Genomic DNA, 53,706 nt, shown 5'->3' on the forward strand with positions numbered 1-53,706 from the left:
CGCGGACAACGCTTCCCACTCCAGATCCGACAGTTCATGACGACGCACCATGCGGCACATGATCCCCCATCAGAACCCTTTGAAGACAGTGCCTAACCCCCACAGCTCGCGAACGCCTCGCCGGAGCCGCCGCCCCGGTCCATGGGCTCCCTCGCGGGGCGGGTCAGCATGCCGCTCTCCTCGGTGAACCGGGGTAGCTGGTCGCGGAGCGCCGGTGCGCCGAACAGCGCGACGCTCAGCAGCAGGGCGTCCGGCCGACGCACGGTCGCCCCGCGGACCTCCGCGTGGTCGCGGCGCAGCCGGGCGAGCAGCCCCGCGCCGCGCAGGGTGCGCCGGGGCCACACCCACAGGGCCAGGGCTCCGAGGTCTGCGAGGAGGCCGAGAAGGAGCCACACCACTGTCCGGCCCCCCATGACGGCACCGAGTGGAGCCGCGGCGAAGACCGGCAGCAGCAGGCTCCGTACGGCCCGCACCCGCCTGCGGGACACCACCAGTCCCGCCCGCTCCAGTTCCGTGGCCACCCCCTGGACGGCACGTCGCACCCGCTCCGTGTCGTGAAGGCGGCGCGGGTGAAGGGGCCCGTACAGCGCGTGGTACTGGGCGCGGGCCACCTCGGAGCAGCCGCGCGGCAGTCGGGGTTTGCCGGGTTGGACGGTCTGCCGCCATCCGGCCTCGACCGAACCGGCCAGGTACAGCTCTACGAGTGCGGTCTGCGCCGCACCCCGCCCGCCCCCGCGCAGCAGGCCCGTCTCGACGGGAGTGAGCCGGCGGCCGAGCGGGCCGGACACCGGCTTCCGGCCCGGGTGAAGGCGTAGAGCGGCGGCTATCAGCAGCAGGAGCCACGCGGCTCCGGCCGGCACCGCGTTGATCACGAGCACGGTCCGCCCCTTCCTGTCGCCACCAAACTGGCGCCAAACCACTCCGCCCGCAAGCCGGTTGGCGCCGGTACCGGGTCGGGCCCGGAGCCGGTCCCGCTCGGTCACTCTTCGTGTAGGGGGTGTCGCGCCGACCGTCCGGGATCCCGCTGCGCCCCCGTGGCCGGCGCGGGCCGGGCGTCGGGCTGGGCATGGAGGCGGGATGCGGGGGTAATCGCGGGACATGACGGCTGGCGAAGCGGCACGTGAAGGTGTGGAGACCGCCTCGAAGGGCGGCACGGGCAGGGCGGTGATGGCCCGGTGCGGGCTGGTCGCGCGCGGCCTGCTGTACGTACTCATCGGAGTGATCGCGGTCCGCGTGGCATTCGGTGGGAGCGGGGGCGGCGAGGAAGCCGACCGCACGGGCGCGTTGCAGGAGCTCGCGGAGAAGCCCTTCGGCGGCGTCCTCGTGTGGGCCGTCGGCATCGGCCTGGTCTGCATGACGCTGTGGCGGCTGTCGGAGGCGGTACTGGGCGCGGCGGGCCCGGACGGGGACAAGGTCGGCAAGCGACTGGCCGCGGCCGCCCGGACCGTGTTCTACGGGGTCGTCGCGTTCTCCGTGCTCTCCTTCGCCGCCGGGTCCGGCGGCGGGCAGTCCGGCGACGAGCAGTCCCGCGACGTGACGGCCCAGGCCCTGGACCTGCCCGGCGGCCCGTGGTGGGTGGCGGCGGCCGGCGCGGGTATCGCCATCGGCGGCGTCGTGATCGCCGTACAGGCAGTGCGGCGCACCTTCCGCAAGCACCTGGCGATGGACCGGCAGCCCGAGGGGGTCCGCAAGGCGGTCGAGCTCCTCGGGGTGGTGGGCGGGCTGGCGCGCGGTGCCGTCTTCGCCGCGGTCGGCGCGTTCGTCGTGCACGCCGCGGTCAGCTACGACCCGGCGAAGGCGAAGGGGGTCGACGACACCCTGCGCACGTTCGCGGAAACCCCGGCGGGTCCGTGGCTCCTCGTGGCGGTCGCCGCCGGGCTCGTGCTGTTCGGGGTGTTCTCCTGGGCCATGGCCATCTGGCGCCGGGTCTGAGCGGGCCCTTCCTGAGCCGCAGCCGTTCGCGGAACCGTCGGCCGTTCACGCTGCGCGGAATCCACCCCCAGCGCAAAGAGACCGGCCGCTCCCCGGCCGCCCGTTAGCGTCACACCATGGACCTCATCCAAGTCACCCCTGCCGTCTGGCAGTTGTCCCTCCCCGTCGGACACGTCCACCTGGCGCGTCTGCCGGACGGCTACGCGCTGATCGATACCGGTGTGCCGGGGTCCGCCCCGGCGATCCTGGAGGCTGTCGACCGGCTCGGCGGCCGTCCTCAGGACGTGCTCCAGATCGTTCTGACCCACTTCCACGGCGACCACGTGGGTTCGGCCGCGGACCTCGTCGCGGCCACGGGCGCCCGGGTCCTGGCCGGTGCGCTGGACGCGCCGTTCATCAGCGGCACCGCACCCGGACCCGAGCCGGTGCTCACCGCCTCGGAGCGTGCCCTCTACGAGCAGGTCATGGCCGGCTTCGCAGAAGCGGGTGTGCCGCCCGCGAAACCCGTACCGGTGGACGTGGAACTGAGCGACGGAGAAGTCCTCGACGGGTGGGCCGAGCCCGTCCGGGTCCTGCACGTTCCGGGCCATACCCCGGGCAGCATCGCACTCCATCTCACGTCCAGCGGTGTGCTGTTCCCGGGTGACACCGTCGCCACCGCGGAGGGCCGAGCGATCCTGGGTCCGTTCAACGTGGACAGGGAGCAGGCCGTCGCTTCCTTCCGGCGGCTGGCCGCGCTGGAGACGGAGGTCGTGTGCGTGCCCCACGGCGAACCGCTGACGCAGGACGCGGGCGCCGTGCTCCGCTCCGCCACGCCGGAAACGGACTGGGTGTAGCGCCCCCACGTCGCGGGGGCCGGCGCCCGGGTGGCCAGTACGGACCGGCTCGACGGGAAGGCCCCGCCGCCGGCCGGCAGCGGGGCCTTCCTCATCGCCTACGACGGGTGCGCCTTGGTGAGGGTGCAGACGCCGTCCGTGCACTGGCGCTCCAGACGGCCGCGGGAGATGGTCTGCGCGAGGCCCACCAGCCAGCAGGTGGGGCAGCCGCGGAAGGCGACCAGCGCCAGCGGGGCCGCCAGCAGGGAGGCCGGCCCGAGGACGGGCACCAAGGCGATCGAGCCGATGATCAGCCCGAAACCGATGGCGCCGCGCGCCAGGTGGCGCGGGACGGAGGCGCTGGCGAAGTTCCTCTCGGCCGCCACGGGCGCAACGGGCGGCACGGGCGCCGCGGTGACCAGGCCCGTCGCACCCTGCGCGCTGTTCACGGTCTTCACTGTGTTCACGGTGTCCAAGGTCTTCACGGTGTCGAGTCCCCTCCGGCGGATGGGTCGATGGGCGGGTCGGGGGGCTGGGGTGTCGTCCGGTCGGTGGTCTCCAACGCGTGACGCAGTGCCGCTCGTGCTCTGTGCAGCCGCGATTTCATCGCGGCGCTGCTCAGACCCAGCGCACGGGCGACGGTGCCGCCGGGCAGGCCCTGGATGTCCCGCATGATCAGGACCTGCCGCTGGTCACGGGGCAGGGAACCGACCGCAGCCGCGATCCGCTCCACCTCCAGCCGGTGCAGCACCGCGTCCTCGGCGGAGCGTTCCGCGGACGTCTCCGGTCCGGCCGGCGCCTCGCCGCCCCGCGAGACGAGCAGCCGTACCTGCCGCAGGCACTCGTTGCGCACGATCCGGAACATCCATGAGGCGAGCGCCCCGGTGCTCCGCAGGGTGCCGATCTTCCGGTAGAGGATGATCAGCGCCTCCTGTGCCGCGTCCTCCGCGTCCTGCGGCGAGGCGCACAGCGACAGGGCGAACTTGCGCACGTGCGGCTGCGATTCCATGACGACCGTGGTGAGCGACGTGCAGTCGCCGTCCTGAGCGGCCCTGATCAGCGGCTCGTCCGGCCAGGCGTAGCGTTGGTTCATCTGCTCCTCATCTTCCAAAGGCTCCCCTCGCGCGCCGCGCCGGTCAGCTTCGGCCCTTGTAGCGCCGCATCAGGTGCCAGCTGCACGCGCCCACGAGCAGGGCTCCGACCACTACGAGGCCAGTGACCATCATGTGCGTTTCCTCCCGGTTCTGCCGGCCCGTTCGGCCGGTACACACACAAGAGGCGGGCAGGCCCGGAAAGGATTCACCCCGGACCGGATTTTCTCGCGGACACCCTGCTAGAAGGGGAGTCCGATCAGGCCCCACCCACGGGCGCCGGCCTCCGTGGCCACGTCGCCCCATTCGCGCAGCAGCGCCGCGGTGGCGTCGAAGCCGGCGGGCCGGCCCGCCCAGCCGGCGGCCTCGTCCGCGAAGGGCCCGCGAAGCTCCTCCAGCCGGGGCGCGGCGATCTGCCAGGAACGGACCAGCTCCGGTACCTCGTCCGGGGCGCTGAGCATGAGCACCCGGGGGCGCCACGGGGCGGGGTCGTCGGGGAAGCCGCGCGCGGCGGGCCGCTCGTCCTCCGCGGAGGACGTGGAGTCCATACCCGTGAGGTCGTCCGGGTCGTCCCAGAACAGGCCGCGCAGGAAATGGTCCAGGGCGTCCCGCAGTTCGGGGGCGACCCAGGTCCGGACGTCCTCCCAGGCGTTGGCCAACCGGGGGTGGTAGCCGTAGGAACCGGTGGTTCCGTAGAACCGGTACTCGGCGCACCAGGTCACCTGCCGCTGCCACGCCCAGCCGCCCGTCACGGCGGAGTCGGCGTCGTCGCACGCCGTGCAGCAGAAGTCGGGGCAGGCGGCGTCGCGCAGTACGTTCACCCGGTCGTCCGCCGGTATGCGCGCCAGGTGGTCCCAGTCGACCATGAGCACGGTGATGTCGAGTCCCATCGGCACAGGCTAGTCGTGGTCGTCGTCCCGGAGGACGGTGCGGACGCCGGTGACGACCACGAAGATCAGGCAGAGGGCGATGACGGTTTCGGCCCACAGGAAGGCGAACCAGTCCAGCACGCAGCCGATCGGGGGCGCGCCGGGGGCGTTGTTGCGGAACGCCGAGAGGGCGAACAGGGTGGCGGCCATCCAGCCGAGTGCGGCCCAGACCAGGCCCTCCCCGCGGGTCGCCATGTACCAGGCACCGATGGTCACGGATGCTGCCAGCGCCCACATCACGATCATCATGAAGACGGCGAAGGCGAGCAGGCTGCCCGATCGGGCCAGCACCAGCGCCAAGCCGGCGGCCTCTTGCCCGGACGGGACGGGTGTCGCGGAGGTTGCGAAGAGCGTGTCGTGGTTGGAGAACAGCAGCCGCACCGGCACCTGCTCGGCGTCCATCTGTGCCCAGAATTCGATGTCGGTCTCGTAGGTGTCGAACGGGTAGTCGCTGATCGATCCATCCGTGATCGCTACCTGCACGTCCCTGATCGTGAGCCGCTCGTGGGCCTTGAACTCCAGATCGCCGAGTGTCTGCGCGGAGGTCTGGAGGCTGAGATCAGCGACCGGGGCGGTCCCGTCCTCCTCACCGAGGGTCCCGCGCGCGGTGACCCGGACCCGCAGCGTCAGCTCTCTGGCCGCGGCGTCGACGCGTTGGACGTCGGCCTCCACGTCCACCCGGTCGGCGGCCTGGGATCCGACGGTGCGGACCGTGTCGAGCACCTGCCGCTCGGTGAACTGCAGCCATGACCCCACGGCCACCGCCACCACGATCAGAATGGCGAAGGGGAGCAGGACCGGCAGCAGCGAGGCTCCCGAGCGGCGCGGAGGACGTGATTCCCAGGTGGGGGCCATGGTGACACTCCGACGGGGCGGGGAAGAAGAGCGGTGTCAGGGCGCGGTCTTGAACTCCGGTGCTTCAAGGCTCTTCAGGCATTCGGTCTTCGGCGCGTTCGGGTTGTCGAAGAACGAGACGGCGATGTCCTGGGCGCACTTCGAGGTGGCGATCACCACGTGCGGCTCGTAGGGGATCGTGACGACCTTGGCGTTGCTCAGTGTGCGGGCGACGTAGGCCCCGTTGTCCGCTCCGGTCTGGGCGTCGAACGCACCCGACAGGGCAAGGGTGGGGATGTCGCTGGTCGTGACGTCCCGGATCGAGCGCGCGGCCTTGGGGATGTTCCAGACGTCGCAGTCCGGATGGAGGGAGGTGAGCATCGGAGTCTGGGCCTGCACCGAGCGGGGGAACGACGGGAACTCTTTCCGTCCGGCCTGGAGCGCCGCGTCCTTGCTCTCGTACGGCGTCCACTCGCTGCAGAAGATGCCGTAGGCGAGACCGTGCGAAACCACGCCGATGCCCTTGGGGTTGGTCCTCCAGGCCGCCCACTGCTGGGCGATCTTCTGCGGGTTGCCGTTCGCCAGCTCGTCGATGAAGAGGGGTACGTCCTCCGCGGTGTGGGTGGCGGAGGTCAGCCAGTTCACCAGGGTCCCGCCGTCCAGCACGACCTTCACCGGCTTGTCGCTGCCGGGGACCGTGACGGTGGTGGTGACGGGCTTGGCTTCGAGGTCGCTGACGAGCTTCTCGAAGGTGGCCGACAGGTTCGGATAGCGCTTGTTGCAGGCGGGCTGGTCCGCGCAGGCCTTGAACAGGCCGTCGGTGCCCTGCCGGAAGCTGCTCCAGGTCGCGGCCGACCCGGACCTGGACGGCGGCAGGATGCCGTCGATGCCCACCGAGCGGAGACCTTCGGGGTGCAGGCGCATGTACGCCAGCGCCAGATGGGTGCCGTAGGAGATGCCGTACAGGTTCCACCGATCGACGCCCAGGGTTTTGCGGAGGTCCTCGTAATCGGCGGCGCTCTCGGTGTCGTTGTAGGCACTGAGGTCGATCCCGCGGGCGGCCAGCTTGTCGCGGCAGGCCTTCGTGGCCTCGACGTGCAGACGTTCGGTGGACGGAGCGTCGTAGACCAGGCCGACCACGCGGGCGTTGAACTCGTCGACGTTGGGGCACAGGAGCTCCGGGTCGGCCGAGTAGGTGCCGCGTTGGGACATGAGTATCACGTCACGGTCGCGGTTCAGGCCTCCGTCGACGGCCAGTTTCGCCTCGCCCACGGCGTCGTCTCCGGGTCCGCCCGCGAGCCACACGATGGGGTCGGGTTTCGGTGTGCCGGCCACGGCGGGCACGATCGCGACCCCGAGTTCGATCGTCTTGCCGGTTGGTGCGGCGCGGTTTTCGGGGACGGTGAGCGTTCCGCAACGGGCCCCTGCGAGTTCCTCGACCGGGTCTTTCGTCTTCGGGCAGGGACCCGGTTCGAAGCCGGCGTCGCCAACCGTCCGGGCGACCGTGCCGATCGGCGCTCCGGGGCTGGGCTCGGTGCGGGACTGTGCCTGGGCGGGGGCGGTGAGCAGGCCGGTGACGAGGAGACCGGTCGCCATGCCGGCCGACGTCGCCAGGAGCCGTCGTGCGGGGCGCCTGCGACGGGGAGCTTGGTGGAGGGTCATCTGCACTCCCGGCTATTTCGGGATGATCGTGAACGGCTGGGGCTCGAGGTCGTCCACGCACCGCGTGTCGGGCGCGGTCGGGTGGGCGAAGAACGAGGCGAGCACGCTCTGCGCGCAAGGCGACTGCGGGACCACCCAGTGGCCGATCCCGGGGACCTGCACGGAGGTCGAGTTGGACAGGTTGCGGGCCACTCCCCTGGCCCAACTCGCCCCGGTCTTCACGTCGAACGTGCCCGAGATGACGAGTGCCGGCACCGAACTGGAGGTGGGTACCCGCTGGACGGACGCGCGGTCCGGGACGTTCCAGATCCCGCACACCGGGTACTGGAAGGGCAGCTGCGGAGGCTGGGCCAGGACGGTGTCCGGCCAGCCGGGGTAGGCCTTCTGTCCCGCCTTCAGCACGTCGGATTCCGAGTACCCCGGAGCCCATTCACTGCACGCGATCGAGTTCGTCAGGCCGTGCGCGAACTCGCCGACCTTCTGGACCGAGCCGGCCGCGCGAGCCTGCGCGAAGCGCTCCGGGTTCCCCTTGCTGAGTTCCTCCAGCGCTGCGGGCATGTCCTTGGGCCGCGGGGTGAAGGCGACGATCAGGTTCAGCAGCGCACCCCCGTCGAGGACGGTCTTGACCGGTTTCCCGCCGTCCGGCGGCGTGACGTTCAGCGTCAGGGGCCGCGCCTCCAGCTCGCGGACCTGCTCCGTCAGCAGTCGGGGAAGGTCGGGGTAGCGGTCCTTGCAGGCGGGCTGGGCCGCGCAGGCCGCGAAGATGTTGCGGATCCCCTCGGCGGTGCTGCCCCACGTCCACGGCAGGGTCACGAACTGGGAAGGTGCGATCGAGTCGATCGCCACCGCGCGGATGCCCTCGGGGTGCAGGCGCAGGTACGTGAGGGCCAGGTTGCTGCCGTAGGAGTACCCGTAGACGTTCCACCGGGGGATGTCGAGCGCCTTGCGCAGGTCGGCGAAGTCCGCGGCGTTCTCCGTGCTGTTGTAGGCGCTCAGGTCGACTCCGTCGGCCATGAGGCGGGTCCGGCAGTCCGTCACCGCCTTCAGCATGATCCGTTCCGCCTGCTGTGCGTCATAGCCCAGGCCCACCGCCTGCCCGTTGAACCGGTCGACCTCCGGGCAGGCGAGGTTCGGCTGGTCGTAGCGGTTGCCGCGCTGGGCCATGACGATCAGTTCGCGGTCCTTGTTCAGGCCGGAGTCGACGAGGAACGGGATATCGTCGAACGTGTCGGCGCCGGGGCCGCCCGCCATGAACACCACGGGGTCCGCGGCGGGTTTGTCGGAGGCGGCCGGGATCCTCGCGACGGCCAGCTTGATGGTCCGGCCGCCGGGGCGGGAGCGGTTCTCGGGGACCTCCAGATACCCGCACTGTGCGTCGCTCAGCGCTTCGATCGGCTCGGGCGGCTTCGGACAGGGACCGGGCACGAACCGTGAGGAGCCCGCCGCGCCGGGTTGCCCGGCCGGATGCGGAGCCGCTGACGGCGGGGCTGCTGCGGCGGAGCTGCTCGGTACGGGGCCGAAGGCTGCCAGGCAGACCAGAGCCGTCGCGGCGGTCGCCCCGCGAATGCTGTGCTTTGGCATGTGATCTCGTTCCTCTGCCGGACAGAGGTGCCTGACCTGCCCGGCCAGGCCGCAGCGGTTTGGGCGGAACGCACGTCTTCAACGCTACCCGGCGGAGCGTTCGCGCGCTCGCGGTGCGGTCACGCCCGGTGGCGAGGCCGCCTCTCCCGTCCCGGTCCCTCTCTTCGTGCGTCTCTTCGGCCCACCCGGTAGCGTTGTGTGCGCCGCCGGGGGCGAGTACCCGTGGGCTTGCCCGCGCGGTTCAGTGCTCGCAGAGCGAGAACTCCCGTTCGTAGAGCTGCTCGTTGTGTTCGTCGACGAAGAACTTGCGTTCCTTCATGAGTTCCTCGCGGTACGTCCTGGCCTGGTCGAGCGTCATGGTCGACGTGTCGGACCAGGGCTGCTGCGGCGGGACGTCGGAGGTCGAGACGATCCGTTCCGCCGGGTCGACCAGGAAGAACGCGAGGATCTTGCGGTGTCCCGGGCGGGTGGGGTCCGCGAGGCGGAACGCGTCCACACGGTGCTGGAGGGCGTTGGGAAACGCCAGGCAGCGGCCGGCCGGGGTCGGTACCGCGCCCAGTACCTGGTTGAGCGCGTCCTCGTCCTCCAGGCCGTAGACCTCGCGCAGCCCGGCGTCGTCGTTCTGTTCGTAGCGCGGGTCGTCGAGTGCGGCCCGGAAACCCAGCCGGCTCTCGGTGATGTTCTCGCTGTCCCAGTAGTAGATGCCGGTCGAGACGATCCGCTCGTTCAGCATGCCCTCGACGTGCCAGGAACCTCCGGGGTACTCGGGCTTCTCCGGGGTGAGGTGGAGGGTGGCGAGCTTGACGATGACCTGGAGCCGGCGGCCGCGCAGGTCGACCCGGGCGGAGGCGTCGGGCCGTGCGGGCGGGCTGAAGGCCGGGGCGTCCGGGACGACCGGGCGGCGGTTCTCCCACCAGGCCTCATGGGCCTCTTCCCAGGCGTCGCGGGCATCCAGGTAGGCCGCGTTGTCGCTGTAGGACGACTGGCTCGGATACTCCGGTTCCGAGTCGTACCAGCCGTAGGGATCGGCCTCGATCCGCAGGGGCCGCGGGTGCCTCAGGTCGGTGAGCACGTTCTCGAACAGCGGGCGCAGGCGCGCGAACACGTCCGGCAGGACGGACGCGAGTGCGTGATGCGTCTCGGGGTGGACGTTGTTGACGTACGAGCGGAAGGCGACGGCGCCATCGTCACTGACGTCGGCGTCCGTGGGCAGCCACTGGAACCTCTCCGAGAACTCGTACTTCGAGTAGCGGTTCGTCGGGTTCTGCCAGGCCCGCTCAGGACCTCCGCTCACCTCTCTCACCAGGCAGAACAGTGAGGGGTGTACGAGATCCAGCACTTGGCCGTCGGATCCGGGATGCCAGTCCCGCTCCGATTCGGGGACCTCTTCCAGGACCCGGACGGCCTCACGCAACCGGGTCCTGAGCTGCTCGTCGACGAGGGTGTCCGACTGCCAGACCCCGTCGACCGCGGAAACCTCGATGCCGGTGCGCGCGTCCCGCAGCGCGGCGTAGTGCTCCAGCTCGGCGAGAACGTAGCGCACCTGCGCTTCGGTCAGGCCCTGCGCCACCGCTTCCCGCGTCCACCTGGCGACGATGTCGGCGTCGTTCATCTTGTCGAACCACGCGGGCTTCGCGCGCAGGTGCGAGCTGCACTGCATCATCTCCAGCTCCCGCAGCGTCCGTGGCGCCGCGAACGCCGGGGAAGGGGAGCTCTGGAAGGGCAGAGGAAAGGGGGACGAGCCGGTCACTTCTGGTGGTCCTCACAGTCGGTGTGCGGTGCCCGGAAGAATAACCCGGCCCACTGACACCACAGGAGGCGGAGGGGAGGAACGAGTGTCAGGGGGTCTTGTCGGCCTGCGCCGACAGGCGTTCGACGACGTCCGTCGGGGCCACCATGTAGGAGTTCCCGGGGATCGACGCGCGGTACGACGTGTTGACCCTTCGCCACACCGCGCACGCCTCCTGCCCCGTGATGCCGAGGGAGTTCTGCATGCGGGGGTTGAAGAGGTCGTAGTAGTGCAGCGACAGTCCCGGTTCCACGGTCTCGGGGATGCGGGCCGAACCGTCCGTCGTCTGGTTTACGAGGACGCTGATCACATGCGCCATGTGGAGGGCGGGCAGCCGGCCCTGAGGGGCGTCGGGGTGCTGGAAGACGTGCTGCCAGTGGTACGAGTCGACGTCCGGCTGTGACGCGACGGCGCTCTCGGCGAGGTCGCCGAGGTAGGCCCGCACCGATCCGCCGTTCCGGAGGGCGCCGGCGAGCGCGTGCTGGATCCGCTTGACGAGGTCGTCGTCGTCCTCCGGGGCCTCGTACTCGAGCCGCGCCTGCTGCACCGCGTACTCCTGGTAGGACGCGGGGATCCACTCGGGCACGTCGTTGGCGGAGGAGACCTCGGCCGGTGCGGCGTCGGCCGGCTGCGCCGGGGCGTAGGCGTCGAGGCGGACGAGGGCGGCCCCGGGCATCTTGTCGGACAGCTGGATGTCCGGGTTCAGCACCTGCGAGCAGTTCAGCCAGAGGCGCAGGCGGGGGCCTTCCTCGCCGCCGGGGAGCCAGATGGCCTCGGGGAAGCGGTCCCCGTCCTCGGTGACGCGGACGGGCGGACCCAGGCGCCGCACGACACCGTCGACGTAGTACCGCCAGGCCGCGTGGGCGCGGACGAGGACTTCCGGGTTCTCCTCGGCGGAGTCCGCCTCGATGGCCCAGGGCGAATAGCGGGCCAGCCGCACGGGGTTGAGGAAGCTGCGCCCCTTGCCGTACAACTCGAAGGCGTTGCCGGAGCGGCTGTGCACGGTGAGGACCGAGTTGATCTCGAGGGTGGTGAAGTACTCCACCGACTCCATCCACGCGGCGAGGTCACCCTCGCGTACGGGCGGCCCCGACCAGAGTGCCGGATTCGGCAGTCCTATGAAGAGGGCCGCATCCCTGACCTGGGCCGCTTCGTGTTCGCGCGTGGTCGGCACTGGTGTTCTTCTCCCGCCGGATGATCGTGTGGTGATCATCTTAAGCGGCCGGCCGGTTCAGGCAGGTCAGCAGATCAGCTGTCCAGGGAGAGCCCGTTCGACGACCGTGGGCGCGGCCGGACTCCGTCAGTGCCTGAGGGGCGGGGGCGGGTGAACCGGAGCGAGCGGAATCCCCTCTTGATGGAGGACCGAGGGAGAAGTCCATGGCAGGCAAGGCCGTTCCGGCAGCGGGGCGCGTCCTGGTGGTGGGGCTCCTGTGCGCCCTGATGGCGGGGTGCGGAAGTACCGCGCCGGGAGGGGCGGCAGGACCTGGGCCCGCGTCCTCCCTCGCGCCGACCGCCGACTGCGGCCTCGACACGACGACTGACGACCAGAGCGGCGGGGACGCGGGCCCGCCCACCGACCAGGACACCGCCGACGGACATGCCGGCCCGCCCACGGACGAGGAGACCGGCGGGCATGCCGGTCCGCCCACCGACCAGGAGACCGGCGGACATGCCGGACCGCCCACCGATCAGGAGACCTCGGGCGGCGCCGGTCCGCCGACCGACGGGGAGATCGGCAACGGGGGCGGCCCCTGCGGGCCCGCGGACTGGTTCGAGATGACCCGGGACTTCCAGGCCTACCTCGTACAGCACCTCACCAAGGCCGACGACGGAACCGTCTCCCATCGGTCCGTACGGGAGACCCGGGTCCGGAAGGCAGGCGCCGTCGGCGAGGCACGGATCACCTTCTACTCCGACTTCACGGACGACGCCCTCAGCCACGGCGCCGCGCTCCGCCTGGCCGGGCTGTTCGCCGACTGGCGGCGCGAGGTCTACGGCGACACGGGCAGCGTGTCGGTCCGGACCACCGAAGGGACGGTGCTCGTCACCCTGCCCTGGTGACCCCGGGCCGACGCTCGTCCCGCACCCCGAGGCGGACCTCCCGCGTCCCCGCCCAGCTCGAAGGAAACGGCCGGTGATCCCGATGTGCCACCCCCGACCGTCCGGCGGTGCGGAGCACCGGTTCAGGAGCCGATGAAGCGGGTGGCGCCCACGAACGGACGGTTCGACAGGGGCTCCTCCCTCACCCTCTCCCCCGTCTTGGGCGAGTTGATCATCATCGGTTCGCCCTGGTCGTTCGTGCCGACGTAGATGCCCACGTGGGTGACGTTGGAGGTGCTGCTGCCGAAGCCCACGATGTCGCCCGGCCGGAGGTCGGCCGTAGACGTGATCCGCTCGCCTTCGGCCGAGCCGGCGGGCGCCGCGCCGCCTCCGGCGTCGAACTGCGGCTGGCTGTCGCGCGGGATGGTGATGCCGAGGGTGGAGTACACCTGGCTCGTCAGGCCGGAGCAGTCGTAGCCGAACCCGGCCGTGCCGGACCAGAGGTACTCCAGGCCCAGGAACTTGCGCGCTTCGGCGACCACGTCGTCGCCGGTCACCCCCGACGTCGGAACCTTCGCGAGGTCGTCGCGCTCGAAGTAGACCGGCGTGCCGTCGTTGGCCCGGGCCTCCACGACGGACGGGGCGCCGGGGACGGGCTTCACGGCGAACTCCGTGTTGAACGAGTACTCGGTGCGCCCCTTGGACGGCGCCCCCGCCGCCAGTGCCTGACGCGAGCGGTAGCCCCAGGCCGTCGGACTGGTGACGCGCTCCGCCGTCGTGCCGGACGGGGCCTTCTTCCGGAGCTTCGTCAGCTGCCGGTCGGGCATCCAGCCGGGGTAGCCGGCCGCGTCCCGGGGCGTGGGCTGGCCGTGGACCACCACCTTGTCCCAGAGCACGCCGTCCTTCGTCGTCGTGTCCACCACGGTGACCCTGCCGCCGTACAGGGCCTGCGTCTCACCCGGAACGTCTCGGCGCAGGTTGATGTCGTGGGCCATCGCGGCGAACCAGCCCCTGATGTCGACGGGGTTGGTGAGCGCCTTCGCGTCCACCGTCCGCACCTTGTCGGGGCTCTCCCAGATCTGGGCGACGGACACGTCCACGTAGCAGGTCCTGGCTCCCCGGCAGGCGGCCGAGGCCGCCGAAGGGGAGGCGTCCGCGGCGGCGACGTGATCGGTCAGGGGGACCAGGGTCATGAAGGCGCTGACGGCAACGGAAAGCGCGATGTTGGAGAGGGGCATACGACGATTGTCCTGCGCGGGTCACAACAAGCCAGGGACCGATCCGGCCGACCGTGCGGCTGATATCGGACAGGCCGGCGCAGCCCCGTCCCAGCCGTGGGACCTCTTGTGCGCCGCTACGGCGCCGAGCCCGGCACCGCCCTCGTGTACGCGTGAACCCGGGGGCCGGTCAGCCCGGCCGGTGCAGCTCTCCCGCCTCGTGGGCGCGCACGAGGGCCAGGTACTCGGCCGCCAGGCGGTGGCAGTCACCGGGCCACCGCGCGGAGACGTAGTTGCCGTCCGTGACGGTGAAGCCGCGTCCGGGCCGGGCGGCGGTGTCGCGGACGGGCAGCGGCGGACCCGGGCGGAAGTGGCGCGGATCGGCGAGCGCCTCGGTGACCTCCCGCTGCACGGTGGTGCGGTACGTGCGGTAGTAGCGGCCCAGCCAGAACCGGGTGAGGTTCCACCCGGTCAGCTCCAGCAGGGCCGTCAACGCCGTCGTCCGCCGGCCGTGGAGGACCGAGCGCCCGGTGGCGGGATCCTTGGCCCGGGCGGCGAGCAGCACGCCGTGGCAGACGGCTCCCACCGGCAGCCCCCGGGTGAAGACCCGCGCGAACAACTCCTGGGCGGTGGCGTCCTCCAGGAGCGTCCGCATGCCCGCGGCGTGGCCGCCGGGTACGAACAGGCCCCTGACGGCGGCCGGATCGACATCCGCGTACGAGCAGGGGGCGAGGAAATGGGGGTCCTCGGTCAGCCGCCGGTAGGCGGCGAGCTCGGCGCGGCGGGTCATCAGCCAGGGCGACAGCCAGGAGAAGCCGAGGTCCGTGAGCCTGGGGTCGGCGTACGCGGCCTTCCCGCCCGGGGTCGCGAACCGTACCTGCAATCCGGCGTCCCGCAGTGCCGCCCAGGGCACCGCCGCCTCGGTGGGGTCGTAGTCGCCTGCGGGGAGCAGGAAGAGAATCACGGCGTACTCCTCGGTGTCCGAAGGCCGACCCTAGGAGCGGCCGACGGCCCCGTCATTCACTCCGGCGGCCAACCCGTTGACTCCCCGGACCGGAACCCGGACCGGAACCCGGACCGGAGCCCGGGACGGGGCCCGGCAACCGGCCGGCCGACGGTGTTGACGCGGGCGGGGTGCCCGCATTGACTGGCGGTCGTGTCCGTCATCGAGCCGCCCTCCGTCACCGCGTGCTACGCCTTCGCCGTACTGAGCGCCACGGCCGAGGGCGCCGGCGGGTCCGGTCCCTGGGCCCTGCCCACGGACCGGCTGGAGTTCGGCGAGATGCGCGCCCTGTGGGACGAGGTCCTCGGCGCCGCGGGCTCCGGCCCGCACACCGGGCTCCTGGTGGGCGACCGCATCAAGCCCGAGGGGCTGCACATCCTCGGCCACCTCGTCCTCACCTCCGCCAGCCTCGCGGAAGCCGCGGAGGCCGCCGAGCGCTACCACCCCCTGGTGAGCCAGGCCGGCACGGTCACCCTCCACCGCCGCGGCGGGGTCGGCCGGGTCTGCTACCGGCCGACCGTGGACCCGGCGGCCATGCACCCCCAGCAGGTGGAGGCGATCGTCAGCAGCATGGCGCGGGCGGGCCGCTGGATCGCGGGCGACGGCTGGGCGCCGCTGGCCGTGTCGTTCACCCACCCCCGCAGGGGCTCGGCGGAACCGTACGCCCACGTCCTCGGCTGCCCCGTCGTCTTCGACGCTCCGGAGACCGCGATCACGGTCGCCGACGAGGACCTCGACCGGCGCCGCCCCCTCCACGACCCGGCGCTCAACGCCCTGCACCGGGCCTACGCCGACCGGCTCCTGTACCGGCTGTCCGCGGCCGTGACCGTCGCCGGGCGCGTACGGCAGTGGCTGGAGGACGCCGCGCTCGATGACGCGGGACCCGAGGGCCCCGCCAAGGAGCTCAGCCTCAGCGTCCGGAGCCTGCGCAGGGCCCTGCACGCGGAGGGCACGTCGTGGCGCGCGCTCCTCGACACCGCCCGCCACGGCCGGGCCAGGCGGCTGCTGGAGACCACCTCGCTGCCACTGGACCGGGTCGCCCCGCTCGTCGGTCTGAGCGGCGCGACGGCCCTGGTCCGGGCGTTCACCCGGTGGGAGGGCATGCCTCCGGGCGCGTACCGCAGCCGGCACCGGCCCGCGTCACCGGAACCGGACCTCGACGGCTCCGGCGGCGGGTGAGGACCTCACGGGCTCCGGCCACCCGCCGGGCGGCCCCCGCCAGTCAGCGGAGGGTCCGGTGTGGCGGCGGGCGACGTAGGGGCCGTGCTGTGTGTGTCGGACCGGTGTGATCCGCCGGATGGGGCACTTCGGAGGCGTCGCCGAACGCGGTACACCGCCGTGTTCCGGCCACTGGGTAGCTTCTCGATCAGGTGCCTCGCGCGTGGACGCCCTCGGGCGCCATGTGACGGCCCGTTGACGACAGCCCCGAGGCGAGGAGAGCGACATGTCCCGACCCATCACCGTGGGAGTGGACGGCTCCGAAGGAAGCGTGGCGGCGGTGGACTGGGCCGCCGAAGAGGCAGCGCTGCGCGGCAACGGCTTGCGGCTCGTGTACGCCACGCGCTGGGCTCAGCACCAGGTGGCGGCGGTGAGGGTGTCGCACGAGGACCGTGCGGGTGAGGCGGAAGACGTCCTCGCGGCGACGGAGCAACGCGTCCGGGCCCGGCGGCCGGAGCTGGCGCTGACGGCGGAGGAGATCGAGGACGCCCCCGCCGGCGTGCTGCTCGCGGCCGCCGCCGAGGCCGAGCTCCTGGTCGTGGGATCTCATGGGCTCGGCAGCGTCCGCGGCTTCATCGTGGGTTCGGTGGGGCAGGAGGTGGTCGGGGACGCATCGCGTCCCGTGGTCCTGGTGCGTCCTGGATACGGGCAGAACGGTGCGCGCGGCTCCTCCGGAGGCGGCCCCCGGAAGGTGGTCCTCGGCGTGGATGTGAGCGAAGCACACGACGCGCCCCTCGATTTCGCGTTCGACTTCGCCGGGCGGCACGGCGTCCCGCTGGAGGTCGTGCACACATGGCACCACTCCTTCCTCCCCCACCGCGCGGCACCCGCCGACGCCGAACTGGCCTCGGCGCTCGCCGACGCCGTGCGCCCGTTCCGGGAGAAGTTCCCCACGGTGGAGGTGTCCGAAGTTTCCGCTCCGGGACGCGCGGCGGAGCACCTCGTCGGGGCCGCGTCGGACGCGAGCCTCGTGGTCGTCGGCCGGCGCAGGGCGGCCAGGGGTTCCCACATCGGAGCGGTCACCCACGCCGTCATCCACCACGCCCCGTGCCCTGTGGCCGTCGTGCCGCACGACTGACGTACGGGGCCCACCCCGCCCGGGGTGGGCCAGGCGGCTTCCGGCGGGCCCGGGCGATCGCCCAGTCCGCCGTCGGCCCTGGTCGGGGATCCCCGGTCAGCGGGGAATCCAGGACCGCGAACGGGCGTTTCCCGCGTATGGGCGATGCATCCCGGTACGACCATGACGAGCGCGGCTACGACCATGACGAGCGCGGCCCGTCCGGTTCGGTGACCGCCCGCGCACGCATCGCCGCCGACCGCGCCGACACCCTCGCGCGGGCGGCCGCGCTGAGCCGCGACTTCGACGGGATCGTCGCGGCGAACGCCCTGATCGCGGTCGACGACGAGCACGACCCCGAAGGAGGCAGCACCGCCTTCGAGCGCGCCCACGTCGCCTCTCTGCTGGAGCGGGCGAGCGAGCACCTGCGAGAACTGGACCGGGCACAGGAACGGCTCGAACAGGGACGGTACGGACAGTGCGAGGGGTGCGGCGGGACGATCCCGCCCGAACGCCTGGAAGTCCGGCCCGCCGCGACCACCTGTCTGCACTGTGCCCAGGCCGATCCCCGCCGGCCCGCGCACCACGCGACGTCACCAGGAACCACGCCCCCTCCCCCGGCACCGGGCTGACCTCACCTGCGGTCGCGGTGCGGCGCGGCGCGGCGAGCCGGAACCGGCCGCGCCGATCCGCGTCGCACCACCTACACCGAGCGGGGCCGGGGAAAGGCGAGCCGCGCGGCGGGGTCGCCCGAGGGCAGAGCGACGGGGCTGGCGCCGTCGTGGTTCCGCGGTGTGCCCTCCACCGGGCGGGTGTGTTCGGCCGCGCGCGCCATCCACTGCCAGATCCCGGACGAAGGACCGGGCGACGCCGTCTCGGACTCGGCGCCGCTGATCCACGTCGTGAGGGAGAACCTGTAGTCGGCGAACCGGCCGCTGGGGCACGTGGACGGGACCACCTCGTGGAACGCACTCGCCGGGAAGAACACGATGCTGTCGTGTTCGGGCTCGATAGTGCGGCAGGATTCCGCCGGCCGGGCTTCCCCGTCGTGGAACGTGGTGTCGTACAGGCGGAGTTGGCCGCCTTCGAAGCCGCGGGGCGCGCCGTGGAGGTAGTACACCGCCGACAGCGCCGTACTGACGTCCCGTACGCGCGAAGCATCGGTGTGGAGGCCGTAGTGGCCCCCTTCGCCGTGAGCCGTCAGGACGGTCAGGGTCTGCGTCAGCACGGCCTGATGGCCGAGGACTTCCCTCACGAGCGGGAGGGAGTCCGCCAGGTGCGCGCCGAAGACGGAACTGGTGACGGGGAGCACGAGGGAGCTGCGCCCCTTGCGGGTGACCTGCCCGGACAGGGGGTCCAGGACGGTCCCCGCGTAGAAGTCGGCCTCCCGGGAGATCGCGTACGCCAGCAGGGAGGCGGCGCGTTCCGCTCCCAGGAAGTTTTCGAAGCGGCAGACCGGCGCCGGCATGACGGGAGACGCTGACCACGGCGAGGAGGGCGGCAGCACCTCGGTGCTGATTTCCGTCGGCATGGCCGGTTTCATCGTGTATCCGCTCATGGCCCGGAACCGTAGCTGGGAGCTCCGTATCGCCGAAGGAGCACGCGGGGGCGCACGGGAGTACGCCGCCCCCGCGTCACGTCCTGCCGCGTCGGAGACGGTGCCGCTCTCCCCCGCGCCCGGGACCGTGCCCGCACTCCGCCCCCGTGTGGTGACGCGGCGGTACGACGGCACCCGTCCGTGATGCGCAGGGCGGACCCTTGCCCCGGCGGTGTTCAGGCCCCGGGACTCCCGCTCCCCCGCTCGACCGGAATCCACAGCTGGGAGTCGGTCTCCGTGCCGATCTCCACCGGCTGCGTCCGCAGGAGTTCCGGGCCCGGCCGGCTGGTGTACGGATTCGAGGGGAACCACTGAGTGAACACGTCCCGCCACAGCTCCTGGAGGGCGCTCGGATAGGGCCCGTGGTTGTCGAAGACCGCCCAGGTCCCGGCCGGCACGTCGAGGGCGTCGAGGTCCTCGGCGGCCGCGTCGGGACTGGTCACCACGCCGATCCAGTAGTCCACCTCGGCTCCCTCCTCCCGGCTGCCGGTCAGGTACACCACCGCCGACAGGACCCCCTGCGGCTCCCGGTGGACCAGTTCCTTCATCCGTACGACCGCCTGCTCGTCCAGGCCCTCCACGTGCGCCGAGGCGGCCGCGTTGACCCCGTCGTGCACGAGCGGGACCCGGGCCTTCCTGCCGACGACCCGGAACGGCTCCTTCTCCACGATCCGGTACCGCATGGCCGTAGCCCCTTCGACGACGACACGGAAGGACATGCGCGGCTGGGCCGTGAGCACCGCGCCCGTGCGCCGGGCCTCGCCCGGCCCGATGCCGTGCACCGACCGGAACGCCCGGGCGAACGCCTCGCCCGAGCCGTACCCGTACCGCACCGCGACATCGAGCAGCGTCAGCTCCCCGGCCAGCACCTCGGCGCCGGCCAGCGTCATCCGCCGGCGCCGCACGTAGACCGGGAGCGGCATCCCGGCGAGCGCGGAGAACAGCCGGCGGAAGTGGTACTCCGACACCGCTGCGATCCGGGCCACCTCGGCCATGTCGACCTCGCGGTCGAGGCAGGTCTCCAGGTGGTCCAGCGCCTGGTTCAGCCGCTCCAGCACGTGTATCCGTCCTTCTTCCTCGTGTCCCCGCCGCGCGAAGGCCACCCCGCGGCGGGCGGCGGCCCGGGGAGCCGCGGCGGCCGGCATCCGAGCCTAGTGCCGTCTGGTGGGCGAATCCGGGCGCACCCGCCCGACAGAACCGGCGCGGGAATTGTCGGGCGGGTAGCCCTGGCGTCGACCGAGGCTTACCGGCATGACTGATATCGAGGGAACGTGCGAGCCGCGGTTCACCGCGGTCCGTGAGGCACTGGCGGCACTGCTCGGCAAGGACGACGTGGGTGCCTCGGCGGCCGTCTACGTGGACGGCGAGCCGGTGGTCGACATCTGGGGTGGCTACGCCGATGCGGACCGCTCCACCCGATGGGAGCGCGACACCCTCACCGGCGTGAACTCGACGACCAAGAACATGAGCGCCCTGTGTGCGCTGGTCCTGGCCGACCGGGGCCGGCTCGATCTGTCCGCGCCGGTGGCCGCCTACTGGCCTGAGTTCGCCGCGGCCGGCAAGGAGAACGTGCTGGTGCGGCACGTTCTGTCGCACACCGCGGGCCTGCCGGACCTGGCCGGGCTGACGGCGGTCGAGGAGCTCTACGACTGGGAGGGCGTGACGGCGGGACTGGCCGCGCAGGCTCCCGAATGGGAACCCGGAACGGCCGCCGGCTATCACGCGCTGACCTTCGGGTTCCTCGTCGGTGAGATCGTCCGCCGCATCACCGGCCGCGGCCTCGCCGAGTTCTTCGCCGAGGAGGTGGCCGCGCCGCTGGGCGCGGACTTCCACATCGGGCTCCCCGCGGAGCATGACCACCGGGTCGCGCCGCTCGTCCCGCCGCCGTCCCTGACCGACGAGTACGCCTCCAGCGCACCGCCCGGACCGGACGGCGCACGCCGGGAGTACACCGGCGCCGCGATCCGGGTCAGGGACGTCAACTCCGCGGCTTGGCGTCGCGCGCAGATCCCCGCGGTGAACGGTTTCGGCAACGCTCGGTCCGTCGCCCTCGCCCAGTCGGTACTGGCGAACCGGGGGTCGGCCCGCGGTGTGCGACTGCTGTCCCCCGAGGGCTGTGAGCCCGCGTGGCAGGAGGTGTTCCGCGGCGACGACCGCGTCCTGCGGACGCCGATGTCCTGGACCGCGGGCTTCGGCAGGTTCGGCAACGCCTTCGGCTGGGGCGGCTGGGGCGGCTCGCTGGTCGTGAACGATCCCGAGTCACGCATGACGGTGGCCTACGTCATGAACCAGATGCTCGACCGGGACCAGCAGGAGGACAACCGCGGCATGGAGATCGTCATGGCCGCCTACAGCGGACTGCGCTGACACCGCGTAGGGCGGTCCGCGCCCGCCCGGGCCGCGCTCCGCCGCCGGCCGCAGGTGACGCGGAGCCGGCCCGACGGCCGGGCGGGCGCAGCGTGTGTTCAGCGTTCGCCGACTGGGTCGGGTGCGCCCTGTCGGCCGGTCGGGGCGGGGGTGTGAGGCGGGCGGTGAGGGAGGAGCACGGCGGCGGTGAGGCCGATGAGGCCGACGGCTGCCAGGGTGATCATCGCGGCGGCGTACGCGTGGCTGGTGAGGCCGGCGACGAGGATGGTGCCCGCGATCGCCGTGCCGAGGGAGGAGCCGAGGTTGGACACGCTGCGGGACAGGCCCGAGATCTCGCCCTGCTGGTCCTCGGCGAAGCTCGACTGGACGATGTTGACCGACGGGGTGAGCATCACGCCCAGCCCGAGGCCGATGAGGAGCAGTCCGGGCGCGAACGCCCAGGGGTTGGGGGAAGCGCCGACCACGACGGTCAGGACGATGATGCCGGCGATGGTGGTGACGAATCCCGTGAGGATGAGGGTGCGCTGGGCATGGCGCTTGGCGAGGCGTTCGGCTGCGAGGGAGGACACGAGGATGCCGAGGGTGGCCGCCGTGAAGATCACTCCGGTCTGGATCGCGTCGTAGCCGCGGACGACCTGTAGGTAGGAGGCCACGGAGAAGGACACCCCCATCAGGAGCAGCCACTGGGTGTTCTGGGTGACGAGTCCGAGGTTGGAGGTGCGGCTGCGGAACAGGCTCGTGGAGAGCAGTGGTTCCTTGCCTGCCCGTTCTCTGGCGCGGACCCAGCGGAAGAAGGCGAACAGGAAGAGCGCGCCGAGGGCCAGGAGCGCGAGCATCAGCCAGCCGTTGTCGTCGGCGGCCAGGATGCCGGTGACGACCAGGACGAGACCGACGGCGGACAGGACGGTGCCGACGGTGTCGAACGGGCGGGTCGGGTCCGGCGGGAGGGGGTCCTCGATGTGGCGGCTGAGGACGATGATGACGACGATCACGAGGGCCTGGAACACGAAGGCGGCCCGCCAGCCGATCGCGGAGGTGATGAGTCCGCCGATCAGCGGGCCGGCCGCGGCGCCGATGCCTCCGAGCGCCATGATCGTGCCGAATGCGCGGGCGCGTGAGGTCATGTCCGTGAAGAGCAGCGTGGTGAGGATGTAGACGGGCGGGATGAGCAGGGCCGTGCCGACGCCTTCGAGGATCGAGTTGCCCAGGATGAGGACGCCGAGGCCCGGTGCGGCGGCGCTGATCAGCGCGCCGACGCCGTAGACGACGAGGCCGGTGAGCAGGCACCGTTTGCGGCCGTAGCGGTCGGTCAGTTTGCCGCCGGGGATCATCAGGGCGGCCATCACCAGCAGGAAGATGGTGATGGCCACCTGGACGCCCTGCACGGTCGTGTCGAGGTCCTCGCTGATGTCGTTGATCATCACGTTCATGTTGGAGCCGGCGAAGCTGCAGATGAACTGGGCGAGGGCGAGGGGGGCGATGACCCGCCGCAGGGCGGCGGGTGTGGCCGGGGCGGGGTCAGCCATCGGCGCCGCCGCGTTCCGCCTTGTCGAGCTGCTCGTCGAGGGCGATGGCCGCGGCCACCAGGGCGAGGTGCGTGAACGCCTGGGGGAAGTTGCCCATCTGCTCGCCGGACGGGCCGATCTCCTCGGCGAACAGGCCGACGTGGTTGGCGTAGGTCAGCATCTTGTCGAAGGCGTAGTGGGCCTGCTGGAGGCGGCCCGAGCGGGCCAGTGCCTCGACGTAGAGGAAGCTGCAGAGGTTGAAGGTGCCTTCGGAGCCGCGCAGTCCGTCCGGGGAGGCCTCGGGGTTGTACCGGTAGACGAGGCTGTCGCTGACGAGCTCCTGGTCCATGGCGTCCAGGGTGCTCAGCCAGGCCGGGTCCGTGGGAGAGAGGAATCCGACGCGGGGCATCAGCAGCAGGGAGGCGTCCAGGACGTCCGTGGCGTAGTGCTGGACGAAGGCCTGCCGCTGCTCGTTCCAGCCGCGTTCGACGATCTGCCGGAACACGGCGTCGCGCGCCTGCGCCCAGCGGGTGGTGTCGGCGGGCCGGGAATGGAGGGTCGCGAGTTTGATGCCGCGGTCGAAGGCGACCCAGGTCATGAGGCGGCTGTAGGTGAATTCCTGCTGCCCGCCGCGGGTCTCCCAGATTCCCTCGTCGGGCCGGTCCCAGTGGTCGGTGAGCCAGTCCAGCACGTCGGCGAACGTCTTCCAGCCGCGGATTCCGCCCATCTCCCCGGCCTGGGACAGGGCGTCGGCGGCCTCGCCGTAGATGTCGAGCTGGATCTGGTCGGCGGCCGCGTTGCCCGCCCGTACGGGGGCCGAGCCCTCGTAGCCCTCCAGGTGGTCCAGGATCTCCTCGGTCAGATGGGGGTTCCCGTCGATGCGGTACATGATCTGGAGGGGCTCGCCCGAGGCGGTGCCGCCGGCCTCCAGGCGCTCGCGCATCCAGCGGCGGAAGGCCGCGGCTTCCTTGGTGAAGCCGAGGTCGGACAGGGCCCTGACGGCCAGGGAGGAGTCACGGACCCACGTGTAGCGGTAGTCCCAGTTGCGCTCGCCGCCGATCTGTTCGGGCAGCCCCATGGTGGCGGCGGCGATCGGAGCGCCGGTGGGGGCGTAGGTGAGCAGCTTGAGGGTGATCGCGGAGCGGTTGACGATGTCGCGCCACCGGCCGCGGTAGGTGGAGGAGCGCAGCCAGCCGTGCCAGAACGTCCGGCACGCTTCCAGTTCCGCCCGGATCTCCTCGGCCGCCAGCTCGGCCGGGGCGGCGGCGCCGCTCGCGTCGGAGGTCAGGACCACGGCGGCGGTCTGCCCCGCGGTGAGGGTGCAGCGGGCGGTGAGGTCGTCGTCGTCGGGGTGGAGCACGAAGGGGCCGGCGACCTGTAGGTGCAGGTCGGTGCCGGGGCCGTGGAAGACCGCGGCCGCCTCGCCGGTCCGCTCCAGGGTGTGCGGGGCTCGCCCGTAGTCGAACCGCGGCCTGCAGGTCAGGCGGAAGTCCATGCTGCCGCGCACCACCCTCACCACCCTCACCAGGCGGTGCCGGTCCGTCGGGCCGCCGGTCAGGGGGGTCATGAAGTCGGCGACCTCGCCGACGCCGCCCAGCGCCATGAAGCGGGTGACCAGGACCGCGGTATCGGAGAGGTAGAGCTGGCGGACCACCGGCTCCTGCCCGCCGGGGAGGTGCGCGGCCAGCCGGCAGTAACCCCCGCGTTCGCTGTCGAGCAGCGAGGCGAACACGCTGGGGGAATCGAACCGGGGCGTGCACCACCAGTCGATCGTCCCGTCCGAGGACACCAGCGCGGCCGTCTGGAGGTCACCGACCATTCCGTGGTCGGCGATCGCCGGGTAGGCGCTCATGAGGATCTCCCGTCGTCGTTGGAGCCGTGGCGGCGTCCGACAGGACGGGAACACCGGGGCGTGTCCTCGGGAAGCATCCGGACGTGGAGATCCGGACCCGAGTACGTCCCGCCGCCCCGGGACGGGGGCCGCCGATCCGGCCGCCCGATCACACCTCCGGCGAGATGTGCCTCCTACTACGCCCGCACCGAACCCGGCCCGCCATGCCCGCAGGCGCATTCTGCCCGCAAATGTCCGGCAATGGCCGGATGCCACGCGGTGACCACCCGGGGCGACCGCCGCGCACCCTGCCGCGCTCGCCGCGCGGAGGCCGAGGAGAGGACCGCTGGCGCGGGGCCGGAAAGGGGTGGTGGTGCGGGGCGGGCTGGTCGAGGATCTCCGGCTATGGATACGACGTGGACGCGTGCGCGTGTGGCGGTCCCCCTCGCTCTGGTGGCGGGGGCTGTTCTGGGGGCCTTGGGCCCGGCCTTGACGCGGCCGAGGGGGGACGGCGGGAGGGAGGCTGTCGGCGGAGCGGCGGGGCACGTTCTGCACTTGGTGGCGAGCGCGGGGTGGTCCTGGGCGGCTTTCGCGTTCGCGATCGGGCTGGTGTGCCGGTCGTGGAAGCGGGCGGTGTGGTTGGCTCCGGCCGCGCTGATGGTGGCGGTGGCCGCCTACTACCTGGTGAAGCTGGGGCAGGGCGAGTTCCGGGTCTTCGACATGGCGGCGGGGAGCCGGCAGGTGGAGTCGTTGCCCGTCGACTGGGCCGGCTTCATCGGGCACGCGCTGGCGTGGTGGGTGGCGGCCTGCGTCTTCGGCCCGCTCCTGGGGTGGGCCGGAACCCTGGCGCGCCGGCCGCATCTGCGCGGACTCGCCTTCCGCCTGATCGTCCCGTTGATCGCGATGATCGACATGAACCTGCGCCTGCCCGGGGACCCCGAACTCGACGGAGCCGTCGCCACCGGCACCTGGACCGCCGTACGGTTCGCGGCCGTCGTCGCCTGTGCACTCCTGACGGCCTGGGCCCTCCACACCGGCATCCGCGCGCGCCGGACCGCCCGCCCCTGAAGGGGCAGTTCGTGTACACGCGCCCGCAGGCCTGGCGGGGACCGGCCGCGCCCGGCGAAGCCCCGGGTACGGCGGCAGGGCCCGTACCGTGCATCGCGGTCCGGGCCCTGCCCCGTGCGGCGCCGCTCTGCGGCGGCGGTGCGTCAGCTCTGCGCGGTGTCCTCGCTCGCCTGCGCGGCCTCCTCGGCCGCGCGCGCCTTCTCGCGCATCTTGCGCACCAGCTCCGCCTTCTGGTCGGCCGCACCCTGGCGGTCGCGGTTGCGGTGCGGACCGTTGTTCTGCCGTTCGGCGCGGGACAGCTTCTTGCGCTGGCCGCCGCCCTGGCCCACGGGGTTGTTGATGTTCTTGCTGTCGGTCACGGGTTCTCCCGGTAATGATGCGAAGTGATCCAAGGGTTCATCGGCGCGCGTGTCCGCGGGTGGTCTCCGGTCAGCGGCGGCCGGTGGCCAGGATGACGAGGAACTGGCCGCCGCCGGCCTGGATGTCGGCGGTCACCGGCATGCCCGGTACCAGTCGGGAGAAGCGGTCCACCAGCCAATCCGCCGCCTCTTGGGCGTCCTTCCTGGTCGGACAACGGCCCACCATCTCGCGGCCCCCCTTGCGCTCCAGCCTCTCGGCAACGGCGATCAGCGGCGCGGGTTCGACGACGTACAGGCGCTCCGGCCAGGCGATGACCACCTTGACCGCACCCTTGCGGGTGTTGCACCCGCGGTGTGCGAGCCGCTCGGCGACCTTGGCCTTCCGGTCGGCGGTCCGGCTGTCGACGCTGGGCCCCCGCGGGTCGTTCACCGACTCGTCGGGATCGACCGGCTCGTCACACACCCAGCACCGCCAGCCGTCACGCTCTGCTACATCATCAAGGAGACTCATCCGAGCAAAGTTACCCGCCCGGCCGCCACCCGCGTACCAGGGTGTGATCGCGTAGGGTCTTGCGGACCCGCGCGGGCGGGTCACACGTGTCGGTGAGGGGGGATCGTGGCAGGTGAACGGCTTGACGCGGAGTGGGTCCGGTCCTGGTGGGAGCAGGCCGATGCGGCGCTGACGGAGCTGATGCGGTCCTTCCTCCCGGCGCACGGCTTTCCACCCGGCCAGAACTCCGTGACGCTCGCCACCGACGACAGCCACCGGGCGACGGACGCGCTGGTGGACCTGACGCCGATCCCCTCCGACCTGACCACGCTCTACTGGGTGATCAGCGAGGCTTCCCTGCCCGATGTCGACAGCGGGTACTTCGTCCACTCGCCCGCGAAGACCGCGGAGGACTTCCGCGCGTACGGTCCCGCTCCGATCGCCGGCGAATGGATCGCGCTGGTCTTCGCCGGCGACGGCGGGGGCCACCTGTTCGCGATCGGAGACAGTGGACGGGTCTGGAAGTCCACCACGGCGTCCTGGTTCGACGACTTCGAGCTCGCCGCGGCCAGCTTGCAGGAATTCCTCGAACAGCTCGGCCGACGGATCGCGAACCAGCCCTGATCACGGCCGCGACGGTGGGACCCAGTCCCGGGTGAGCCGCCAGGTGGTGCGGGTGACTTGCACGGGCCCAGTACGTGCGCAGCGGCGCCCCGCTCCCGCGATGCGCGGGAGCTGGGCGCCGCTGCGTGATGGTGTCCTCAGAGCAGGGCGACCGAACTCGCCCGGTCGTTCATCGCGTCCCCAACGTACGAGGTCGACTGCTGGTACTCCTGTTGGATACCGGAGGTGTTGGGGGCGTCCCACAACTCCAGCCAGCAGGACAGCGTGGTCAGCGAGCTGACGGAGTTGTTCCAGGTGCCTTCGAGGTTGATCTGGGCGTCGCGGCCGTTGCCGCTCTGGCAACCGCTGCCGCCCGTCAAGACCAGGGCGGAGCCACCGTAGTTCGAGTCCGTGTAGACGACGCCGAGCTGCGCGTCCTGCGCCCCGGCGGTGTCGGCGGAGGCCTTGAGACGGTCGGCCAGCTTCTGGTCGATGTGCTTCGCCGACAGCGGCGCGTCGGTGATCCGTCCGTGAGTGGAGGCGGTGATCGCCTCCTGGAAGGTGCCGTAGCACCGCATGCTGCCTGAATCGATGTTGAGCACGCAGTTCCTCGGGGCGGGCGCCGCGTTCGCGGTGGCGGCGCCCGTACCCAGGGCCAGGATGGTGGTAGCTGCTGCGATGGCGATACGTGACGTACGAGCAAACATGGGTCACTCCGGTCTCGTGGAGGTTCTACCAACACGGTGGATGCTTCCCGCTCCGTTCCGCATGAGCCAGGGGCACATTCGGCCAGGGTCGGTGTATGCGCCATGTGTTGCTGCGGGCCGGTGGGTGATGCGCCTCGCCCTGCCTGCTTCATGACCTGCCGTGACACGTTGGGCGGTCATCGGCCGGAGCCCGGAGCAGAAGCCGGATAACCGGCGCGAACTGTTCGAAGCCACGCCTTCCGGACCGTCGCCTACGGAAAGGGCCGGAACCGGTCGGGCAGGGCGCTCACGTCACCAGGTGGAGCGATGTCTCCGCGATGCCCAGCCGTACGCTCTGGCCCCAGGTCAGTGCCAGGGCGTCGCCCTCCATCCCGTCGCCGAAGACCACGATCCGGTCCGACTCCACGGTCAGCCGCAGTCCCTGCCCCCGCCCCAGCTCACCGGCGACCCTCGTCGTTCCGGTCGTGGGGGACGGCCAGGCCTCGCGTACGAACCACAGGAGCCGCCGGTCACAGGGTGCGGGCAGCCCCTCCAGGCTGCCGCGTTCCAGCCAGAGGGAACGCAGCCAGCCGGTGGCGCCCGTGCCGGTGCCGACCAGCACCCCGGAGGACGCCTGGGCCTCGCCCGGGCCCTCCTCGCCCTCGGAGCCCAGGCGGTAGCGGGCCGTCTGGTGACCGGGCGAGCCCAGGTAGATCTCGTTCAGCGCGACGAGACGCTGGGTGTCGTCGGCGACGGCCTCGACCATGGTCAGCTCCTCCGCCCGGCCGCCGGCGGTCGCCGCACGCAGGAGCGCGGCCGCGTCGGCGCAGCGGTGACGGACCAGGACGCCCGGGTTGCGCCCGGGGTCGGTGTCGATGCCCACCACCGGCTGTCCGTGCAGGTACTTCGCGGTGTTGGCGACCAGGCCGTCCTGGCCGACCACGACCACCACGTCCTCCGGGGCGAACAGGAAGCGGTCGAGGTCGGCCCGTTCCACCCGGGAACTGCGCCAGGTGAGCGGTACCGCCGCCGCCACCTCCCGCAGCGCCTGACGCGTGCGGTCGTGGCGGCGGACCACCTCGTCGATCGACCGGCCCCGGCTGGAAAGGAAGAACGCGGCCTGCCCGTGCGTCCCGTGCCGGGCGAGCAGTTCCTCGTACTCGGTCCTGCGGTGCACGACCACGGCCCGCGGGGCCAGACTCACTCGCCCGAGCCGCCTTCCGGACGTCCGAGCCTGGTGAGGAGCCCGGTGAGCACGTCAGGAGAGAGCGTGATGCTCTCGATCCTCGGCAGGTTCTCCGCCAGCCGGGTCGCCGCCAGGGCGTGCAGCGTGCCCGGGCCGGCTTCGTCGTGCACGCGGAGCCAGGCCGCCTGGACCTCGGCGCGCGCCGCGCCCGTCTCGCGCGCCGCCTCGGCGTCCGCGCGGGCCAGGCGGACCTTGCGGGCCGCCTCGGTCTCGGTCCGTACGCCGTCCGCCGCCGCCTTCTCCTCGGCTTCGCGGCGGGCGTTGGTGCCGCGCTGGTCGATCAACTCTTCCTCGCGTCGCGCCAGTTCGATCTGGCTGGCCAGCTCGTTCTCGGCGATGGCGCGTTCACGCTCGACGGCGACGGCCCGCCGCTCGTAGGTGGCCCGGTCCGCTTCCTGCTGGATCTGCTCGCGGGCCGGGGTGCGCAGGGCGCGCTCGACCTCGGCCTCGGGGCGGATCGCCACGACCCGTACGGCCACCACCTCGATGCCCGTGGCCGGAAGCCTGGGCTCGGCGGCGAGACCGGTGGCGACCCGCTCCCGTACCGAGGCGACTCCGTCCACCAGGGCCACGGCCAGCGGAGTCCGGGCCAGTACGTCGAGCGTGTGCTGCTGCGCGGTCTCGGTGAGGAGCGTGGCGATCTGCTCCAAGGGCGCGCCGCGCCAGCTTCCGGTGTCCGGGTCGACGGAGAAGTCGAGCCGGTCCGCGGCCTCGGCCGGATCGCTGATCCGGTAGGTGACGGTGGCCTGCACGGCGACGTCCTGGAAGTCCGACGTGCGGGCGTGGAACGCCATGGCCAGTTCCCGGTCGTCGACCGGCACTTCGGACAGCGCGGCCGACAGCGACCGGTACCAGAAGCTGAGCCCCCGCCCGTCGTGGACGAGTCGGCCGCGCTTGTGGTGGCGGATGTGGGTGGTGGGCGCTGAGCGCAGATGGCGCCAGCCGAAGCGCCGGGTGATGTCGGCCATGGCTTACTCCCTCGATTTCGTCAATGCGACGATAATCAGCCATGCCCATATCGTCAAGAGGACGAAAAGGGGAAAGGGGTCTTTCGGGGCGGCGTCGCCGGCGGGCGGGCCGGTCGCCGTGGCCGGGACGATGCCGTGCACGTGGCGCCGACCGGAATGAACCGGGGCGACGGGCTGTTGGCAGCACAAATGACCGATGATCTTATGAGGCCCGGTGGGGTCCACCCGCTACTGGCCGGCCGATTCAGCCCGTACACGTTCGACCCGTCGGCCGGAGTCGACGACCGTACCCTTGATCTGTTGCTCGAAGCGGCCAGGTGGGCGCCCTCCGCCGGGAACTCCCAGCCGTGGGGGTTCCTGCCGGTCAGGCCCGGAGAGCCGGAGTACGAGCGCGTGGTGCCCCGCCTTGCGGCCAGCTCCGCCCGGTGGGCCATGGACGCGAGCCTACTGATCGTCACGTTCACCCGCCGGTACTCCGACAGCTCGGAAACCCTCTACTCCGAGTTCGCCGACTACGACCTCGGTCAGGCCGTGGCCCACCTGACCATCCAGGCACAGGCGATGGGACTGTCGTCCCACCAGTTCCGCGCCTTCGACCTCGAGGCCCTCACCAAGGAACTCGACCCGGATCCGGGCTGGGCGATCGTTTCCATGATCGCCTTGGGCAAGTCCTCCGACGCCCCTCCAGCCGTACGGGCACGGCGCAGCACTGCCGAACTCCGCTCGGCTCCGTGGTCCACACCGTCATAGAACGCGAAGCGGTACGGCAGACCTCAGGATGGAGGCGCGCACGGCCTACCCTCGGACCGAGCCGCAGACGGATCAGCGGTGACGACGGCGACGGCCTGGTCGGCGCCCGCCCGGTCGGCGACGGACCGGTGGGACCTGGTCGCCGCCGAAAGCGGGCGCCGGGCCCTGCGGGCTCCCCGGAAGGCAGGCCCACCACTGCCGTCGTCACCTATGAGGCTGCCCTGTTGCCCTTGGGACGAGACCGGGTGACGCCGACGATCAGCGACGAACCCAGTGCGAGCGCTGTTCCCGCCGCGCCGAGGGTCCAGGTCGCAGCGGCGTCCGCGCCGGTCTCCGCGAGCCGTCCACCTGTCCTGTCACCCGACTGACCGCCCATCGGCATACCTCCGCCACCGGTCCCGGCACCAGGAGGAACCGCCCCTGGGTCGGGGGCACCAACGCCGCCGCTCTCCTGGCCGTCACCTGTCTCACCGCCGGGTCGCTCGGCTCCCGGTTCCTCGACTCCGGGTTCTTCACCGCCCGGCTCCTCACCGCCCGGCTCCTCACCGCCCGGTTCCTCGCCGCCTTCAGGTGCGACGATCTTGGAGGCCGTCCACTCCGACAGGCTGTGGTCGCCGATCATGGTGGCGGTGACGAAGAAGTTGATGAGCGGGGCCTTGTCCGTGAACGCGAGGCGGACCGGCACATCGGTCCGGGCCGCCGGGAAATCGAAGAGCGCGCCGGGCAGCACCATGTCGAGGTCCCCGAGGTCGGGATCGCTGACGAGGGGGGCTTCCCGCCACACACCGCCCGCGAAGAACTGGGCGCGGACATCCCGTCCCGGGATCAGATCCCCTTCGTCGACCACGTTGAGGGTCAGCTGGATGTCGTGTCCTCCCCGGGGCTGTCCTGACGCGTTGGTGACGACGACGGAGAACCCGCCCCACCCTCCCCCCGCCACGAAGGACTCCGGGACCCCTTCCGTGTGGGCGGTCAGGCCGTCCACCGCCCGAGCGGCAGGAGCCTGTGACGGATCGTTCACCCTGCCCGGGGCATCGCCCGGGGCGGGCAGGCCCGCCGACGGCTCAGCCCTCTCGGTCGTCTCGGCCACCGGCGCCCCGACTGGGGGCGTGCCAGCCACGAGTTGACCGACCGGAATCCCGCCGACGGCCGGTTCACCGATCGCGGGGCGAGTCGGCCGTGGTTCCGTCGCAGGCACCTCAACCTCAACCTCATCCCCATCCCCGGCCTCGACCTCTACCTCGACCGGGGCGCTCTCCCCGGGAGCCGGAGCGGCGCCGACGGGAAGGTCCGGGACGGAGACCGCCGGACGGCGAACCTCATCCGCCGTCGCCGAACCCGCCATCAAAGCCGTGGGGCCGACTACAGAGGCAGCGGCGAGAACAGTCATACGTTTCAGATTCACAGGAGCTGTCGATCCTTCACATCCGCGGGTGCAGTCCTGTAAGCCTCACAATCCCCCGTATAGCCCGGTAGATCACATTCCTCCATGACCCCATAAAAATGGCCTATACCCGGATTGGTCCCCCACTCCGATCCCCTCCCCGGTACGGTGACGCCCATGAGTGGTGGGCAGCCGAACCTGGACGAGATCGAGGCGTGCTTCGTCGCCTTGACCGAGGGGCACATGAGCCGTGAAGCGGCTGACCGATGGGCCGGGCGGTGGGTCGTCGACGACACGCTCGACTGGGACGAACTGTCTTGGTGGGCACTGGGTCTTCTCTACGGCATCGATCTGCGACCGGGGCCCGGGGAGCCGTACCTGCACGACGACGAACAAGTACGGCGATGGCTTGAGGAGTTCCGGCGCCGCGCCGGGTGACACAGCGTCTGCTTCCAGGGCTTCGACTCGCTGCATCCGAAGCCCATGGGTGGCCGGCCCAAGGTGTTCGCGCCGGCCAAGCCGTCGGACACGGGCAGTCCGCCGCTCACCGGTGGCCGCCCGGTGGCCACGGGCTCGGCGGGAGTTGGGCGGCCAGGAGGGTCAGGCCGCGGCGGAGCCGGCGGAAGTAGGTGGCGCGGCTCAGGTGCAGGCCGTGGGCGATCTGGTGGTGGGTGCGCGACCGGCCCAGGTAGTACGCGGCCAGGATGGCGCCCGCCTCCCTGTCGGTGGAGGCCGAGGAGGCGGCGAGGGCTGCCACGCGGTCGGTCAGCCAGGCGCGCAGCCGGGGCGGGGACGACAGATCCGGCAGGGCCAGCAGGGGGTTCCCGGCGAGGCCGCCCGGGTCCCGGAGCCCGGCCAGGGCCCGGCCGACCAGGGCCGGCAGGTCCCGGCCCGTCAGGGCCGCGAGCCCTGCCCCGGTCGGGGGTACGGTCCCGGGGGGAACGCCAGGGCCGGTGCCGACGCGGCGGATCCACCCGGCGAGGCCGGTGGCGGTGAACTCCTGGCTGTAGACCTCCGGGCGGCGCCCGCACCGGTACACGTCGTCCCGGATGCCGCCGTGCCGGCGGAAGCTCAGCGCGTGCAGCAGGCTCTGGTAGTCCGGGCTCGCCGTGGAGACGAGGAGGTGCCCGGCGAGGGTCGCCTGCACCAGGATGTGGCGCAGCATCTGCGCGTGCGCGCCCGCGTCCGCACCGTACGCCGCCCCCAGGAACAGCCCGGCCCCGCCCCCGGCCGACGGTCCGCCGCCGGGGCCGCCACCCTCGCCGGCATCCTCGTCGGCCGCCGGCCGGGGTGCGAGGAGGCCGGGTGCGTGCTGCTGGAGCAGCGGTTCGATGCCGTCGGCGGTGTCCGGGCCGACGGGTACGAGGGCGGCCAGCGCCACGGCCGCCCCGTCGCGGTCCCGGGCCAGGTGGAACGCGGCGGGGGCCGACGCCAGCCAGCCCTCCGTGACCCGCTCCGAACGCCGTGGGTCGAAGCCGTTGCGGACCGCCCAGCGGCGCATCAGCCGTCCGATGTCCTCGGCGTCGCCGGAGCGGGCGGGCCGGATCAGCGCATCGTCCTCGACGGGCGGGAACAGTGAACGCCGCAGGGCGGGTTCGCCGGACAGGAACAGCCCCTGCTCCACGATCCGGGCCTGATCGCGCGGGTCCCGGCGTTCGGTGAGCAGCGTCTGCCGGTACCCGGCCGCGCGCGTCCGGACGTCCCGGTGGGCTTGCGGCCTGCGCCAGGCGTAGGCCAGTTCGAACAGCGACCGGTACGGTTCGCGCACCGCCAGTCCGAGCGGCCCGCGCCGGACCACGCTCAACGCGGCCAGCGCGGAGAACACCTCCGGCCCCGCGGTGAGCAGCCGCTCGTCCCCGGCGCCCACGGTGGCCAGCAGCCGCAGCGCGTGCCGGTCCCGGCCGCCGGGCCGCGGCCGCTCTCGGTCGAGGAGCCCGAGCACCTCCTCGGCCACCGCGTCGGCGACGGCGCCGGGCGCGTCGGCGGGGGTTCCGGCGAGGAGTTCCCGGGCGGCCAGGACGGCCGGCAGCGGGTGCCCGCCCGCGAGGCGCACCGCCAGCGCCACCGTCTCCTCGTCCTCCAGACCGGCCGCCCTGACGAGGTCCTCGACGTCCTCGGCCGGCCACGGCCGCAGCGGTACGAGGGACGGCGCGTACCGGTCCGCCCAGCCGGGCAGCCCCCGCAGCGGCCGTCGGCTCACCACCAGCACCGACGGCGCCCCCGATGCCCGGCTCCGCCGCCCCGAGGTCCCTACGAACCCCCCGGCGCCCAGCAGAGCCGGGGGCCCCGGAGCGTCCAAGGGGCGGGGCTCCGCCAGGGCCGCGGTCACGGCCTCGGCCTGGCCGGGGCCGTCCACGCTGTCGACCAGCAGTACTCCGTCCCCAAGTGCCCCGTCCCCCTCCGCGGCCCGGGCGAGCAGCCCCCGTACCCGCTCCGCGGCGGCGGGGGCCGGCAGCCCGCACAGGTCGACGCGGGCGGCCACGGTCAGCCGGCCGGCCAGTGTGCTCTTTCCGCTGCCGAGGGGGCCGCAGAGGTTGACCACGGAGTGCGAGGCGAGGGCGGCTGACAGGGCGCCGAGGCCCGGGGGGATCTTCACGGTCCCCGGACGATACCCATCCGGCGGCCGACCGGGTCAGCGGTCAACCGGCCGAACCTTGGCTTGAGTTGATACCACCGTGAGACTCCGCGACAGCGGCCCGCGGCTAGGGTCGCAATGACCGCGGGGCCCCGGCGGCGCACGTTCCTGCACGGCCACCACCTACCCGAATGGAGCCCGGAGTGAAGCTGGTTCGATGGCTGTCGACCACGGCCACCGCCCTCCTCGCCGCGACCACCCTGCTCACCGCGCCCGCCGCGGCGAGCAGCACCGCGAGTGCCACCGCGGTCACCCCCGCGCGCACCACCGCCGCCCCGGCCGCCGCATTGGCGCCCACCGCCCCCAAGTACTTCCTCGGCACCGGCTACGGCCCGTACAACATCGCCGTCGATGCCGCCTGGAACACCGCCTACGCGGCCGCCGTGAACGAGGGCTACCAGACCTCGCGTTGCGCCCGCTCGGCCGGCCCGGCCGCCAATCCGATCGGCGGCAACGGCTACTACCAGGTGCTCGTGGAGATCTACTGCAGCGTGCCGCCTCCGCCGGGCTCGGGCCAGATCACCGGCGTCCACTCGGGCAAGTGCGTCGACGTCAAGGGCGGCAGCCTCAAGGACGGTGCCCCGATCCAGCTGTACCAGTGCAACGGAACCGATGCCCAGGCCTGGCGGCTGGAGAGCGACGGCACCGTGCGCGCCCTCGGCCGCTGCATGGACGTCCAGTACGCCAAGACGGAGAACGGGTCCCACATCGGGCTCAACACCTGCCACCAGGGCCTGAACCAGAAGTGGGAGCTGCTGCCGGACGGCTTGCTGCGCAGCGTCCACTCGGGCAAGTGCCTGGACGCCCTCGGCTGGGCCACCGGCAACGGAACCCGCCTCGGCATCTGGGACTGCGCCCCGCAGCACACCAACCAGCAGTGGCGCGGCGCCCCGCTGGGCACCTGATCCCCCGCGCCACCACCCGCCCCGCCTCCGTACGGCCCCCGGTACCCGGTCCGTACGGAGGCGGGTCCGTGCCACCGGTCCGGCAGGTCGTGAGGGCCGCACGAAGGTCGGGACTACTTGTCGCAGGCGATGCCGTCGCCGTCCTTGTCGAGGGCGGACCGGTAGCCGGGCTGTCCCTTGCGGATGGGCGCCGCACCGGCCGCCTTGGCTGCGTCGCAGTTCTTGTAGGAGACGCTTCCGCCCCCGCCGGTACCGGAGGTCCCCGTCTCCGCCTTGGGCGTGGCCGGGGCCCGCGTCGCCTCGGCGTGGAGGCGGGTGCCGGTGGCTGCCGGGCAGGTGCTGCCGGGAGCGACGAGGTGGAGGGTGGCGTCGGCGGGCGCCGCTCCGGCTTCGGGGCTCTGGAAGCAGACGCCCCAGTCGCGGTGGTACGAGGCGAGCGGCACATCGGTGTAGACGCTCAGCGCGCTGACCTTGGCCACCCCGGCGCCCTTGAGGGCCTTCTCGGCCTGATCGAACGGCATCGAGACCACGGTGGGCAGCGCGGGAGCCGCGCTCTGCGCCGCGGCCTTGCCCGGAGCGGCGGCGGAGGAACCCGGCGAGGCCGTCGCGGCGCTGGCCGCCCCGGCCTTGGAGTCGTCGGCAGCCTTGTCGTCGCCGCCGCCGGAGAACAGCACGATCAGGAACCAGAGCCCCGAGAGCACGGTGGCGACGATCTTCTTGCCCTGCGTCCACCGGGTCATCCAGGCCAGCGCGATTCCGAGCGGGGGCAGCAGCACGAGCGCGGTGACGATCACTGCCGTGCGCTGCCACCAGCGCCGGACGGGCTGCTGGGGGTAGGGGGCGTGTTGAGCAGGCGGCGAATACACGGTTCTCCTGGTGACGGTGTGACAGATGTTGAGACTGCAACCATTTTTGATCACGACGTCGACGCAGGTCCGGTGCGTGGCGAGGCCGGCGGCAGCTCGCGCACGGGCCGCCCCGCTCAGCCCCCAACGGGACTCGCCTCACGGACCCAACGCCCAGCAGAAGAGCGGACCGCCCGTCAGGGGCCGACTCACACTGCGCCGGCGACAGTCAGAGCGAGCTCGGGGCAGGCGCGGGGGCGACCGCGAGCGGGATCGCGGTGGCGAAAGTGCCGCCGTGGCCGACGGAACGCTTGACGATGGACATCGAGTCCCCCCTTGATGCGCCGTTACTGCGTGCACCCAACGTTAGTTGATGAATACACAACGGCAGTTGAACACATGGGCCCGCCGTGATCAACCTTTCCGGAGCCCTCGTTCCCCACCGAACGGGCGCCAGATGGTCCGCTCAGCATGTAAGGCGGCCCGTCAAGCCATCACTTCACCCGCCGACTCGGCGGATCCTCAGTCGAGGCAGAACTCGTTGCCCTCGATGTCCTGCATCACGATGCAGGACTCGTTCTCGCCATCGGCACGCATCGTTCGCACGTGTACCGCGCCGAGCGCCACCAGCCGGGCGCATTCGGCTTCGAGCGTGGTCAGGCGCTCCTCACCCACGAGTCCGGTGCCGACCCGCACGTCGAGGTGCAGCCGGTTCTTGACGACCTTCCCTTCGGGTACGCGCTGGAAGAGCAGGCGCGGGCCCACACCCGAGGGATCGCTGCACGCGAAGTAGATCACCTGGTCCTCAGGCGGCAGTGAGCGATGGTAGTCCTCCCACGTGGCGAACCCCGTCGGGATCGGAGGTGTGACGTACCCCAGCACCTCGCACCAGAAGCCGGCGAGACGCGCGGGTTCCGCACAGTCGAAGGTCACTTGGAACTGCCTGATCGTGGACATCGGCGCACGATAACAGGGTCTCTGAGATGGGGCGGGGCACTCGGTCGGCTCAACGCAACCAGGCACTCCTCCGCGCTCCGTGCCAGGCTCGACAAGGATCGATCGCCCCACCACACACAACGAGGAGTACCACCCTCATGGGCATCAAGGACGAAATGCAGGAGAAGGCTCAGAAGGCCAAGGACAAGCTCCAGGGCAAGCAGGACGAAGCCTCCCAGCGGGGCCGCACCGAGCAGGACCGCCTCCGCGAGCGCGCCGACGAAGCCCGTCAGAGCGGCCAGAAGTCCTTCGACGACATCCAGGACGACCTGGACGACCGCCGGTAGCAGGACGAGGTCCACGGCACCGGAGCCCGCATTCCCTTGGGGGATGCGGGCCACAGCCGCGTCCGCCGCAGCAGCCTCGGCCCCGGCACCCCGGACCCCGCCATTCTGAGGATGTCGAGAACGTGCGACCGGCTCCGTCCCAGGGGCATCGGAGGCCGCCACCGGCCGCACGAGGAAGAAGGAGAGGCCAGCATGGCGATTCAGCGGATGGACAACGTCGGCATCGTCGTCGAGGACATGGACGCCGCCATCGCGTACTTCGTGGAACTCGGCATGGAGCTGGAGGGCAGGGCGGAGGTCAAGGGTCTCGTCGCCGACCAGTGCACCGGACTCGACGGCGTCCACTGTGACATCGCGATGCTCCGGACCCCGGACGGTCACAGCCGGCTCGAGCTGTCGAAGTACCGCAGCCCCGCGGCGATCAGTACCGGGCCGCGCAACCGGCCGCACAACGTTCTCGGCACGCACCGCGTCATGTTCGCCGTCGACGACATCGAGGACACCGTGGCCCGCCTGCGCCCTCACGGCGCCGAACTCCTCGGGGAGATGGCCCGGTTCGAGGACAGCTATCTGCTCTGCTACGTCCGCGGCCCGGAGGGCGTCATCGTCGGTCTGGCCGAGCAACTGCACTGAGAAGAAGCGACAACGCAGGAGGAGCACGTGGCCCAGCTGCTGAGAGTCCAGAACTTCAACGTCTCGAGTGACGGGATCGGCGCCGGTGAGGAGCAGACCCTTGAGAGGCCATTCGGTCACGTCGATCCCGAGAGGCTGTTCGCCTGGGCCGGCGCCACGGCGAGCTGGCCCATGCGCACCGACCCCGGAGGGAGCCGGGGCCTCGACGACTACTTCACGCGGGACTACGCCCGCAACATCGGCGCCGAGATCATGGGCCGCAACAAGTTCGGACCCCAGCGCGGGCCCTGGCTCAACCATGAGTGGCAGGGCTGGTGGGGTGACGAGCCTCCGTTCCACACCCCGGTGTTCGTCCTGACCCACCACGAGCGTCCTTCCTTCACGCTGTCCGACACCACGTTCCACTTCGTCGACGGCGACCCCGCCGAGGTCCTCCGGCAGGCCCGGGAAGCGGCGCAGGGCAAGGACGTCCGGCTCGGCGGCGGGGCCACGACCATCCGGCAGTTCCTCGACGCCGACCTCGTCGACACCCTGCACGTGGCGGTCTCACCGATGGAGCTCGGGTCAGGAGTACGTCTCTGGGAGTCCCCCGACGAGCTGCTCGACCGGTTCCACCTGGAGGTCGTTCCGAGCCCGAGCGGGGTGACGCACCACCTGTTCTGGCGGAAGTGACCTGCTCTCGGGGCCGGCCACGGCCCCGCGCGACGCCGGTCACGGCGCCGTCGAACCCGTACGTCCGCACGCCTTCCGCTGCCCGTCGGGGCCGCCGTGGCAAGCTGACGATCGTCACGCTTCGTGAGCGGTACGCGCTGCGGCAGGGCGCGTCCTGCCGCCTCCAGCAGAGGAAGGACACCTCCATGACGATGTTGATCTCGTTCCCCGGCCCCAACCTGAAGTGGAAGGAACTGCCGGGCACGAGCGGTCTGGTGCAGTACGCCAACGTACGCGGCGACGTCCTCGGCGACGGACCGTACGAGGCGTTCCTGAGCGTCCGTGCCGGTACCGAACACGGGCCGCGGCTGCACAGCGTCGACCTGACCGTGGTCGTGCTGGGCGGAACCTACTACGTGGTGGACCACGGCAAGCTCACCGAGCACCCGGCGGGCTCCTACTTCCACGTGCCCGCCGGCCACCCGTACGAAAGCGGTGCCCGCCCCGGGCGGGACTGCCTGATCTTCCAGCAGCAGCCGGCCGGCTTCGACCTCACCCCTGCCTGACGCCCGGGGGCGACTCGACCACAGGCCGTGGTCCGTTCAAATCTCTGCGTACTGGACCGCTTCGTGCAGCGCGGCGGGGGCGCTGGGCCGGCCCATGAGGACGCACAGGGTGAACAGGGTGTCTTCGAAGGCGCGGCGTGCGTCGTGGTCGGTCGGGGTGGCGGTCAGGCGCAGGCGGGCTTCGAAGAACCGGCCGAGGGCCTGTTCGGCGTCCGACTGGAGCGGGACCAGGGGCGGGCGGTCGGCTCGGGGCGCGGTGTCCGCGCTGCGGGCGGCGTGGACGGCCTGGCGCAGGGCCCGCTCCGTACGGACGGGTACGGGTACGCCGCGTGCGGCGTCGAACAGCGCGGCGGCGAGGACGGCCTCCGGCAGACCGGCCCGCGCGGCAGCGGCGGACAGGATGCGCTCGGCCTCGCGGGCCGGGGCCGGGGTGGTCGCCATCAGCGTGCCCACCGCCCACGAAACAGCCTGGTCAGGCCGCACCGGCACGGCGGAGGTGCCGACGGCCCGGGGGGCGTGGCGGGGGCCGGCTTCACGGCCGGGCCGCCTCTTCCGGATCTTGCCGGTTGGGCCGGTGCCGGGCGGCACCGGCCCGGCAAGATCGGGAAGGGACGGCCTGGGGGTCAGGGGGGTCGATGCGGTCATGGCGGTCACTGGCTTTCGGGCGGACACGTTCAGGTGAGCAGGGAGCGGGTGGCGGTGAGGCGGAAGAGCCGCTCGACGGGTCGGCTGGCGGCCGTCACGCGCAGGCTGCGGCCGGCCCGCAGGGCGGCGAGGCGTGCGGTCAGCAGGGCGTTCAGGCCTGCGCAGTCACAGAAGGTGACGCTCCGCATGTCGACGAGGAGGGTGCAGCGGTGGGAGGTCAGGGCGATCAGCAGGATTTCGCGCAGGGCCGCCGCGTTGTGGAAGTCGATCTCGCCGCTCACGCACGCGCGGACCGGCAGCCCCGACATCGCGGGGGTGATGCCGATCTCAAGGACGTCGGCCATTACGGCCTCGGGGACCTCCGGGGCCGCTGCGGCCTCCGCGGCCTCGCAGTGATCGTCGCGCACCATCGTGGTCATGTTTGCCTCCCCACACGCTCTGGGGCCAGCTGCCTTTGGCTTCCATCAGCATCGTCGGCACCCGGCGGACGTACGTCAAGAATCACCCGGAAATCAGGACGTACGTACGAAACCGGCGCCTCGCTCTCCCGCTACTGCCCGGGGGTGCCGCTGCCGGATCCGGGGGTTTCCCGGTTGCCGGGATCGTCGAGCGCGTCGCGCTTGCCCTCACCGCCCGCCTTGTCCAGTGCGGTGATCTCCGGGTAGTGCAGGTCGAAGGCCGGGCATTCGGAGCGGATGCGCGGCAGGGTGAGGAAATTGTGCCGGGGCGGCGGGCAGGACGTGGCCCACTCCAGCGAGCGGCCGAATCCCCAAGGGTCGTCGACGGTGACCTTGGGGGCGGTCGTCGCCGTCTTCCACACGTTGTAGAGGAACGGCAGGGTGGACAGGCCCAGCAGGAACGCGCCGATGGTCGAGAGGGTGTTCAGGGCGGTGAATCCGTCAGCGCTCAGGTAGTCGGCGTAGCGGCGGGGCATGCCTTCGGCACCGAGCCAGTGCTGGACGAGGAAGGTGGTGTGGAAACCGATGAACAGGGTCCAGAAGTGGATCTTCCCCAGGCGCTCGTCGAGCATGGTGCCGGCCATCTTCGGCCACCAGAAGTAGAAGCCGGCGAACGTCGCGAAGACGACGGTGCCGAAGACCACGTAGTGGAAGTGCGCGACCACGAAGTAGGAGTCGGTGACCTGGAAGTCCATCGGAGGGGAAGCCAGGATGATGCCGGTCAGCCCTCCGAACAGGAAGGTGACCAGGAATCCGACGGACCACAGCATCGGCGTCTCGAACGAGATCGAGCCCTGCCACATCGTGCCGATCCAGTTGAAGAACTTCACGCCCGTGGGCACCGCGATCAGGAACGTCATGAACGAGAAGAACGGCAGGAGGACCGCCCCGGTGGCGAACATGTGGTGCGCCCAGACGGTGACGGACAAGCCCGCGATCGCGATCGTGGCGCCCACGAGGCCGAGGTAGCCGAAGAGGGGTTTGCGGGAGAAGACCGGGAAGATCTCGGTGACGATGCCGAAGAACGGCAGGGCGATGATGTAGACCTCCGGGTGCCCGAAGAACCAGAACAGGTGCTGCCACAGCAGGGCACCGCCGTTGGACGGGTCGAAGACGTGGGCACCGAACTTTCGGTCCGCCTCCAGCACGAGCAGGGCGGCCGCCAGCACGGGGAACGCGAACAGGACGAGAACCGACGTGAGCAGGACGTTCCAGGTGAAGATCGGCATCCGGAACATGGTCATGCCCGGACCGCGCATGCAGATGATCGTGGTGACGAAGTTGACCGCGCCGAGGATCGTGCCGAACCCGGACAACGCCAGCCCCATGATCCACATGTCACCGCCGATGGACGGGGTGCGCTGGATGTTGCTGAGGGGCGTGTACGCGGTCCAGCCGAAGTCGGCGGCGCCCTGCGGGGTGAGGAGGCTCCCCACGATGATCAGCCCACCGAAGAGGAACAGCCAGAACGACAGCATGTTCAGCCGGGGGAACGCCACGTCGGGCGCCCCGATCTGCAACGGCATGATCGCGTTGGCGAACCCGGCGAAGGTCGGCGTCGCGAAGAAGAGCAGCATGATCGTGCCGTGCAGGGTGAAGATCTGGTTGTACTGCTCGTTGGAGACGATCTGCATCCCCGGCCGGGCCAGCTCGGCCCGCAGCAGCAACGCCATGACGCCGCCGATGAGGAAGAAGCCGAACGAGGCGATCAGGTAGAGGTGGCCGATCTTCTTGTGGTCCGTCGTCGTCAGCCACGACACGAGCAGCCGGCCCGGGGTCCGGGCCGTGACCGGGACCGGTGTCACCGGTTCGGTCGACGTCACCATGCCGCACCTGCGGTGACGCGGTGGTCGCCGCGCAGCCCGTGCTCCAGCAGGTACTCGAACTGCATGTGGCCGAGCGCCGGCCAGCGCTCATGGCTTCGGCTGCCGACGGCGGCCTGCGGACTGCGGGCGGCGTCGGAAGCCATCACGGCCCGGTAGTAGGACACGTGATCCCTGTGTTTGAGCCGCAGCCAGCCGTCCCGGGCCGATCGCAGCAGATACGGGCCGACCCGTTCGGGATGGCGCAGGGCGTAGCCGACGCGGTGGGTGAGTGCGGCACGGTTCGTCGAGAGCGAAGCAGGGGTCTTCTGGGGCATCTGGGTCCACCGTCCGAGAGAAGCGGGGGCAACGCGTGCGAAGGAGAGCCGGAGAGGGGGCCTCGGCTCTTCGGTCCGCTCTCGGACAAGCGTGACCTGGAAGACGGCGATCCTCGATGATTGCGGCTACGCCGGAAAGGTGGTGTCCCGTGCCCGCCGCCCCGTCGGGACCTCGTTACTTCTTCGACGTGCGGCTGACGCCGGACGCGATCTGGGAGACGCGCGGGCCGGAGATGCCGAGGGCCTTGGCCACCTCAGCGAGGGACTGGGTGGCACGCAGCTCGACGACGGCGGCCTGCCGGGTCGCGCGGAGTTCGGCCTGGAGAGCGGGGACGGCGTCGAGGACGGTTCCGATGGCGCGGGCCCGCTCGGCGGGGTCCGGGACGGCCGCGAGGTCCGCGATCACGGAGCGGATGGCATCGACGGCGGGAGAGGTCTCGCTCATGGATTTAAGGATACCCCTAGAGAGGGCGGACAGGGCCGCCCCTCGTCACGGCCGCGGGGTGATGCGCGGCAGCAGTTGCTCGACGTGCGTGTTCAGGTGCAGTTGGAGCAGGCGGTGCGGGAAGAAGAACCCGCTGTCGGTACGGAAGAGCAGCACCCGTTCCTCCGCCGTGTGCAGGAACCGCCGGTAGCGGTACGGGGTGCGTCCCCGGTGGGCGAGGATCGCGCGGATCGTCCAGTGCCGCAGGACGGCCAGGCCGCCGAACCGGAATCCGCGCACCACCGCGAACAGGACGCCCAGCAGGGCGGCGACGAAGGCGGCGCGGCGCAGGTCGTGGCCCGGTGTCGCCAGGCCGACCAACACCATCAGGCCGACGACGGCCACGGCCAGCCCGGCGAAGCCATGGGCCACGGAGAACCGGACCGTACGGCGCATGCCCTCGTTGGGGCGGGGGCGGCGGTCCTGGAGCGACGGCTCGAACTGGTTGCCGATGAGGTAGACGACACCGAGCAGTGCGGCCGCGACCGGGGCCATCCATCCCGGCTCGGGGCACAGCAGGTGGACGACGTAACCGAGCAGGGCCTCGATGGCGACCCACATGAACAGCGCCAACGCCCCCCGCACGATGTGGAACTTGACCTTGGAGTAGATCATCCGTTCACTGCGCCGCCAGGTCCACCGCATCTGCTCCACCGGCTGGAAGACGTCCGTCAAGGAGCCTTCTATCTGCGTGGCCGTGACCCACAGGTACGCGAGCGCCACCACCACCGGTCCCGGTGCCGTCAGGTCGACGTGTCCCACGTAGACCATGAGGTACACCATGACGACCATCAGAGGGCCGGTGGCGGCAACGGGCCCCAGAACGGCTCCCCGGTCACGGTCGTCGCGGTCGTGGTGGCCGTCCGCCGCGCCGCCTCCGCCCCTTCTCCCGGCTCCCCCGGCTCCCCCGGCTCCGTCGGCCTCGTCGGCCTCGTCGGCCTCGTCGGCCTTGAGGGTGCGGGTCTCCGAGTGGTAGGCCGTCACCGCGCAGGTGGCCGCCATGGCGGTGGCGAGCGCCGCCGCGCCGGCGACGCTGGCCTCCAGCACTCCGGCGTGCACGGCCGCGGCCACCCACAGGACGGGCAGTCCCAGCGCGCAGACCGACATGGCGAGGTTCGGAACGATCCTGGGGAGCAGTTGTTCCGTGCGGGACAGCCAGCCGAGGTCGAGCCGGTCCAGATAGAGCACGTGTTCCTGCCGCTCGGTGAGGGTCCGTGCGAGCCAGGTCAGCCAGGTCAGCGTCCGCTCCGGGGAGTCGTCCGGCCGGGGGCGCTCGCGCAGCAGGCACTCGCGCACGTACGCGTCGAAGATCCGGCCGCGGCGCTCGGCCGGGCTGCCCGGGCGGCGCAGGTCGTCGGCGGACCTGTGGCGGTACGTGACGCGGATGAACCCGAGCATCATCGGGGAGCGGAGCAGTTGCCAGAGGTCCGGGTCCTCCTCCAGGGCGACGTGCACGTCCGCCAGGGCCTGCCGGTCGGCGGTGAGGAACTCCTGGACGTCCTGCCGGCTCGGCGGCTGGATCTCCACGTACCGCAGGGCCCTGAGGTCGAAGGCGAGGCGGCGCAGATCGGCCTCGTCCGTGCGGCAGCCGACGGCCATGCCGGGGCAGATACGGCGCAGGCGTCGCAGTTCCGCGACGCACTTGGAACGGTCCGCCTCCGGAACCTCGTCCAGGCCGTCCAGTACGGGGAGCAGGCGGTGTTCGCTCAGCCAGGTCCGCACCAGGATCCCGGAGATCCCGGTGTACTGCCGCCCCATCGCGGTGACCAGCCATTCCTCGAACGGCTCACCGCGGTAGGTGTCCAGGCGCAGGTAGACGGGGACGTGGAGGGGTTCCGCTTCGTCGGTCCCCTCCAGGGCTTCCACGGCCAGCCGGTGGGCGAGCCTGGCGAGTTGGGTGGTCTTGCCCATGCCGGGCCGGCCGAGCAGCACGAGGTCGTCGGTGTCCTCGAAGAGCGTACGGATGTTCGTCACCGGGGTCGGCGCAGCCACCGGCTCGGCCCGGCGGGCCCGCCTCCCCCTGCGGCCGCGCCCGGTGCCGGCGTCCTCGCGCACGGTGAGAATCGTGTACCTCGGCTGGAGGTAGAGGTGGGCCTCCGCGCGTCCCCACTCGACGGCGGTCCGGTCGCGGACCTGCTTGACCAGACGGCGGCGCAGGCGTACCGCGGCGCTGTCCCGGCGGACCCGGCGGGGCCAGGTGAGTACGAGGACGACCCAGGCGAGGACGGCCCGCACGGACCGGCGGACCGGGTAGCGACGCAGGTCCCCGTCGGGGCCGGTGCCGGTCCCCGGGGAGTGCGGCGGCTCCGCGGCCCCGGGCTCCGGGGGCGGTATCCGCCGTACGCGGTCCCCCTCCGCGTTCCCGTCCTCGTGCCGATGCCCGCCCGCGTGCCCGTCCGCGGAGTCGTCCGCGGAGTCGTCTTCGACGCCGGGCAGCGGCGGAACCGGTTCCGGTGTCTCCTCGGTGGCCGCCGACTCCTGCTCGGCCGCGGCCCGGTGCCAGCGGGGTTCCCACTCGGCAGGGTCCCCGCGCAGCGCGGTGACCATGGACAGGAACGGGATCAGCTGCGGCCGCCGCTTGCCCGAGAAGGCCTCCGAGACGTACGACCGGCTGAGGTGGGCCGCATCGGCGAGTGCCGTCACGGTGGGCCGTTCGGCCGGATCGAGCGCCTCGTACAGCTCGTCGTGGACCCGACTCATGAGCGTGGCCCAGGGACGTAACTCCGGCGGGGCCGCTGCCGGGTCGGGGCGCTGGGGGCCCCGTGGCCGGAAGCCGGCAGATGCTGTCATCCGTTCTCCTCGTTCACGAGCCGTTCATCGGCGTTCACTCGTTCACGGCTGCCGGTCGTCCCTGGTGGGAGGGGGTGCGGCGGGCGTAGAACCGTACTCGTCGGAGTCGCCGGCCCCGTCCCGCACGGTCGGCACCGGGCCGCCTGGCCCACCCCGAAGCACTCATCTTGGCCATCGGAACGTCGCGTGTACGGCCAACCGCCAGGTTCGAAGCATTTGTTGGCGGATCAGCCGAATCCCGCGCGTCCGTGGGCCACCGTCCGCTCCCTGTCGCACGAGGAGTCCTCCATGACCTCCCCATCCCGCCTTCTGACCTCCCTCGGCGGCCTGTTGACGGCTGCCGTGGGCGTACTGACCCGCGCCCCCTGGTGGGTGATCGCGGGCCTGGCGTTCGCCGGGCTGTTGGTGCTGCGGGCCGAGGCGCTGGTGAACGCGCGCAACGAGGCGCGCCGCGGGCACCACGAGGACCGTCTCCTGGGCCAGGTACCCCGGAGGCAGGCCCTCGCGTACCTGCGGGAGGTCAGGCGCGACCGCTCCGCGCCGGAGCCGGAGCCGATGTCCGACGCGGAAGGCGACACGGGAGTGAGGTGACGGGGGGCGCCGGTCGGGCTTGGGGCATCGTGGTCCTAGGCTGGTCACAGGGGGCGCGCGCCGGCTGTGCCACTTCGCCGGTCATCGCGCTTCGCCGCGGGGGAGGAAAAGCACATGCGCCGTCATCTCCGGTTCTTCACGGTGTTCTCGGTCTTTGCCGTCGCCGTCGGCGGCGGTCTCGTGTTCGACTCGTTCTCATCAGGAGCGTTGAGCATGGCCGAGATGAGGGAGGCGCTGCCGCGTGGGAAGGACGTCGCCGGTTACCAAGTAGCGGCTGTCGAAGAGGAGTACACCGACCGTCCGTCGGCCGACCTCCCCTGCGGCAAGGTGTCGGTGGCCATCGCTTCGGCTGGGCGTGCTCCTGAGGCCTCGGTCCAGGTGGTTCTGGTCCCCCGGGGGCGAAGCGGTCACGAGCAGGTGGTCAAGTCCTACAGCTTCTCCGAGGACGACGCGGTGCGGGTGATGAAGAGAATCAGGGCGGCGATCGCGGACTGTGCGCATTACAACGCCTGGTACGCGGACCTCTACACCCGCCACGGCCTGAAGCCGGCGCGGTCGCCGTACCAGGTGGGGGACGACACGTTCAGCTACCGCCGGCTCGATCCGCCGGCCGGGGACAAGGACGCGGGAGGGGCCCCGGTCCCGCTGGGGCCGGGACCGCTTCAGGAGCCCGGCAAGACGATCACCCTCGTGCGCACCGGCGGCGTGATCAGCCAGTACCCGGACCCCGTACCGGAAGCGGTGGCCGAAGACCTCGACCGACGCTTCCGCCGGGCCCTGACCGACTGACAGCGGACATCGCCGCGGCGTGGCCCTCGCATTCACCCCGCGCGCGGAAGAAAAACGCCTTGGCCGGTTCGCCGCGGAGCTGCGACGATGCCCTCCTTATCGCTAGCGGAGGGCATTTGTTCGTTTTCGTGTGTGCTGGGTGCGGCGCCAGACTGACCGTCCCGCTGTCCCAGGTCGCACTGCCGGCCCATGCACATCAGAAGTACGGGAACGGGATCCAACTCCCGGTGCTCATGGAGTCGGGCACGTTCGCCGTGGAACCGGAGCCCTGGGGGCCGCCGTGGCGGCGGTGGGACGAGATCGGTCCGGACGAGGCGGCCGCCCGAGGCATTTGCGCTCCGGTCTACGCCGTGTCCGACGGGTGGCCCGGCAGCGTCGTCATCGCACCGGGGGATGCGCGCGGCACCGTGCTCGTACCGGAGGAAGGCGGCGGCTACTGCTGCGGCCTCGACTGGGGTGACGGCCCCAACATGGCCTGCGAGGCGTGCGGTCTGGCCGTGGCGAGCCGGATCGACGACTGCTCCCTGTGGCAGGCGGTATGGCTCGCGCCGGACGCCGTACGTCCCGTCCCCGTCGACAACGCCGGTCCCGCGATGCTCTCTTGGGCGGAAGTGCTGGCGGAGGGAAGGGCCACGCCCCCGGTCGCGCCGATCACCACGTGGGGCTCGCTGCTCGGGCTGGACCACTGGTGGTCATGGAACCCGCAGTGGGAGGCAGCCGCCGGCCAGGCCCTGGCCCATCTGCTGGCCGCCTCGGACGGTCGGCCGGTGACCGTCCCGCTGGGTCTGACCGCGCAGGTCTTCCAACGCGCCCTCGACGCCCTGCTGCCCGCGGGCCGGCGCGCACGGCGCGCCGTCCTGGCCGGACCGGGGCTGTCCGAGCCCGAGCCGCACGCCGACATCATCCTCGTACCGATCCACCCGCAGACGGGGCGACCCTGGAGCCCGGCCGGCCCGGCCGGCCCGGCTTCATCGGCATATCCCGTACCGCTGCCGTTCGGCGTGTGGATGTCATTGGCCTTCCCCGTACGAGACCTGCGCCTCCCCACCTCGGGAACCCTGCCCGACGGCGTGCTCCGCGACGACCCGCCCGTACCGCGCCCCCATCGCCTGTTCCGGGCCGACCCGGAGACCTTCCGGCACACGCTGGTCCGGTTGCCGGCCGCTCGCAGCCCGTGGCTGCGCGAGATCCTAGAGAACCTCACGCACCACATGCGCGCCGGAATCTTCTAGTGCCGTGGCCGGAAAGGTTTGCCGGGACGGGGCGTCCGGGCCGGGACCGAACCCCCTGACGATCAGCCAGCCGGCCAGCCCCAGCTCCCAGGCGAACACCGGGAGCGCGGCGGCCGCCCCCGCCACGGAGAGCTGCGCGTAGGCCCCGAACATCACGGCGACGGCCGAGGCGCAGATCAGCGGCCCGCCGACGAGCCCGAGCACGGCGATGAAGCGCGGGACGAGCCGTGCGCGGTACGCCAGGTACGCGAGCAGGACGGTGTTCAGTCCGAGGGCGATGTTGGGCCCGAGCAGGAACGTCCAGTCGCGCACGGCCGCCAGCGCGACGTCGGCGCCGTCCGGCGCTCCCGCCTCCCGCCGCAGGGTGACGAGCGCCAGGACGGCGACGATCCCGAGGGCGATGACGGCCGCCTCCAGCAGCCGCCCGAAGGCGTACCCGAGCGCGAGCCCCTCGCCGTGGCGGCGCAGGACGGGGAACAGCGCCGCCCCGGTGCCGGCCACCGCCACCACCAGCACCACCTCGCACAACACCCCGAGCAGCGCCCACGTGTCGGCGCCCTGCGCGAGCCGGCCGTCCGCCGCGCCCAGCAGGGGGCGGTACAGAACCGTCCCGGCTATCGCGGCGGCCTCGGTCAGCAGGAACAGCGACCCGGCGGCCACCGCGGTTCTCCGGTCCGGACTCATCTTCTCGGTACCTCTCACTCGAAGGCGGTGTACGCCGTACACCTGGCGGCGATCCTAGGTGTACGACGTACACTCGTCAAGGAAAGGGCGCTGCCGAGAAGAAGGGGCCGGACCGGAATGACCCGGCAGGAAACCACGCACACGCCACGGATCCCCCTGAACAGGGACCGCGTCCTGCGCGCCGCCGTCGCGCTCGCCGACGCCACCGGCATCGACGCGCTCAGCATGCGCAGGCTCGCGCAGGAGCTGGACGTCGTACCGATGGCGCTCTACAAGCACGTGGCCAACAAGGAGGAACTGCTCGACGGCATGGCCGACGCCGTCATCGAGGAGATCGACCCGCCGGCCGCGGGCCCCGACTGGCGGCACGTGGTCCGCGGGCGGATCCTCTCGGCCCGACGGGTCCTGCTGCGCCACCCCTGGGCGGCCCGGGTCATCGAGTCGCGGACCGGGCCCACCCCGGCCGTGCTGGCGTACCTGGACTCGATGGCCGGGAGCTTCCGCGAAGGCGGCCTCTCCGCCGACCTCACGCACCACGTCATGCACGCCATGGGCAGCCGACTGCTCGGCTTCAGCCAGGAACTGTTCGCCACCTCGGGCCCCTCGGCCCCCTCCGGCCCGCCCGACCCCGGGCTGGCGGCGCGCTACCCGCACATCGCGGAACTCGCCGCGACGGCCGCGCACGACGGGGGTTCCACGGTCGGTGGCGGCTGCGACGACCAGTACGAGTTCGAATTCGCCCTGGACCTCCTCCTGGACGGCTTCGAAAACCTCCGCCGCCAGGGCTGGACGTCCTCCCGGAAGGCGTAGCAGGCGCGTTGGGCGGGGACCGGCGGAGCTCCGAGCGCGGGAAGGAGACCCGGCCGGGGCGCCATGCCGCTCTTTCGACATATCCGCTCGACACCATGACGTCGACTGCGTTGGCTGTACGTCATGCCAGAACTGAGTACCGATCGTCTCCTGCTCCGCCGGTGGCGGGAGTCCGACCTCGGACCGTGGGCAGCCATGAACACCGACCCCGAAGTCCGGGAACACCTGGGTGAACTGCTGACGCGGGAGCAGAGCGATGCGGCGATGGCACTCATGCGCGCCGAGTTCGACGGGCGGGGCTTCGGGTGGCGGTTGACGCGTACGGCATGGGCCGGTCAGCCGCCCTGGCCGGCGCTTCCGATCGGGCCGACCTTGACCGGGGTGCCGGGGCCCTCCGTGACGGGCAGCGTCGCGGCGCCCGGCCAGGCGAGGGTGACGGACTTCGTCTCGTCCGGCGGGGTCACGACCAGCCCCGTGATGCGGACGCCCGAGCCGCCCGACGTGTTGAGCGGGTAGGTGACTCCGAAGGAGATCGTCGCCCCGCTCTTGAGCACGGCCGGGCCGGGATGCTCGCCCGTGCGCTGTGCGGACAGCGACCCCGAGCTGGTCTTCAGGTCTACGCCCGCGTACTCGGAGAGCGTGCAGTCCCGGCCGCCGCGGTTCTTCAGCTGGACCGCGACCGTACCGTCGGTGTCGCCGCCGACGGTGGCGTCGATCGCCGTGATCTCCAGGTCGTCAGTACGGCACTTGGCGTCCTTGCCGTTCTTGCCGTCCTTGCCGTTCCCGGCGGAGCCGGTCCCGGCGGCCGTACCCTTCCCGTTGGAACCCGTCCCGGCAGAGTCCTTGCCGCCCGCCTGAGCCGGACCCCCCGGGCTCGAACCGCCCGACGCGGACGGGGCGGACGCGGACGGCGACGCGGTGGACGCGGACGACGCACCTCCTTGAGCCGCACCGGCGTCGCCGTTCTGGCACGCCGTCAGCGAGAGACCGGCGGCAACGGCCAGGGCTGCGAAGGTGAGCTGGTGAACGCGCATCGTGGCTTCCTCGGAATCGGTTGGCAGGATCGGCCGCTCGGGTCGGTACGAACGAGCCTTCTGATCACCAAGACCCGTCCGGATGGTGAACCGTTCCGCCCGACCGCCGCTTCATACTTTCCTGTTACACACAGCCGACCACGACGCGCCCGACCGCCGCACGCACCACGCCGAACGAAGCCGCCTACCAGCCAGTAGTAAGGTTCCCGCCACCCCGCACAACTGTTCCCGGCCCCCCGGCCGCTGATACAGAACCGCGACCAAGCGGATCTTGACCACGCGGGTGGCCAACGGGCCGAGGCTGGTACGGGCCCTCAGCACCGGCCGCCCGCGGAGCGGTCGCGGCGTCGCGCAGAACTGCTGTACGGCGGTCAGCGCAGTTCGCGTAGCCGCTGTACCTGACGGGCCATGAGCTCGGCCGGGAACTCCATGGTTTCCGCGGAGGGGGACGGGGCCAGCTCGAATTCGGCGATCACCGAGCCGATCCGCACCACCGTCACCTTGCGGATGGTCCGGACCTCCTTCACGTCGGGGTTGATGTCACTGACATCGGTCCAGGACGTCAGGGTGAAGGCGACCGCCTCGTCGCCGTGCGCGGGCGCGCCGACCGGGGCAAGAACGGTACGTGTCCCGCCGGCGGCGCCGGGCGTCCGGTAGTCCCGGCAGTCCGGCAACGCCTGACGGAGCCGGCTGAACTCCGCTGCGGCCGAGGCCGGTTCGGAGTGAGCGGTGAGCACGGTGGTGCCGTTCCACTCGAGGTTCTCCCGGCTGGCGAACGTCTGGATCACCGTCGTGGGCCGCGGCCCGTCCCCGTACCGGTCGACGACCGGCACACAAGCGGGATCGCCGACCGTCTTGGCGGCTGCCTTCGGCTGGCGCTCGTACACCTTCTTCTCGCTCGACCCGGCGGGAGCGGTCTCGCCGTCCGGCAGGGCCGCCGTGAGCAGTTCGGCGGCGTCGAGCCGCCGGGAGGTGAGGGGCGGCTGCGTCGACGACGAGCCGTCGGCCGAGGCGGAAGGCGTGGCCCCGCGCCCCTTCGGCGTCGCGCTACCGGCAGGGCCCGCGGCGGTGCATCCCGCACTCAGCAGCGCTGCCACCAGCAGCGTCGCGACCGCCGCGACCGCTCCGCCACCTGTGATGTTCACGCACACTCCCCTGGCGAGTCAGCTCTGTCCCGGATGTGACCAGGACGGATGGCCGAAGGTTGTACCGGCCGGGTACAGGGCCGTGCCCGTGGCCGCTGGGAGCCGCTCTGGGCGACTTTCCGGCTGCGCACGACGGGGCCGCGATGGCCGCGGACCCGCGGTGCTGGGGGTGGCGGGTCAGGCGAGGGCCGGTGCGTGGGTCTGGGTGGCAGAGATGAGCCCGGCCAGTGAGGTGCGGGTTTCCGACAGCGCTGCGATCCGGTCGTCCAGACCCTGGAGGTGTTTCTGGAGGGTCTCCAGCTGACAGTCGGCGACCGTACCGTCCTGGTGAACGCACGGCAGGAGATCGCGGATGACCCGGGTCGGAAGGCCGGCGTCGAGCAGTGCGCGGATGCGGCGGACCGCGGCGGGGGCAGCGTCGTCGTAGCGGCGGTGGCCGCTGTCGAGACGGTAGGACGTCAGGAGGCCCTGCTCCTCGTAGTAGCGCAGGAGCCGCACGGACGTGTCCGTTGCTGCGGCGAGCTCACCGATCTTCATGTGGCGCCCCTCACAATCCCTTGAACCTCACATTGATGTGAGATCTTAGCGTGAGGGTCATGACGAACACGGAACACCCCATTGCCCTCTACGGTTTCCTTCGCCCCCGGCCGGAGCGCGCCGACGAGGTCCGCCGCATCCTCTCCTCCTTCGTGGAACCCACCCGGCAAGAGCCCGGCAACTTGCAGTACCACCTGCACGAGCACGAGGACGGCCGGTTCTTCCTGTACGAGGTCTGGCGCTCACAGGAAGACCTGGACCGGCACAACGCGACGCCCCCTCTGCGCGCCTTCCTGGAGAACCTGTCGACCTTCCTGGAGGAAGCCCCGGACGGCTACTTCGACACCATGCTCAGCCCGTATCCCGGGGCGGAACCGGTGGCCGCCTGAGAATGCGTCGACTGGCGGGAGCAAGGGCAGGATCCGTTCCGGGGCCGCCCGCGTTCCCCGGTACCGCGCTTCGAGATCGGTTCGCGCGGGGCGGACCCGTCGTCGCGGTGTGGCGGGCGGGTGACCCGCCCGCAGCCACGGCCGTGCCGACACGCCCGCCCGCTGTCCGCCGCCGACCATTGGCCCTGCGCTTCCCCGTCCCCGCAGCTGTCAGGAGCTCCTCGTGCTGGTGCGAGCACGGGGTGGCGGCGAGGTCCAGGCGTAGAACGTCGATGGAGTAGGGAACGTCATGCTGCTGGAGAACAAGACCGCCATCGTCTACGGCGGGGCCGGAGCGATCGGTTCCGCGGTCGCCCGCGTCTTTGCCGGCGAAGGCGCCGTGGTCCACTTGGCCGGGCGCACCCTCGCACCCCTGGAGGAACTGGCCGGCGCCATCGC

Annotated in this window: 55 protein-coding genes and 2 pseudogenes (1 of these 57 only partly in view); 23 read left to right on the forward strand and 34 right to left on the reverse strand. The window is 71.7% G+C overall.

From position 1 onward, the window contains the following. Positions 1-92 precede the first annotated feature (92 nt). On the reverse strand, positions 93-878 hold the full coding sequence (locus ABZZ17_RS30405; protein ID WP_356880708.1) for a TIGR04222 domain-containing membrane protein: 786 nt from the start codon (positions 876-878) through the stop codon (positions 93-95). A 289-nt stretch (positions 879-1,167) separates the two neighbouring features. Here ABZZ17_RS30405 and ABZZ17_RS30410 point away from each other — a divergent pair, with 289 nt between their 5' ends. Beyond that, entirely contained in the window at positions 1,168-1,932 is a 765-nt protein-coding gene (locus ABZZ17_RS30410) for a DUF1206 domain-containing protein (protein ID WP_356880822.1), read from the forward strand. 116 nt (positions 1,933-2,048) lie between these two features. Continuing rightward, the gene (locus ABZZ17_RS30415; protein ID WP_356880710.1) at positions 2,049-2,768 is read left to right on the forward strand and encodes an MBL fold metallo-hydrolase; all 720 of its coding nucleotides are present in this window, start codon (positions 2,049-2,051) and stop codon (positions 2,766-2,768) included. A 98-nt stretch (positions 2,769-2,866) separates the two neighbouring features. Here ABZZ17_RS30415 and ABZZ17_RS30420 read toward each other — a convergent pair whose 3' ends face one another. The 8 genes from ABZZ17_RS30420 to ABZZ17_RS30455 all read right to left on the reverse strand — a co-directional run bounded on the left by ABZZ17_RS30420 (position 2,867) and on the right by ABZZ17_RS30455 (position 11,807). Next, positions 2,867-3,169: a hypothetical protein gene (locus ABZZ17_RS30420; protein WP_356880824.1), complete on the reverse strand. Its 303-nt coding sequence runs from the start codon at positions 3,167-3,169 to the stop codon at positions 2,867-2,869. Between the two features lie 59 nt (positions 3,170-3,228). Then, positions 3,229-3,840, reverse strand: coding sequence for an RNA polymerase sigma factor (locus ABZZ17_RS30425; protein ID WP_356880712.1), 612 nt, complete (start codon positions 3,838-3,840; stop codon positions 3,229-3,231). Between the two features lie 240 nt (positions 3,841-4,080). After that, entirely contained in the window at positions 4,081-4,728 is a 648-nt protein-coding gene (locus tag ABZZ17_RS30430; protein WP_356880714.1) for a hypothetical protein, read from the reverse strand. A gap of 9 nt (positions 4,729-4,737) precedes the next feature. Beyond that, positions 4,738-5,622, reverse strand: coding sequence for a DUF4436 family protein (locus tag ABZZ17_RS30435; protein ID WP_356880716.1), 885 nt, complete (start codon positions 5,620-5,622; stop codon positions 4,738-4,740). Positions 5,623-5,658: 36 nt separating this feature from the next. Then, positions 5,659-7,263, reverse strand: a complete 1,605-nt coding sequence (locus tag ABZZ17_RS30440; protein ID WP_356880718.1) for an alpha/beta hydrolase — start codon at positions 7,261-7,263, stop codon at positions 5,659-5,661. Between the two features lie 12 nt (positions 7,264-7,275). Then, complete coding sequence (locus tag ABZZ17_RS30445; RefSeq protein ID WP_356880720.1) at positions 7,276-8,844, reverse strand: alpha/beta fold hydrolase; 1,569 nt, start codon at positions 8,842-8,844, stop codon at positions 7,276-7,278. A 241-nt stretch (positions 8,845-9,085) separates the two neighbouring features. Then, entirely contained in the window at positions 9,086-10,594 is a 1,509-nt protein-coding gene (locus ABZZ17_RS30450) for a DUF4246 domain-containing protein (RefSeq protein WP_356880723.1), read from the reverse strand. Positions 10,595-10,682: 88 nt separating this feature from the next. Beyond that, the gene (locus tag ABZZ17_RS30455; protein ID WP_356880725.1) at positions 10,683-11,807 is read right to left on the reverse strand and encodes a hypothetical protein; all 1,125 of its coding nucleotides are present in this window, start codon (positions 11,805-11,807) and stop codon (positions 10,683-10,685) included. Between the two features lie 203 nt (positions 11,808-12,010). On the opposite strand from ABZZ17_RS30455, the gene ABZZ17_RS30460 reads away from it, so the two are divergent. Beyond that, entirely contained in the window at positions 12,011-12,694 is a 684-nt protein-coding gene (locus ABZZ17_RS30460) for a hypothetical protein (RefSeq protein WP_356880727.1), read from the forward strand. Between the two features lie 122 nt (positions 12,695-12,816). Here ABZZ17_RS30460 and ABZZ17_RS30465 read toward each other — a convergent pair whose 3' ends face one another. Together ABZZ17_RS30465 and ABZZ17_RS30470 are read right to left on the reverse strand one after the other, a co-directional pair. Continuing rightward, positions 12,817-13,911: an NlpC/P60 family protein gene (locus tag ABZZ17_RS30465; RefSeq protein ID WP_356880729.1), complete on the reverse strand. Its 1,095-nt coding sequence runs from the start codon at positions 13,909-13,911 to the stop codon at positions 12,817-12,819. A 169-nt stretch (positions 13,912-14,080) separates the two neighbouring features. Then, a complete protein-coding gene (locus tag ABZZ17_RS30470; RefSeq protein ID WP_356880731.1) occupies positions 14,081-14,854 on the reverse strand; it encodes a type 1 glutamine amidotransferase domain-containing protein in 774 nt (257 codons plus the stop codon). Between the two features lie 192 nt (positions 14,855-15,046). Here ABZZ17_RS30470 and ABZZ17_RS30475 point away from each other — a divergent pair, with 192 nt between their 5' ends. The 3 genes from ABZZ17_RS30475 to ABZZ17_RS30485 all read left to right on the forward strand — a co-directional run bounded on the left by ABZZ17_RS30475 (position 15,047) and on the right by ABZZ17_RS30485 (position 17,800). Beyond that, a complete protein-coding gene (locus tag ABZZ17_RS30475; protein WP_356880733.1) occupies positions 15,047-16,072 on the forward strand; it encodes an AraC family transcriptional regulator ligand-binding domain-containing protein in 1,026 nt (341 codons plus the stop codon). Positions 16,073-16,337: 265 nt separating this feature from the next. Further along, on the forward strand, positions 16,338-17,189 hold the full coding sequence (locus ABZZ17_RS30480; protein WP_356880735.1) for a universal stress protein: 852 nt from the start codon (positions 16,338-16,340) through the stop codon (positions 17,187-17,189). A 137-nt stretch (positions 17,190-17,326) separates the two neighbouring features. Continuing rightward, entirely contained in the window at positions 17,327-17,800 is a 474-nt protein-coding gene (locus tag ABZZ17_RS30485) for a TraR/DksA C4-type zinc finger protein (protein WP_356880737.1), read from the forward strand. A gap of 71 nt (positions 17,801-17,871) precedes the next feature. Here the strand turns inward: ABZZ17_RS30485 and ABZZ17_RS30490 are convergent, their stop codons facing one another. Beyond that, positions 17,872-18,726, reverse strand: coding sequence for a 2OG-Fe(II) oxygenase (locus tag ABZZ17_RS30490; protein ID WP_356880739.1), 855 nt, complete (start codon positions 18,724-18,726; stop codon positions 17,872-17,874). Between the two features lie 215 nt (positions 18,727-18,941). Then, complete coding sequence (locus ABZZ17_RS30495) at positions 18,942-19,823, reverse strand: AraC family transcriptional regulator (protein ID WP_356880741.1); 882 nt, start codon at positions 19,821-19,823, stop codon at positions 18,942-18,944. A 193-nt stretch (positions 19,824-20,016) separates the two neighbouring features. Between ABZZ17_RS30495 and ABZZ17_RS30500 the strand changes: the two genes are divergently transcribed. Continuing rightward, positions 20,017-21,132 carry a serine hydrolase domain-containing protein gene (locus ABZZ17_RS30500; RefSeq protein WP_356880743.1) on the forward strand — a complete coding sequence of 372 codons (1,116 nt, stop codon included), beginning with the start codon at positions 20,017-20,019 and terminating at the stop codon, positions 21,130-21,132. 98 nt (positions 21,133-21,230) lie between these two features. Here the strand turns inward: ABZZ17_RS30500 and ABZZ17_RS30505 are convergent, their stop codons facing one another. Beyond that, positions 21,231-22,658, reverse strand: coding sequence for an MFS transporter (locus tag ABZZ17_RS30505; protein ID WP_356880745.1), 1,428 nt, complete (start codon positions 22,656-22,658; stop codon positions 21,231-21,233). Further along, complete coding sequence (locus ABZZ17_RS30510; RefSeq protein WP_356880747.1) at positions 22,651-24,708, reverse strand: glycoside hydrolase family 15 protein; 2,058 nt, start codon at positions 24,706-24,708, stop codon at positions 22,651-22,653. Before ABZZ17_RS30510 ends, ABZZ17_RS30505 begins: the two co-directional genes overlap by 8 nt. 315 nt (positions 24,709-25,023) lie before the next feature. Between ABZZ17_RS30510 and ABZZ17_RS30515 the strand changes: the two genes are divergently transcribed. Then, entirely contained in the window at positions 25,024-25,536 is a 513-nt protein-coding gene (locus tag ABZZ17_RS30515) for a hypothetical protein (RefSeq protein WP_356880749.1), read from the forward strand. 143 nt (positions 25,537-25,679) lie between these two features. On the opposite strand, the gene ABZZ17_RS30520 is transcribed toward ABZZ17_RS30515, so the two are convergent. After that, complete coding sequence (locus tag ABZZ17_RS30520) at positions 25,680-25,895, reverse strand: DUF6243 family protein (RefSeq protein WP_356880751.1); 216 nt, start codon at positions 25,893-25,895, stop codon at positions 25,680-25,682. 70 nt (positions 25,896-25,965) lie between these two features. Next, a complete protein-coding gene (locus tag ABZZ17_RS30525; protein ID WP_215140860.1) occupies positions 25,966-26,406 on the reverse strand; it encodes a hypothetical protein in 441 nt (146 codons plus the stop codon). Between the two features lie 105 nt (positions 26,407-26,511). Between ABZZ17_RS30525 and ABZZ17_RS30530 the strand changes: the two genes are divergently transcribed. Continuing rightward, on the forward strand, positions 26,512-27,009 hold the full coding sequence (locus ABZZ17_RS30530) for a hypothetical protein (protein WP_356880753.1): 498 nt from the start codon (positions 26,512-26,514) through the stop codon (positions 27,007-27,009). A gap of 137 nt (positions 27,010-27,146) precedes the next feature. Here the strand turns inward: ABZZ17_RS30530 and ABZZ17_RS30535 are convergent, their stop codons facing one another. The 3 genes from ABZZ17_RS30535 to ABZZ17_RS30545 form a co-directional block, all read right to left on the reverse strand. Then, a complete protein-coding gene (locus ABZZ17_RS30535; protein ID WP_356880755.1) occupies positions 27,147-27,695 on the reverse strand; it encodes a hypothetical protein in 549 nt (182 codons plus the stop codon). Positions 27,696-27,981: 286 nt separating this feature from the next. Beyond that, positions 27,982-28,878, reverse strand: a complete 897-nt coding sequence (locus ABZZ17_RS30540) for a hypothetical protein (protein WP_356880757.1) — start codon at positions 28,876-28,878, stop codon at positions 27,982-27,984. Next, complete coding sequence (locus ABZZ17_RS30545) at positions 28,875-29,888, reverse strand: SPFH domain-containing protein (RefSeq protein WP_356880759.1); 1,014 nt, start codon at positions 29,886-29,888, stop codon at positions 28,875-28,877. Before ABZZ17_RS30545 ends, ABZZ17_RS30540 begins: the two co-directional genes overlap by 4 nt. Positions 29,889-30,092: 204 nt before the next feature. Between ABZZ17_RS30545 and ABZZ17_RS30550 the strand changes: the two genes are divergently transcribed. Beyond that, positions 30,093-30,638 (forward strand): nitroreductase family protein, encoded by a 546-nt coding sequence (locus ABZZ17_RS30550; RefSeq protein WP_356880826.1) that lies wholly within the window; start codon positions 30,093-30,095, stop codon positions 30,636-30,638. Positions 30,639-30,846: 208 nt separating this feature from the next. On the opposite strand, the gene ABZZ17_RS30555 is transcribed toward ABZZ17_RS30550, so the two are convergent. Beyond that, complete coding sequence (locus tag ABZZ17_RS30555; RefSeq protein WP_356880761.1) at positions 30,847-31,623, reverse strand: hypothetical protein; 777 nt, start codon at positions 31,621-31,623, stop codon at positions 30,847-30,849. Between the two features lie 576 nt (positions 31,624-32,199). On the opposite strand from ABZZ17_RS30555, the gene ABZZ17_RS30560 reads away from it, so the two are divergent. Continuing rightward, entirely contained in the window at positions 32,200-32,460 is a 261-nt protein-coding gene (locus tag ABZZ17_RS30560) for a hypothetical protein (RefSeq protein ID WP_356880763.1), read from the forward strand. Between the two features lie 106 nt (positions 32,461-32,566). Here ABZZ17_RS30560 and ABZZ17_RS30565 read toward each other — a convergent pair whose 3' ends face one another. Continuing rightward, positions 32,567-34,618 (reverse strand): hypothetical protein, encoded by a 2,052-nt coding sequence (locus ABZZ17_RS30565; protein ID WP_356880765.1) that lies wholly within the window; start codon positions 34,616-34,618, stop codon positions 32,567-32,569. A 182-nt stretch (positions 34,619-34,800) separates the two neighbouring features. On the opposite strand from ABZZ17_RS30565, the gene ABZZ17_RS30570 reads away from it, so the two are divergent. Then, positions 34,801-35,562: an RICIN domain-containing protein gene (locus tag ABZZ17_RS30570; RefSeq protein WP_356880767.1), complete on the forward strand. Its 762-nt coding sequence runs from the start codon at positions 34,801-34,803 to the stop codon at positions 35,560-35,562. 113 nt (positions 35,563-35,675) lie between these two features. Here ABZZ17_RS30570 and ABZZ17_RS30575 read toward each other — a convergent pair whose 3' ends face one another. Both ABZZ17_RS30575 and ABZZ17_RS30580 read right to left on the reverse strand, forming a co-directional pair. Continuing rightward, positions 35,676-36,428: an excalibur calcium-binding domain-containing protein gene (locus ABZZ17_RS30575; protein WP_356880769.1), complete on the reverse strand. Its 753-nt coding sequence runs from the start codon at positions 36,426-36,428 to the stop codon at positions 35,676-35,678. A gap of 501 nt (positions 36,429-36,929) precedes the next feature. Beyond that, entirely contained in the window at positions 36,930-37,364 is a 435-nt protein-coding gene (locus tag ABZZ17_RS30580; protein WP_356880771.1) for a VOC family protein, read from the reverse strand. A gap of 137 nt (positions 37,365-37,501) precedes the next feature. Here ABZZ17_RS30580 and ABZZ17_RS30585 point away from each other — a divergent pair, with 137 nt between their 5' ends. The 4 genes from ABZZ17_RS30585 (at position 37,502) to ABZZ17_RS30600 (ending at position 39,540) form a co-directional block, all read left to right on the forward strand. After that, positions 37,502-37,690 carry a hypothetical protein gene (locus ABZZ17_RS30585; protein ID WP_356880772.1) on the forward strand — a complete coding sequence of 63 codons (189 nt, stop codon included), beginning with the start codon at positions 37,502-37,504 and terminating at the stop codon, positions 37,688-37,690. A gap of 192 nt (positions 37,691-37,882) precedes the next feature. Then, the gene (locus ABZZ17_RS30590; RefSeq protein WP_356880774.1) at positions 37,883-38,323 is read left to right on the forward strand and encodes a VOC family protein; all 441 of its coding nucleotides are present in this window, start codon (positions 37,883-37,885) and stop codon (positions 38,321-38,323) included. 27 nt (positions 38,324-38,350) lie between these two features. Further along, a complete protein-coding gene (locus ABZZ17_RS30595) occupies positions 38,351-38,995 on the forward strand; it encodes a dihydrofolate reductase family protein (protein WP_356880776.1) in 645 nt (214 codons plus the stop codon). Positions 38,996-39,180: 185 nt separating this feature from the next. Next, complete coding sequence (locus ABZZ17_RS30600) at positions 39,181-39,540, forward strand: hypothetical protein (RefSeq protein WP_356880778.1); 360 nt, start codon at positions 39,181-39,183, stop codon at positions 39,538-39,540. A gap of 36 nt (positions 39,541-39,576) precedes the next feature. Here ABZZ17_RS30600 and ABZZ17_RS30605 read toward each other — a convergent pair whose 3' ends face one another. From ABZZ17_RS30605 to ABZZ17_RS30630, 6 genes and pseudogenes are all read right to left on the reverse strand, one after another. Further along, entirely contained in the window at positions 39,577-39,981 is a 405-nt protein-coding gene (locus tag ABZZ17_RS30605; RefSeq protein ID WP_356880780.1) for a DUF5133 domain-containing protein, read from the reverse strand. A 233-nt stretch (positions 39,982-40,214) separates the two neighbouring features. Next, positions 40,215-40,604, reverse strand: a complete 390-nt coding sequence (locus ABZZ17_RS30610; RefSeq protein WP_356880782.1) for an STAS domain-containing protein — start codon at positions 40,602-40,604, stop codon at positions 40,215-40,217. Positions 40,605-40,735: 131 nt separating this feature from the next. Beyond that, complete coding sequence (gene ctaD / locus ABZZ17_RS30615; protein ID WP_356880784.1) at positions 40,736-42,469, reverse strand: cytochrome c oxidase subunit I; 1,734 nt, start codon at positions 42,467-42,469, stop codon at positions 40,736-40,738. 14 nt (positions 42,470-42,483) lie between these two features. Continuing rightward, positions 42,484-42,783: pseudogene (locus ABZZ17_RS30620) on the reverse strand (methyltransferase); the annotation flags it as partial. Positions 42,784-42,958: 175 nt separating this feature from the next. Beyond that, positions 42,959-43,228, reverse strand: a complete 270-nt coding sequence (locus ABZZ17_RS30625; protein ID WP_356880786.1) for an RNA polymerase subunit sigma-70 — start codon at positions 43,226-43,228, stop codon at positions 42,959-42,961. A gap of 45 nt (positions 43,229-43,273) precedes the next feature. Further along, positions 43,274-45,967, reverse strand: coding sequence for an NACHT domain-containing protein (locus ABZZ17_RS30630; RefSeq protein WP_356880788.1), 2,694 nt, complete (start codon positions 45,965-45,967; stop codon positions 43,274-43,276). 378 nt (positions 45,968-46,345) lie between these two features. Here ABZZ17_RS30630 and ABZZ17_RS30635 point away from each other — a divergent pair, with 378 nt between their 5' ends. The 3 genes from ABZZ17_RS30635 (at position 46,346) to ABZZ17_RS30645 (ending at position 48,669) form a co-directional block, all read left to right on the forward strand. Next, positions 46,346-46,648, forward strand: a complete 303-nt coding sequence (locus ABZZ17_RS30635) for a hypothetical protein (protein ID WP_356880790.1) — start codon at positions 46,346-46,348, stop codon at positions 46,646-46,648. Positions 46,649-46,762: 114 nt separating this feature from the next. Then, positions 46,763-47,437, forward strand: coding sequence for a hypothetical protein (locus ABZZ17_RS30640; protein ID WP_356880792.1), 675 nt, complete (start codon positions 46,763-46,765; stop codon positions 47,435-47,437). A gap of 116 nt (positions 47,438-47,553) precedes the next feature. Next, on the forward strand, positions 47,554-48,669 hold the full coding sequence (locus tag ABZZ17_RS30645) for a hypothetical protein (protein WP_356880794.1): 1,116 nt from the start codon (positions 47,554-47,556) through the stop codon (positions 48,667-48,669). On the opposite strand, the gene ABZZ17_RS30650 is transcribed toward ABZZ17_RS30645, so the two are convergent. Continuing rightward, positions 48,628-49,353 carry a DUF4386 domain-containing protein gene (locus tag ABZZ17_RS30650; protein ID WP_356880796.1) on the reverse strand — a complete coding sequence of 242 codons (726 nt, stop codon included), beginning with the start codon at positions 49,351-49,353 and terminating at the stop codon, positions 48,628-48,630. The genes ABZZ17_RS30645 and ABZZ17_RS30650 overlap by 42 nt on opposite strands. 117 nt (positions 49,354-49,470) lie before the next feature. On the opposite strand from ABZZ17_RS30650, the gene ABZZ17_RS30655 reads away from it, so the two are divergent. Together ABZZ17_RS30655 and ABZZ17_RS30660 are read left to right on the forward strand one after the other, a co-directional pair. Next, positions 49,471-50,163: a TetR/AcrR family transcriptional regulator C-terminal domain-containing protein gene (locus tag ABZZ17_RS30655; protein WP_356880798.1), complete on the forward strand. Its 693-nt coding sequence runs from the start codon at positions 49,471-49,473 to the stop codon at positions 50,161-50,163. A gap of 123 nt (positions 50,164-50,286) precedes the next feature. Next, a pseudogene (locus tag ABZZ17_RS30660) lies at positions 50,287-50,472 on the forward strand (GNAT family N-acetyltransferase); the annotation flags it as partial. A gap of 26 nt (positions 50,473-50,498) precedes the next feature. Here ABZZ17_RS30660 and ABZZ17_RS30665 read toward each other — a convergent pair. The 3 genes from ABZZ17_RS30665 to ABZZ17_RS30675 all read right to left on the reverse strand — a co-directional run bounded on the left by ABZZ17_RS30665 (position 50,499) and on the right by ABZZ17_RS30675 (position 52,879). After that, entirely contained in the window at positions 50,499-51,197 is a 699-nt protein-coding gene (locus tag ABZZ17_RS30665; protein WP_356880800.1) for a DUF4232 domain-containing protein, read from the reverse strand. A 371-nt stretch (positions 51,198-51,568) separates the two neighbouring features. After that, positions 51,569-52,342, reverse strand: a complete 774-nt coding sequence (locus ABZZ17_RS30670) for a hypothetical protein (RefSeq protein WP_356880802.1) — start codon at positions 52,340-52,342, stop codon at positions 51,569-51,571. Between the two features lie 177 nt (positions 52,343-52,519). Next, positions 52,520-52,879: a MerR family transcriptional regulator gene (locus ABZZ17_RS30675; RefSeq protein WP_356880804.1), complete on the reverse strand. Its 360-nt coding sequence runs from the start codon at positions 52,877-52,879 to the stop codon at positions 52,520-52,522. Positions 52,880-52,938: 59 nt separating this feature from the next. Here ABZZ17_RS30675 and ABZZ17_RS30680 point away from each other — a divergent pair, with 59 nt between their 5' ends. Both ABZZ17_RS30680 and ABZZ17_RS30685 read left to right on the forward strand, forming a co-directional pair. Further along, on the forward strand, positions 52,939-53,268 hold the full coding sequence (locus ABZZ17_RS30680) for a putative quinol monooxygenase (protein ID WP_356880806.1): 330 nt from the start codon (positions 52,939-52,941) through the stop codon (positions 53,266-53,268). A 289-nt stretch (positions 53,269-53,557) separates the two neighbouring features. Next, positions 53,558-53,706, forward strand: the 5' portion of a protein-coding gene (locus ABZZ17_RS30685) for an SDR family oxidoreductase (protein ID WP_356880808.1). 583 nt of this gene lie beyond the right edge of the window; the window shows 149 of its 732 coding nt (coding positions 1-149); its start codon is at positions 53,558-53,560; its stop codon lies off the right edge, out of view.

Origin of the sequence: Streptomyces sp. NPDC006512, assembly GCF_040611935.1 — a bacterium.
Taxonomy (GTDB): Bacteria; Actinomycetota; Actinomycetes; order Streptomycetales; family Streptomycetaceae; genus Streptomyces.

What these genes read in the sequence shown, in the direction of transcription:
- ABZZ17_RS30410 (WP_356880822.1), top strand. Translation starts at nt 1,168, where the DNA reads ATGGCCCGGTGCGGGCTGGTCGCGCGCGGCCTGCTGTACGTACTCATC.
- ABZZ17_RS30415 (WP_356880710.1), top strand. Translation starts at nt 2,049, where the DNA reads ATGGACCTCATCCAAGTCACCCCTGCCGTCTGGCAGTTGTCCCTCCCC.
- ABZZ17_RS30425 (WP_356880712.1), bottom strand. Translation starts at nt 3,840, where the DNA reads ATGAACCAACGCTACGCCTGGCCGGACGAGCCGCTGATCAGGGCCGCT.
- ABZZ17_RS30430 (WP_356880714.1), bottom strand. Translation starts at nt 4,728, where the DNA reads ATGGGACTCGACATCACCGTGCTCATGGTCGACTGGGACCACCTGGCG.
- ABZZ17_RS30435 (WP_356880716.1), bottom strand. Translation starts at nt 5,622, where the DNA reads ATGGCCCCCACCTGGGAATCACGTCCTCCGCGCCGCTCGGGAGCCTCG.
- ABZZ17_RS30440 (WP_356880718.1), bottom strand. Translation starts at nt 7,263, where the DNA reads ATGACCCTCCACCAAGCTCCCCGTCGCAGGCGCCCCGCACGACGGCTC.
- ABZZ17_RS30445 (WP_356880720.1), bottom strand. Translation starts at nt 8,844, where the DNA reads ATGCCAAAGCACAGCATTCGCGGGGCGACCGCCGCGACGGCTCTGGTC.
- ABZZ17_RS30460 (WP_356880727.1), top strand. Translation starts at nt 12,011, where the DNA reads ATGGCAGGCAAGGCCGTTCCGGCAGCGGGGCGCGTCCTGGTGGTGGGG.
- ABZZ17_RS30465 (WP_356880729.1), bottom strand. Translation starts at nt 13,911, where the DNA reads ATGCCCCTCTCCAACATCGCGCTTTCCGTTGCCGTCAGCGCCTTCATG.
- ABZZ17_RS30480 (WP_356880735.1), top strand. Translation starts at nt 16,338, where the DNA reads ATGTCCCGACCCATCACCGTGGGAGTGGACGGCTCCGAAGGAAGCGTG.
- ABZZ17_RS30485 (WP_356880737.1), top strand. Translation starts at nt 17,327, where the DNA reads ATGGGCGATGCATCCCGGTACGACCATGACGAGCGCGGCTACGACCAT.
- ABZZ17_RS30490 (WP_356880739.1), bottom strand. Translation starts at nt 18,726, where the DNA reads ATGAGCGGATACACGATGAAACCGGCCATGCCGACGGAAATCAGCACC.
- ABZZ17_RS30500 (WP_356880743.1), top strand. Translation starts at nt 20,017, where the DNA reads ATGACTGATATCGAGGGAACGTGCGAGCCGCGGTTCACCGCGGTCCGT.
- ABZZ17_RS30505 (WP_356880745.1), bottom strand. Translation starts at nt 22,658, where the DNA reads ATGGCTGACCCCGCCCCGGCCACACCCGCCGCCCTGCGGCGGGTCATC.
- ABZZ17_RS30510 (WP_356880747.1), bottom strand. Translation starts at nt 24,708, where the DNA reads ATGCGCCTGCGGGCATGGCGGGCCGGGTTCGGTGCGGGCGTAGTAGGA.
- ABZZ17_RS30525 (WP_215140860.1), bottom strand. Translation starts at nt 26,406, where the DNA reads ATGAGTCTCCTTGATGATGTAGCAGAGCGTGACGGCTGGCGGTGCTGG.
- ABZZ17_RS30535 (WP_356880755.1), bottom strand. Translation starts at nt 27,695, where the DNA reads ATGTTTGCTCGTACGTCACGTATCGCCATCGCAGCAGCTACCACCATC.
- ABZZ17_RS30545 (WP_356880759.1), bottom strand. Translation starts at nt 29,888, where the DNA reads ATGGCCGACATCACCCGGCGCTTCGGCTGGCGCCATCTGCGCTCAGCG.
- ABZZ17_RS30550 (WP_356880826.1), top strand. Translation starts at nt 30,093, where the DNA reads ATGAGGCCCGGTGGGGTCCACCCGCTACTGGCCGGCCGATTCAGCCCG.
- ABZZ17_RS30560 (WP_356880763.1), top strand. Translation starts at nt 32,200, where the DNA reads ATGAGTGGTGGGCAGCCGAACCTGGACGAGATCGAGGCGTGCTTCGTC.
- ABZZ17_RS30580 (WP_356880771.1), bottom strand. Translation starts at nt 37,364, where the DNA reads ATGTCCACGATCAGGCAGTTCCAAGTGACCTTCGACTGTGCGGAACCC.
- ABZZ17_RS30585 (WP_356880772.1), top strand. Translation starts at nt 37,502, where the DNA reads ATGGGCATCAAGGACGAAATGCAGGAGAAGGCTCAGAAGGCCAAGGAC.
- ABZZ17_RS30590 (WP_356880774.1), top strand. Translation starts at nt 37,883, where the DNA reads ATGGCGATTCAGCGGATGGACAACGTCGGCATCGTCGTCGAGGACATG.
- ABZZ17_RS30600 (WP_356880778.1), top strand. Translation starts at nt 39,181, where the DNA reads ATGACGATGTTGATCTCGTTCCCCGGCCCCAACCTGAAGTGGAAGGAA.
- ABZZ17_RS30605 (WP_356880780.1), bottom strand. Translation starts at nt 39,981, where the DNA reads ATGGCGACCACCCCGGCCCCGGCCCGCGAGGCCGAGCGCATCCTGTCC.
- ABZZ17_RS30610 (WP_356880782.1), bottom strand. Translation starts at nt 40,604, where the DNA reads ATGACCACGATGGTGCGCGACGATCACTGCGAGGCCGCGGAGGCCGCA.
- ctaD (WP_356880784.1), bottom strand. Translation starts at nt 42,469, where the DNA reads ATGGTGACGTCGACCGAACCGGTGACACCGGTCCCGGTCACGGCCCGG.
- ABZZ17_RS30625 (WP_356880786.1), bottom strand. Translation starts at nt 43,228, where the DNA reads ATGAGCGAGACCTCTCCCGCCGTCGATGCCATCCGCTCCGTGATCGCG.
- ABZZ17_RS30630 (WP_356880788.1), bottom strand. Translation starts at nt 45,967, where the DNA reads ATGAGTCGGGTCCACGACGAGCTGTACGAGGCGCTCGATCCGGCCGAA.
- ABZZ17_RS30635 (WP_356880790.1), top strand. Translation starts at nt 46,346, where the DNA reads ATGACCTCCCCATCCCGCCTTCTGACCTCCCTCGGCGGCCTGTTGACG.
- ABZZ17_RS30640 (WP_356880792.1), top strand. Translation starts at nt 46,763, where the DNA reads ATGCGCCGTCATCTCCGGTTCTTCACGGTGTTCTCGGTCTTTGCCGTC.
- ABZZ17_RS30650 (WP_356880796.1), bottom strand. Translation starts at nt 49,353, where the DNA reads ATGAGTCCGGACCGGAGAACCGCGGTGGCCGCCGGGTCGCTGTTCCTG.
- ABZZ17_RS30655 (WP_356880798.1), top strand. Translation starts at nt 49,471, where the DNA reads ATGACCCGGCAGGAAACCACGCACACGCCACGGATCCCCCTGAACAGG.
- ABZZ17_RS30665 (WP_356880800.1), bottom strand. Translation starts at nt 51,197, where the DNA reads ATGCGCGTTCACCAGCTCACCTTCGCAGCCCTGGCCGTTGCCGCCGGT.
- ABZZ17_RS30675 (WP_356880804.1), bottom strand. Translation starts at nt 52,879, where the DNA reads ATGAAGATCGGTGAGCTCGCCGCAGCAACGGACACGTCCGTGCGGCTC.
- ABZZ17_RS30680 (WP_356880806.1), top strand. Translation starts at nt 52,939, where the DNA reads ATGACGAACACGGAACACCCCATTGCCCTCTACGGTTTCCTTCGCCCC.